Origin of the sequence: Phenylobacterium sp. (assembly GCF_016124325.1) — a bacterium.
Lineage (GTDB): Bacteria > Pseudomonadota > Alphaproteobacteria > Caulobacterales > Caulobacteraceae > Phenylobacterium.
The window spans coordinates 1-45,763 of sequence record NZ_WGNY01000051.1; the positions used below are offsets into that span (position 1 = coordinate 1).

Annotated in this window: 45 protein-coding genes; 25 read left to right on the plus strand and 20 right to left on the minus strand. The window is 70.0% G+C overall.

What is annotated here, in order from left to right; translation table 11 throughout:
* Positions 1-1,044, minus strand: a 1,044-nt coding sequence (mmsA, locus tag GC203_RS22665; protein WP_293459137.1) for a CoA-acylating methylmalonate-semialdehyde dehydrogenase, incomplete at its 3' end; no start/stop codon positions are given.
* A 71-nt stretch (positions 1,045-1,115) separates the two neighbouring features.
* Between mmsA and GC203_RS22670 the strand changes: the two genes are divergently transcribed.
* Positions 1,116-1,997, plus strand: coding sequence for a LysR family transcriptional regulator (locus GC203_RS22670; protein WP_293459139.1), 882 nt, complete (start codon positions 1,116-1,118; stop codon positions 1,995-1,997).
* A gap of 26 nt (positions 1,998-2,023) precedes the next feature.
* Here GC203_RS22670 and GC203_RS22675 read toward each other — a convergent pair whose 3' ends face one another.
* Positions 2,024-3,556, minus strand: coding sequence for an FAD-dependent oxidoreductase (locus GC203_RS22675; protein ID WP_293459140.1), 1,533 nt, complete (start codon positions 3,554-3,556; stop codon positions 2,024-2,026).
* Between the two features lie 85 nt (positions 3,557-3,641).
* Here GC203_RS22675 and GC203_RS22680 point away from each other — a divergent pair, with 85 nt between their 5' ends.
* Positions 3,642-4,262, plus strand: coding sequence for a TetR/AcrR family transcriptional regulator (locus GC203_RS22680; RefSeq protein WP_293459141.1), 621 nt, complete (start codon positions 3,642-3,644; stop codon positions 4,260-4,262).
* On the opposite strand, the gene GC203_RS22685 is transcribed toward GC203_RS22680, so the two are convergent.
* The 5 genes from GC203_RS22685 to GC203_RS22705 all read right to left on the minus strand — a co-directional run bounded on the left by GC203_RS22685 (position 4,207) and on the right by GC203_RS22705 (position 11,925).
* Positions 4,207-5,517, minus strand: coding sequence for an MFS transporter (locus tag GC203_RS22685; RefSeq protein ID WP_293459143.1), 1,311 nt, complete (start codon positions 5,515-5,517; stop codon positions 4,207-4,209). The two genes, GC203_RS22680 and GC203_RS22685, sit on opposite strands and share 56 nt — an antisense overlap.
* A gap of 12 nt (positions 5,518-5,529) precedes the next feature.
* Positions 5,530-6,894 carry an alpha/beta hydrolase domain-containing protein gene (locus GC203_RS22690; protein ID WP_293459144.1) on the minus strand — a complete coding sequence of 455 codons (1,365 nt, stop codon included), beginning with the start codon at positions 6,892-6,894 and terminating at the stop codon, positions 5,530-5,532.
* A 158-nt stretch (positions 6,895-7,052) separates the two neighbouring features.
* Positions 7,053-8,069: a GlxA family transcriptional regulator gene (locus GC203_RS22695; protein WP_293459145.1), complete on the minus strand. Its 1,017-nt coding sequence runs from the start codon at positions 8,067-8,069 to the stop codon at positions 7,053-7,055.
* A 58-nt stretch (positions 8,070-8,127) separates the two neighbouring features.
* A complete protein-coding gene (locus tag GC203_RS22700; RefSeq protein ID WP_293459147.1) occupies positions 8,128-9,402 on the minus strand; it encodes an MFS transporter in 1,275 nt (424 codons plus the stop codon).
* A gap of 111 nt (positions 9,403-9,513) precedes the next feature.
* Positions 9,514-11,925, minus strand: a complete 2,412-nt coding sequence (locus tag GC203_RS22705; protein WP_293459149.1) for a TonB-dependent receptor — start codon at positions 11,923-11,925, stop codon at positions 9,514-9,516.
* Here GC203_RS22705 and GC203_RS22710 point away from each other — a divergent pair.
* Entirely contained in the window at positions 11,918-12,223 is a 306-nt protein-coding gene (locus tag GC203_RS22710; RefSeq protein WP_293459151.1) for a hypothetical protein, read from the plus strand. The genes GC203_RS22705 and GC203_RS22710 overlap by 8 nt on opposite strands.
* Before the next feature lie 370 nt (positions 12,224-12,593).
* On the opposite strand, the gene GC203_RS22715 is transcribed toward GC203_RS22710, so the two are convergent.
* The 7 genes from GC203_RS22715 to GC203_RS22745 all read right to left on the minus strand — a co-directional run bounded on the left by GC203_RS22715 (position 12,594) and on the right by GC203_RS22745 (position 17,389).
* Positions 12,594-12,956, minus strand: a complete 363-nt coding sequence (locus tag GC203_RS22715) for a hypothetical protein (RefSeq protein WP_293459152.1) — start codon at positions 12,954-12,956, stop codon at positions 12,594-12,596.
* A 77-nt stretch (positions 12,957-13,033) separates the two neighbouring features.
* Entirely contained in the window at positions 13,034-13,528 is a 495-nt protein-coding gene (locus GC203_RS22720; RefSeq protein WP_293459154.1) for a nuclear transport factor 2 family protein, read from the minus strand.
* A 124-nt stretch (positions 13,529-13,652) separates the two neighbouring features.
* Complete coding sequence (locus GC203_RS22725; RefSeq protein ID WP_293459156.1) at positions 13,653-13,946, minus strand: Dabb family protein; 294 nt, start codon at positions 13,944-13,946, stop codon at positions 13,653-13,655.
* Between the two features lie 13 nt (positions 13,947-13,959).
* Entirely contained in the window at positions 13,960-14,517 is a 558-nt protein-coding gene (locus tag GC203_RS22730; protein ID WP_293459158.1) for a hypothetical protein, read from the minus strand.
* 23 nt (positions 14,518-14,540) lie between these two features.
* A complete protein-coding gene (locus tag GC203_RS22735) occupies positions 14,541-14,753 on the minus strand; it encodes an enoyl-CoA hydratase/isomerase family protein (protein WP_293459160.1) in 213 nt (70 codons plus the stop codon).
* A gap of 31 nt (positions 14,754-14,784) precedes the next feature.
* The gene (locus tag GC203_RS22740) at positions 14,785-16,533 is read right to left on the minus strand and encodes a gamma-glutamyltransferase (RefSeq protein WP_293459162.1); all 1,749 of its coding nucleotides are present in this window, start codon (positions 16,531-16,533) and stop codon (positions 14,785-14,787) included.
* A 37-nt stretch (positions 16,534-16,570) separates the two neighbouring features.
* Positions 16,571-17,389 (minus strand): isocitrate lyase/phosphoenolpyruvate mutase family protein, encoded by an 819-nt coding sequence (locus GC203_RS22745; protein ID WP_293459164.1) that lies wholly within the window; start codon positions 17,387-17,389, stop codon positions 16,571-16,573.
* Positions 17,390-17,656: 267 nt separating this feature from the next.
* On the opposite strand from GC203_RS22745, the gene GC203_RS22750 reads away from it, so the two are divergent.
* The 10 genes from GC203_RS22750 to folD all read left to right on the plus strand — a co-directional run bounded on the left by GC203_RS22750 (position 17,657) and on the right by folD (position 28,101).
* Positions 17,657-18,079, plus strand: a complete 423-nt coding sequence (locus tag GC203_RS22750) for a VOC family protein (RefSeq protein WP_293459166.1) — start codon at positions 17,657-17,659, stop codon at positions 18,077-18,079.
* Positions 18,080-18,200: 121 nt separating this feature from the next.
* Positions 18,201-19,403, plus strand: coding sequence for a pyridoxal phosphate-dependent aminotransferase (locus GC203_RS22755; protein ID WP_293459168.1), 1,203 nt, complete (start codon positions 18,201-18,203; stop codon positions 19,401-19,403).
* Between the two features lie 33 nt (positions 19,404-19,436).
* On the plus strand, positions 19,437-19,736 hold the full coding sequence (locus tag GC203_RS22760) for a putative quinol monooxygenase (RefSeq protein ID WP_293459170.1): 300 nt from the start codon (positions 19,437-19,439) through the stop codon (positions 19,734-19,736).
* 207 nt (positions 19,737-19,943) lie between these two features.
* Positions 19,944-20,954, plus strand: a complete 1,011-nt coding sequence (locus tag GC203_RS22765; RefSeq protein WP_293459172.1) for a LysR family transcriptional regulator — start codon at positions 19,944-19,946, stop codon at positions 20,952-20,954.
* A 208-nt stretch (positions 20,955-21,162) separates the two neighbouring features.
* Complete coding sequence (locus GC203_RS22770; RefSeq protein ID WP_293459174.1) at positions 21,163-22,413, plus strand: sarcosine oxidase subunit beta family protein; 1,251 nt, start codon at positions 21,163-21,165, stop codon at positions 22,411-22,413.
* On the plus strand, positions 22,413-22,679 hold the full coding sequence (locus GC203_RS22775; RefSeq protein ID WP_293459175.1) for a sarcosine oxidase subunit delta: 267 nt from the start codon (positions 22,413-22,415) through the stop codon (positions 22,677-22,679). Before GC203_RS22770 ends, GC203_RS22775 begins: the two co-directional genes overlap by 1 nt.
* Positions 22,680-22,768: 89 nt before the next feature.
* Positions 22,769-25,687, plus strand: a complete 2,919-nt coding sequence (locus tag GC203_RS22780; RefSeq protein WP_293459177.1) for a sarcosine oxidase subunit alpha family protein — start codon at positions 22,769-22,771, stop codon at positions 25,685-25,687.
* Positions 25,680-26,279 (plus strand): sarcosine oxidase subunit gamma family protein, encoded by a 600-nt coding sequence (locus tag GC203_RS22785; protein ID WP_293459179.1) that lies wholly within the window; start codon positions 25,680-25,682, stop codon positions 26,277-26,279. Before GC203_RS22780 ends, GC203_RS22785 begins: the two co-directional genes overlap by 8 nt.
* Before the next feature lie 60 nt (positions 26,280-26,339).
* Positions 26,340-27,200 (plus strand): formyltetrahydrofolate deformylase, encoded by an 861-nt coding sequence (purU, locus tag GC203_RS22790; protein ID WP_293459181.1) that lies wholly within the window; start codon positions 26,340-26,342, stop codon positions 27,198-27,200.
* 10 nt (positions 27,201-27,210) lie between these two features.
* Positions 27,211-28,101, plus strand: coding sequence for a bifunctional methylenetetrahydrofolate dehydrogenase/methenyltetrahydrofolate cyclohydrolase FolD (gene folD, locus GC203_RS22795; protein ID WP_293459183.1), 891 nt, complete (start codon positions 27,211-27,213; stop codon positions 28,099-28,101).
* A gap of 36 nt (positions 28,102-28,137) precedes the next feature.
* Here folD and GC203_RS22800 read toward each other — a convergent pair whose 3' ends face one another.
* Together GC203_RS22800 and GC203_RS22805 are read right to left on the minus strand one after the other, a co-directional pair.
* Positions 28,138-28,785: an RraA family protein gene (locus GC203_RS22800; RefSeq protein WP_293459185.1), complete on the minus strand. Its 648-nt coding sequence runs from the start codon at positions 28,783-28,785 to the stop codon at positions 28,138-28,140.
* Positions 28,786-28,872: 87 nt separating this feature from the next.
* The gene (locus tag GC203_RS22805) at positions 28,873-30,030 is read right to left on the minus strand and encodes an FAD-binding oxidoreductase (protein ID WP_293459187.1); all 1,158 of its coding nucleotides are present in this window, start codon (positions 30,028-30,030) and stop codon (positions 28,873-28,875) included.
* A 356-nt stretch (positions 30,031-30,386) separates the two neighbouring features.
* Here GC203_RS22805 and GC203_RS22810 point away from each other — a divergent pair, with 356 nt between their 5' ends.
* From GC203_RS22810 to GC203_RS22835, 6 genes are read left to right on the plus strand one after another with little or no spacing between them, the layout of a single operon-like run.
* Positions 30,387-30,692, plus strand: a complete 306-nt coding sequence (locus GC203_RS22810) for a hypothetical protein (RefSeq protein ID WP_293459189.1) — start codon at positions 30,387-30,389, stop codon at positions 30,690-30,692.
* Positions 30,689-31,957, plus strand: a complete 1,269-nt coding sequence (locus GC203_RS22815; protein ID WP_293459191.1) for a thiamine pyrophosphate-dependent enzyme — start codon at positions 30,689-30,691, stop codon at positions 31,955-31,957. Before GC203_RS22810 ends, GC203_RS22815 begins: the two co-directional genes overlap by 4 nt.
* 1 nt (position 31,958) lies before the next feature.
* Complete coding sequence (locus GC203_RS22820) at positions 31,959-32,972, plus strand: alpha-ketoacid dehydrogenase subunit beta (RefSeq protein WP_293459193.1); 1,014 nt, start codon at positions 31,959-31,961, stop codon at positions 32,970-32,972.
* 1 nt (position 32,973) lies between these two features.
* Entirely contained in the window at positions 32,974-34,245 is a 1,272-nt protein-coding gene (locus tag GC203_RS22825; RefSeq protein ID WP_293459195.1) for a dihydrolipoamide acetyltransferase family protein, read from the plus strand.
* Positions 34,242-35,630 (plus strand): dihydrolipoyl dehydrogenase, encoded by a 1,389-nt coding sequence (gene lpdA / locus GC203_RS22830; RefSeq protein WP_293459197.1) that lies wholly within the window; start codon positions 34,242-34,244, stop codon positions 35,628-35,630. The genes GC203_RS22825 and lpdA overlap by 4 nt, the downstream gene beginning before the upstream one ends.
* A gap of 30 nt (positions 35,631-35,660) precedes the next feature.
* Positions 35,661-36,647, plus strand: a complete 987-nt coding sequence (locus GC203_RS22835) for a bile acid:sodium symporter family protein (RefSeq protein WP_293459199.1) — start codon at positions 35,661-35,663, stop codon at positions 36,645-36,647.
* A gap of 39 nt (positions 36,648-36,686) precedes the next feature.
* On the opposite strand, the gene GC203_RS22840 is transcribed toward GC203_RS22835, so the two are convergent.
* The 3 genes from GC203_RS22840 to GC203_RS22850 all read right to left on the minus strand — a co-directional run bounded on the left by GC203_RS22840 (position 36,687) and on the right by GC203_RS22850 (position 39,672).
* The gene (locus GC203_RS22840; RefSeq protein WP_293459201.1) at positions 36,687-38,309 is read right to left on the minus strand and encodes an ABC-F family ATP-binding cassette domain-containing protein; all 1,623 of its coding nucleotides are present in this window, start codon (positions 38,307-38,309) and stop codon (positions 36,687-36,689) included.
* A 180-nt stretch (positions 38,310-38,489) separates the two neighbouring features.
* Entirely contained in the window at positions 38,490-39,134 is a 645-nt protein-coding gene (locus GC203_RS22845; RefSeq protein WP_293459202.1) for a DUF1109 domain-containing protein, read from the minus strand.
* Entirely contained in the window at positions 39,121-39,672 is a 552-nt protein-coding gene (locus GC203_RS22850) for a sigma-70 family RNA polymerase sigma factor (protein WP_293459204.1), read from the minus strand. Before GC203_RS22850 ends, GC203_RS22845 begins: the two co-directional genes overlap by 14 nt.
* 234 nt (positions 39,673-39,906) lie before the next feature.
* Between GC203_RS22850 and GC203_RS22855 the strand changes: the two genes are divergently transcribed.
* The 5 genes from GC203_RS22855 to msrA are packed head-to-tail and all read left to right on the plus strand — an operon-like array spanning position 39,907 to position 42,923.
* Positions 39,907-40,131, plus strand: a complete 225-nt coding sequence (locus GC203_RS22855; protein WP_293459215.1) for a DUF2282 domain-containing protein — start codon at positions 39,907-39,909, stop codon at positions 40,129-40,131.
* A gap of 32 nt (positions 40,132-40,163) precedes the next feature.
* Positions 40,164-41,018 (plus strand): DUF692 domain-containing protein, encoded by an 855-nt coding sequence (locus GC203_RS22860; protein WP_293459206.1) that lies wholly within the window; start codon positions 40,164-40,166, stop codon positions 41,016-41,018.
* The gene (locus GC203_RS22865; RefSeq protein ID WP_293459207.1) at positions 41,011-41,799 is read left to right on the plus strand and encodes a putative DNA-binding domain-containing protein; all 789 of its coding nucleotides are present in this window, start codon (positions 41,011-41,013) and stop codon (positions 41,797-41,799) included. The genes GC203_RS22860 and GC203_RS22865 overlap by 8 nt, the downstream gene beginning before the upstream one ends.
* Positions 41,796-42,281, plus strand: coding sequence for a DoxX family protein (locus GC203_RS22870; protein ID WP_293459209.1), 486 nt, complete (start codon positions 41,796-41,798; stop codon positions 42,279-42,281). The genes GC203_RS22865 and GC203_RS22870 overlap by 4 nt, the downstream gene beginning before the upstream one ends.
* A gap of 54 nt (positions 42,282-42,335) precedes the next feature.
* Entirely contained in the window at positions 42,336-42,923 is a 588-nt protein-coding gene (gene msrA, locus GC203_RS22875; RefSeq protein ID WP_293459210.1) for a peptide-methionine (S)-S-oxide reductase MsrA, read from the plus strand.
* Between the two features lie 7 nt (positions 42,924-42,930).
* Here the strand turns inward: msrA and GC203_RS22880 are convergent, their stop codons facing one another.
* A complete protein-coding gene (locus GC203_RS22880) occupies positions 42,931-44,478 on the minus strand; it encodes a glycosyltransferase family 39 protein (protein ID WP_293459212.1) in 1,548 nt (515 codons plus the stop codon).
* 400 nt (positions 44,479-44,878) lie between these two features.
* On the opposite strand from GC203_RS22880, the gene GC203_RS22885 reads away from it, so the two are divergent.
* Positions 44,879-45,763, plus strand: an 885-nt coding sequence (locus tag GC203_RS22885; protein ID WP_293459213.1) for a TonB-dependent receptor plug domain-containing protein, incomplete at its 3' end; no start/stop codon positions are given.

Consider the following 45,763-nt stretch of genomic DNA (forward strand, 5'->3'; position numbering starts at 1 on the left):
CACCAGCTCGGCGCCCTCGTCGACGCCCATCTGGATGTAGCTCTCGATCTTGGCCTTGTGGGCCGCGGAGACCACCGGGCCGTACTGGGCGTCGGCGTCGGTGGAGACGCCCACCTTCAGGGTGTCCAGCTCGGCCAGCACCTTCTCGCGCACGGCCTCGGCGGTCTTCTGCCCCACCGGGACCACCACCGGCAGCGCCATGCAGCGCTCGCCGGCCGAGCCATAGGCCGCGCCCATGATGTCCTTCACCGCCTGGTCGAGGTCGGCGTCGGGCAGGATGATGCCGTGGTTCTTGGCCCCGCCCATGGCCTGGACGCGCTTGCCGTGCGCGGTGCCGCGCCCGTAGACGTACTGGGCGATGTCGGACGAGCCCACGAAGCTGACGGCTTTGACGTCGGGATGGTCCAGCAGGGCGTCGACCGCGCTCTTGTCGCCGTGGATGACGTTCAGCACGCCCGAGGGCGCGCCGGCTTCCATCATCAGCTCGGCCAGCCGCACCGGCACCGACGGGTCCTTCTCGCTGGGCTTCAGCACGAAGGCGTTGCCCACCGCGATCGAGACCCCGAACATCCACATCGGGATCATCGCCGGGAAGTTGAACGGGGTGATGCCCACGCCCACGCCCAGCGGCTGGCGCATGGAGTAGACGTCGATCCCCGGACCGGCGCCTTCGGTGTACTCGCCCTTCAGCGCATGCGGGATGCCGCAGGCGAACTCGATCACCTCCAGCCCGCGCTGCACGTCGCCGCGGCTGTCGGCGATGACCTTGCCGTGCTCGGACGACAGCAGCTCGGCCAGCTCGTCCATGCGCGCCTCGACCAGCCGCTTGAACTCGAACATCACGCGCGCCCGCCGCTGCGGGTTCACCAGCGCCCAGGTCTGCTGGGCCCGCAGCGACGACTGCACCGCCTTGTCCACCTCCGCCTCGGTGGCGAACTGGACGCGGGCCTGGACCTCGCCGGTGTTGGGATTGAAGACGTCGCCGAAGCGGCCCGAAGCGCCCGTGAACGCGGCGCCGTCGATGAAATGGGTGATCTCGCGCATGGGCGAGGTCTAGCAACCACGTGGACGCGATCGGTATTGCATAGTTGCATCATTTGAAGTGCAATTCTGCAATGTTCGACTGGGGCGATCTCAAGGTCTTTCTCGCCGCCGCCCGCGCCGGCTCGCTGGCTGCCGCCGGCCAGCGGCTGGGCGTCGATACGGCCACCGTCGGCCGCCGCGTGGCGCGCCTGGAGACAGCGCTTCGGTCGACCTTGCTCACGCGGTCGCGCACCGGCCTCCAATTGACGGCGACCGGCGCGCAGCTCTTCGACGTGGCGCTCGAGGCCGAGTCGGCGATGGACGCCGCGACGCGCGTCACCCAGCCCGACCGTGTCGCCGGTACGATCCGCATCAGCACCGCTGAGGGCTTTGGGACCGCCGTGCTGGCGCCGGCGCTGCCCGCGCTGGCGCGCGAGCGCCCCGGCCTGCGCATTGAACTGGCCGCACAGACCAATTTCCTGTCACCTGCGCGCCGCGAGGTCGACATGGCGATCACGCTGAGCGCGCCTGACGCCGGACGTCTCGTGGTCGAGCCGCTGACGCACTACCAGCTCGCCCTCTATGCGGCGCCGAACTACCTGGAGCCGCGGAGGCTCCCCAAGACGGTCGCCGACCTGCGCGTGCATCAGGTCGTGGGCTACGTCGACGACCTGCTGTCCGCGCCGGAACTGCGGTATCTCGATGAAGTCTCCCCGGGTCTCAATCCCACCCTGTCGAGTTCGTCCATCCAGGCTCAGCGCGCGATCATCGCAGCCGGCGGTGGCATTGGCGTCCTGCCCTGCTTCATGGCCGACGGCTTGGTGCGGCTCCTAGCCGACGTCGTGCTGCTGGAGCGCCGCTTCTGGCTCAGCACTCACCGCGAGGTGCACGACACAGCCCGCGCCAAGGCCGTCCGAGGGTGGCTGAAGGACCAAGTGACCGCCCAGGCCGTGAAGCTCCGCCCCTATGCGTAGGCGGCGCCCGGACGACCATTTCGGCGTCAGCTGATCGACGCAAAGTAGCTCGTGATCGCCGACGCGTCGCCGGCGTCGGAGATCACGGCCACGTAGCCGTCGGGACGGATGAGCAGCAGGGTACGGTCGCCAGCGCCGAACTGCCGGGAGAGTTGGCCGTCCGGCTCGGCGATCTCGTCCGAATGGCGCGGCTGCTCGACCACGTTCAGCGTCCTGAGGTCGAACGGCGCCGCGTCGATCGGCGCGGCCAGCCTCGGCCCGAAGTTGAGCAGGGTGAAGCGCCCGCCGCGCAGCAGGTCGAAGAGCCGCCGCTCGCCCCCGGGCGTCACGAGCCGCGTGACGTCGGGCGCGCGGTCGCCGGCGCGCATCCGGGCGTCTTCGCTGCGGTCGTCGCGGGACAGCGAAGAGTTGCGATAGTTGATGTGCAGCTGGAGCGTGCTCTCGTCGCGCTGGACGTTGACCCCGCCTTCCACGCGCGACTGCTCCAGCCTCGCGTTCGAGAAGCTGAGGACCCCGGCGCCGATCGGGCGCCGCTCGGCCTCGTAGGTGTCCAGCAGCGCCGACGAGGCGCCCTTCTCCACCGCCGCCAGCTTCCAGCCCAGGTTCGCCGCGTCCTGCATGCCAGTGTTCATGCCCTGGCCACCGGCGGGCGAATGGATGTGCGCCGCGTCGCCGGCGATGAAGGCGCGGCCCACCCGATAGCGCTCGGCGAGCCGGATGTTGGCGCGCCAGACCGTCGACCACTCCATGTCGTGCAGGCGGATGTCGGTACGGCCGCTGCGCCGCTCGAAGATCGCCTGCAGGTTCTCTAGCGTTGTCTCGGCGTTCTGCCCCAGCGAGAGCGACGCCTGGTACTGGAAGATGTCGGTCGAAGGCAGCGGGCAGAGGAAGGCCGAGCCTTCCTCGTGGCGCCACATGTGCCAGCACTCGCGGTCCAGGCCGTCGACCTTCAGGTCGGCGATGATCATCCGCACGTCCTCGCGAATCTCGCCCTCGAACGCGATCTGAGCCTGCTTGCGCACGACGCTGTGGCCGCCGTCGCAACCCACGAGCCAGCGCGCCTGGATCGTCTCGGACACGCCGTCCTTGACGACCACGGCCGTGACGCGGTCCTCCGACTGCTCGAAGCTGGCGAGCGCCGTGCCGAACTCGACCGTCCCGCCGAGCTCCCTGAGGCGCAGGCGCAGGGCCTCTTCGGTCCGCCACTGCGGGGTGACCAGGCTGGCCGGATACGGGATGTCGGGACGGCGCGACAGGCTGTCGGGGATGGCGCCGCCGTAGATCACCTGGCCGTCCGCCGTCTTCGAGTGCATCGGGATCGCCAGCCAGCCGTGCTCGAGCACGCGCTCGACGATGCCGAGGTTGTCGAACATTTCGAGCGAGCGGGGCTGTAGCCCCTTTGCGCGCGACCCCACCTGCGCGGCCGGCGAGGTCTCGATCTGCCGGAACGCGATACCGCGCCGGGCGAGTTCGCATGCCAACATCAGGCCGGTGGGGCCCGCCCCCGCGATCAGTACCGGCAGGAGGTCTTGCGGCGCGGTGGTGGAAGTCGCAGCCATGTCTGATTTTCCGTTTAAGAGTGGAATTCCTCTCCTAATAACCAGCACTGGATAAGGAATGCAAGCTTCTCTAATATGAACATCGATGGATGAGCCCGGTCAGGAGCCGGCCCGCCAGCGGCGGCGCGGTCAACAGCTCGAGAGCGAGCTGCTGGACGCCGCGTGGGACGAGCTGGCCGAAACGGGCTTCGCCAACCTGACGATGGATGCGGTGGCCGCCCGGGCGCGCACCGGGATCGCCGTCCTCTATCGCCGCTGGCCCAACAAGGACGAGCTCGTGTTCGCCGCCATCGAGCACCGGCGAAAGAGCCGCCCGGTCCCCCTGCCCGACACGGGCGCACTGCGCACCGACCTCCTCGCCGCGCTGACCGGCATGGGCCAGGCGCGTTCCGACTTCTCGGCGATCGCCTGGGGCGCGGCCCACTCCGGGCTGCTGGCCAGCACGGGAATGACGCCCGCCGAGATGCGCGAGCGGTTCCTGGGCGACGAGGCGCTCTCGCGCATCCAGACCATCTATCAGCGCGCCCACGACCGCGGCGAGATCGACCTGGCGTCGATCCCGCCCGCCGTGCTGGCGATGCCGTTCGACCTGGTGCGGCACGACCTCCTGATGGAGCGCAAGGCGCTGAAGCCGGCGCGGATCCGTACGATCATCGAGGACCTGTTCCTGCCGCTCGTGCGCCTGCACGCCGAAGGCTCCCGCTAGGCCAGCGCCACGTCGCCCGTCGGCTCGGCGGCGAGCGGACGGCGCGGCAGGGCCAGGAGCAGGGCGCGCTGGCCAGCGCGAGGCACGCGGCCGCGCCGACCAGGGCCGCGCCATAGTCGCCTGTGCGGTCGTGGGCCGCGCCGTAGCCGACGCCACCAACAGCGAACCCGACGTAGAAGGCGCCCATGAGGAAGCCGAAGATCGAGGCGTAGTTCTTCAGGCCGAAGCAGTGGGCGCAGAAGAACGACATCATGTCGAACTCGGCCCCGATGCTGGCGGCGATCATCACGACGCCCACTGCGAACACCCACGGCGAGCCTTGCGGCGCAAACAGCACGACGAGAGGGCCGGCCGCCGCCAGCATCAGCGCGGCGGCCCCGGCGAGACGCGGATCGGCGACGTCGAGCGCCCAGCCCAGGGCCAGCCGGCTCGGGATAACCGCGAACGCCAGGAGCGAGATCATCAGGGCCGCCTCGGTCGCCGAAAGGCCCTTCTCGATCCCGATCGACTGCAGCTGAGAGAAAAAGCCGATCGAAGCGACGCTGACGAGGAACAGCACGACGCTCAGCAGCCAGAACGCGGGCGTCCGCAGCGCTTCCGTCACGGTGCGCCCGACCCGCGGCGCTGTTGCGGGGGCTGCCGTCGTCGCTCGCCGGACACGGATCAGCGCTACGGCGATCAGCCCGCCCGCGAGGCTGACCGCCGCCAGCACGCGGTAGGCGTGGCGCCAGCCGTCGACGGCGATGGCCTGCGAGACGAGGATCGGCACGGCCATGCCCGTGACGGCGCCCCCGACCAGGGCCAGCGCCAGGGCCAGGCCGCGCGCGGCCTGGAAATCGTGGGCGATCACCCGAGTGTAGCTGATCGGGCCAGCGCCGACGCCCACGACGGCCAGCACTGCGGAGATGACGTAGTACTGCGCCAGGGCGCCGCTCATCAGCGAGAGCGCGGACAGGCAGGCGGACAGACCCAGCGTCGCGCCCAGCGCCACGGCGGCCACCCCGAACCGGTCGAGCAACCGGCCCACGACCGGCAGCGCCAGGGCCGTCAGGATGAACGCGACCAGAGACGCCGCCGCAGCCGCCTTGCTCCAGTGGAATTCCTGCTCGAGGGCGCGGAAGAAGATGCTGGAGACCGGCGTCATCAGCCCCAGCCCGAAAGATGCGCCGATCGCGCTCCCGATCAGAGGCAGAAGGTTCGCCCTGAACTCCGCGCGGCCCGCGCCTGACGTCGGCGAGCCGGTATTGCCCTTCATTCCGCATCCCCGTCAGTCGAAGCTCACGGCCTCCGCGTCGGCGAGCATAAGGGGCGCGTCGCCGGGGAGAACCCAACGTTCCGACACCGCGCGATCGAGGCTGTCCCGGAACCTGGCGAGGTAGGCTTCGCGGCTCCCGTAGAGCGCGCGCAGTTCCCCGCCGTTGAATGGCCGCATGTAACCGTGGAGCCAGAACTGGCCTTCGCCGGCGCCGTAGGTGGCGACCGGCACATCGACGTACGGCGTGCGGACGCCGCCCAGCACGTTGCCCTGGCCGTCCATCACCGGTTTGCCGTCGGGCGTCGTCTCGAACATCGGGGCGTGCGGCGGCGCGACGCCGTCCTCGACCCAGCGATAGAGATTGGCCAGGGCGGCCGAGGCGACCAGGCGGACCGGGAGGTCGTTCGCCCGCGATCCTGGACCGAAGCTGGCCAGCCACTCGGGCGTTCCGGGCGGGCCCGCGCCCTCTCCGTCCGCGGCGCCGCGGCCCGGCGCCGGCGGCTCACCCGCCGGCGGCGCGTACTTATAGTAGTGACAGGCGCCGGCGACCTCGTAGAGTCGGGTCTGCTGTCCGGGCTCGTCGCTGTCGGGAAGCCGCGTGTGCAGCCCGAACATGGCGTAGTCGCCCAGCGTGTTGAGCCGGATCACCGGCACGTCCAGCCCGCGAATGAGGTAGCCGCAGCTGAGCGGCAGGTAGCCGTCGAATGTGTTGCGGCCATCGTCCAGCCTGGCGTTCGCGTGGTGGAAGTTGGCGAACGCCGATGTCGCCATGCCGGTGAACGAGCGGCCGGTGAGGAACTGCCGCCGCACGTCGTAGTCTACCAGGCCCGCAAGCCTACCCTGCCGGACGGCGCGGCCCGCAGTGGCGATCATGCCCCATAGCTGCGAAGCGTCGGCGGCGTGCAGGGCGCCGTAGCGCGCCGGGTCCTTGCCGCGCACCTCCTCGAAGTTGTTCGGATGCTGCACGCCCACGAAGACGTCGCCGTTGGCGATGGCGAAGGGGTGGATCGTGCGGAAGACCACCGGGTGGCCGCCGCCGCCGATGTGCAACGGCTCCATCAGCACCCGGCCACTGAACGTCTTCGGGTCACGCGGCCGGTAGAGGATCACCCGCGTGACGAACGGGACCGCGGCCTGCAGCACCTTCGCCTCGAAGTCGAGCGGTCGCGCCACGAGGCCGTTGGGATTGCCCTCGCCTGGCTCACGCGCCAGGCCATCGACCACTGCGATCGGCTCGGCCACGTCGGCGACGCCGGGGAGCAGGTACTCTTCCGAGACGTACCCGACACGGCTCAGGTCCCAGACGAGAAAGCCGCCCGCAGGGCCGCCGGGCAGCGGCGCGAGCGGACCGGCGCCGATCGAAGCCGAATCCGCCATCACGCCGCCTTCTCGCAGGACGTTGCGCCGGCCGTGCCGGTTCGTGGGTGACTCTTCATCTGCGTCTCGTCGCTCATCGCGTCATTGGGTCGGGAAAATGGGCGGTGAGCTATAGGATTTGCGACGCCGGGTTCATCGTACGCGCCAAGGTCGCCGGTCTAGTTCTGCCGGGTCAGAGTCCAGTCCGTGTGGCGGGGCTGGTTCTGATGCCGGGCCTGGGTCGGCGAGACGCCGAAGGCGCGGCGGAAGGCCTGGGCGAAGTGGCTGGCCGAACCGAAGCCGGTGGCGATCGCCACGTCGAGGATGGGCATGGAGCTGTCGCGCAGCAGCTGGCGGGCCCGCGTGAAGCGCAGCGCGAGATAGTGTTCATGGACGCCGCGCCGCAGATGGCTCTGGAAGGCGCGCTCAAGTTGCCGCAGCGACAGCTGGGCGATGTCGGCGATCTCCTTGCGCGAGAGCGGCGTCTCGATGTGGTTCTCCATCGCCCGGAGCGCCGCCAGCAGCTTCTCGTCGGCGACACCGAGGCGGAAGCGAAGGTCCATCCGCTGCGGCCCGATGCCCTCGCGGACCTGAGTGTGCAGGAACCAGTCGCTGACGGCCGCCGAGAGCTCGTGGCCGTGGTCGCGTTCGATGAGGGCGACCATCATGTCCAGGCCGGCGATCCCGCCCGAGCAGGTGACGCGCTTGTCGTCGAGTTCGAACAGCGAGCGCGTCAGTTCGATGTTGGGGAAGGTCTCCTCGAACGCCGGCCCGTGCTCCCAATGGATCGTGCAGCTGCGGCCGTTCAACAGGCCCGCGCGGGCGAGGATGAAGGGCCCGCCCGAGATCCCGCCGATGATGACGTCCCGCCTCGCCAGCCGCCGCAGCCAGGCGAAGGTGGCCGGATCGTCGAAGCTCGCAGGATTGCCGCCGGCGCACACGAGCAGCATGTCCGGCTCGGCGTCGGCGCCGAACTTGAAATCGGGCAGGACGGCCGCGCCGTTCGAGGCGATCGCAGGCGCGTCGCCGGGCGCGGCGTGCCACCAGCGATAGAGCTCGCGGCCGGCGATCTGGTTGGCGGCCCGCAGCGGCTCCACCGCCGAGGCGTACGACATCAGCGCGAAGCCCGGGATGAGCAGGAAGCCGACCGAGGAGATCGCCGTCGTCAGGCGCGTCGAGGATTCAGCTGTGCTCACCGGTCATGGGTACTACGTCGCAATTTGGATATCCAGCGGCTCAAAAGTACAAGCGGCGTCAGCTGCGGGCGTCCTCGCGATAGGAGCGGCCAGCCAGCACGAAGTGGACGATCGACCACACCGAAACGGTGAGCACGGCCAGGAAGGCGTAGCGCAGCGAGAACTGGCCGACGTTGGGGGCCAGCCAGTCGCTCAACATGCCAACCACCAGCGGACCCAGGCCCAGCCCGATCATCGCGTTGGCGAACATGAGCAGCGCGACCGCCAGGGCGCGGCGCTCCGGCCCGGCCACGGACTGCACGCTGGCCAGGCCGGTGCCGTTGCCGAGCTGGCCGATGAAGGACGAGACGAAGGCCGCGCCGAGGGCGAGCGTGGCCATGGGCGTCAGGAAGGTGACGAGATAGAAAGGGATGGCGAGCGCCGCCGCCGCGGCGGGCAGCCACACCTCCCAGCGCCGGTCGCGGCCGACCAGGTGGGCGCCCGCGGCGCCCCCGATCAGTGTGCCGACCACGCCCCCCAGCCCCGACGACACGCCCAGCCACAGGCTCACCTCGGCCAGCGACAAGCCGTGGACGCGGATGAAGAAGGGAATGGTCCAGGCGCCGATGCCGAGGGAGACGAAGTTCTCCAGCGCGATCGCCGCGACGATGTTGCGATAGGTCCGCTGGCGCAGCAGGCCTGCGATGGCCGACATCAGGCCGCCGTCGACCTCGGCGGCCGGCGCCGCCGCGGCCTGATGGCTGCGGACCGGCTCGCGGATCGTGAAGAACGCGAGCAGCCCCACGACCACCCCCGGCGCGCCGAGTATCGCGAAGGTCCAGCGCCACCCGTAGGTCTCCACGAGCAGCCCGCCCAGGGCGGTGCCTGCGACGGCGCCCAGGATGCCGACGCCCTGGAAGACGCTGAACGCCCAGGCGCGGCGCCTGGCCTCGAAGTGGTCGACGATCAGCGAGTGCGCAGCGGGCACGCAACCCGCCTCGCCGAGCGCCACGCCGCCGCGGAGCAGCACCAGTTGGAGATAGGTGCGCGCCACTCCGGACACCGCGGTCAGGAAGCTCCAGACCATGATGGCGACCGAGAGGATGCGGATCCGCGAGTGCTTGTCGGCCAGCCGCGCGATGGGGATCCCGAAGGCGGCATAGACCAGAGCAAAACTGAACCCGACGAGCAGCCCGATCTCCGTGTCGGAGATCTTCAGCTCCGACTTGATGGGCTCCATCAGCACCCGGATGATGTTCCGGTCCATGTAGTTGAAGGCGCTGATGAGGGAGAGCACCCCCAGCACGTAGTAGCGTCGGCGGTAGGCTTCGGCGGGCGTCGCCAGTACGGTCACGAAAGTCTCCGGGTTCTGATTTCGACTACGCCGCGCGAGGCCCCCGGGAAGCCCCCTCGGCTGGCGTCCTCGCAGTCGCGAGGACGCCAGCGTTCAGGTCCGGGCGTCACCTCAGAAATGATAGGAAAGGACCGCGCCGTAGGTCCGCGGCTCGGAGAAGGTCTTGCCGGCCCAGCCGTTCGAGTTGAGGTTCACCAGCCCGGAGCTGGTGTAGATCTTGTCGGTGATGTTGCGGACGAACAGGCCCGCGCCGACGCCCTCGTGACCCATGACGTTTGTCCAATCGACCCGGGCGTTGAAGATCACATAGGCCGACTGCGAGAGCGAAGCCTTCGTGGCCGGACCGTAGACGTCGATGAACCGCTGCGAGAACGCGGTCCAGTACTCGCGGCTCTGGGCGTAGGCCTGGCCGCCGATCGTGACGGTGCCGAGCTTGTCCGATTGGACGACGTCGTAGCTCGCGTAGACGCTAAGCTTATGCTTGGGCGCGTTGGGGAACGGGTTGGTGGACAGGTCCAGCACCGTGCCGGCGGGCGCGATGTTGAGCGCGTCGTTCCCCATCCATTTCGTGTAGCCGGTCTTGTTGTAGGAGTAGTTGAGTCCGACGAGGCTCCGCGACGTGGGCTCCAGCGTCAGTTCGCTCTCGAAGCCCGACAGCTTCGCCTTCGCCACGTTGGCGACGAAGACGAGGAACGCGCCCGTGGGCAGCTGACCCTGCTGGCTGCGCTGGATGTCGGTGTAGTTCTCGCGATAGTAGGCGACGTTCAGCCGGCCGCGCATATCGCCGATCCGGAAGTCGGTCTTGGCGCCGACTTCGTAGTCCTTGACCACCTCCGATCCGTAGGTCGGGCGGTAGTTGGGGATGCTGGTCGCGCCAGCCACCTGGTTGTTCAGGCCGCCCGGCACATAGCCCCGGCGCGTCGTCGCATACACCAGGACCGACGGCGTCACCTGGTAGTCGACCGAGAAGTTGTAGCCGTTGCCCGCGGTCTTCAGAGCGGCGGTCGTCCGCGTCGCCGACGGGCTGTAGGCGCCGGTCGCAGTGTCGAGGACGGCGGCCGCAGACGTCGACGTGACGCTGTCCTTCGAGTGGCGATATCCGGCCGTGAGGTGGACCCCGTCGATGAGGCCGTCGAGACTGAGCGTGGCCTGCCCGTAGTAGGCCTTCTGGGTCGAGCGTCCCGAGACGGGGAAGGTCCCGCCCGCCGTGTAGCCCAAGTTGTAGGTCCTTACCCCGCCGAATGTCTTGCTGAGCGACGTCAGTCCCTCGAGGTTCGTCGGCAGCGGCGCGCGCTGATAGAAGTAGCCGGCCACCCAGACCAGCCGGTTCTTGTCGAACGAGCCCGAGACCTGGGCCTCGTCGGTGTAGAAGTCGTAGCCGTCGCCCGTGCCGGTCACGAGCTCATTGCCGCGCTGGTTCGACGACGCGCCGCCCGGCGAACCTAGCGTGAGGATGGTAGGGTTCGCGTTGCTGGACTCCGGGAACACCGTGAACCCGGTCAGCCGCTGGTACCCGAAGATGTTCTTGAACTGCCACTCGAAGGCGCCGACCGACGGCAGCGTCACGGTGGTCGTGTTCACCACCACCTGGCGGTTGGACACTTCGCGGTAGGGCGCGGACGTCCCGATGTTGACCCGGCGCAAGGCGTCGCCGCCGGCCGACGTCCGGGCCGCCTCGGCGATCAGCTCAGCCTTGATCTGGGCCAGGATCGACAAGCGCTGCGCCACGCAGGCCGGCACGCTCGTCGCCAGGCCCGCAGACACCGCCGTCGCACAGGCGGCGTTGAACGTGGTCGTGTTGGCCGGCAGGTTGAAGGTCGGCAGGTCCGCATTGACCCCCACCGTCAGGAACGAACCCGGCATCGAGTCCGACCGGTAGTCGTCGTAGATGGTTGAGTTGCGCAGCCAGTCGGTCGGCGTGAACTCGACGCTTACGCGATACGACCGGGTGTCGGTCTCATCCAGCTTCTGGCCAGTGCCGATGATCTTTGTGAAGCCGTCGACGTGATTGTCGTTTAGCGCCACGCGGGCCGCCAGCACGCCCGGGATGATCGGGCCTCCGAAGCCGAGGTTCACCTCGAGCCGGCCCAGCGACCCGAAGGTCACTTCCGCATCGCCGCGGTAGCTTTCCAGGCTGGGCTTGCGCGGCGTGACGAGCACGGCGCCAGCCGTCGACGTGCGGCCGAACAGCGTCCCTTGCGGCCCCTTCAGAACCTGGACGGATTCCAGGTCATAAAGGCTCGTCCCGCCCGCGACGTCGTAGCCGGCCGCGCCCTGCGCCGACGGGACTTCCGCGAAGTACGTCCCCACCGTGGCGGATCCCGACGTCGAACCCGAGAGGCCCCGGATCGCGTAGGTCCCGCCCTGGTGGCCGAACCGGCCCTGGATGTTCAGCGAAGGCGCGATGAAGCGCAGGTCGTTCTGCGTCGTCACCTGCTTGGCCTGCAGGTCGGCCTCGGTGATCGCGGTAATCGCCGCCGGGACGGACTGGATGTTTTCCTCGCGGCGGCGGGCGGTGACCACGACCTCCCCGAGCGCGGTGGACCCGGACGCCGAGGACGCCTCAACAGCGGCGGCCGCTGCATCCGTCGCCAGCGAGGCGACGATGGCGGCGACGCTGCAAGAGCAGAAGACGCCGAGGTTACTGCGCCGCCGACGGGTCATTTCGCCAGCGCGGCGCGGACGTTCGGCGCCGATTTTCGCCGCACCTTTCTGCAACACCGAGTCCAAGATTCTTCTCCCCTTCTTCAATGACGGCCGCGACATGGCGTTCTGCGAACAGCCGGCTCCCGCGCCCTTGGCGACCCCGATGCGCCCGTGAATCTCGGCTCCGCGATGTCGCTTTTCCGGCCCAGCCCGGATCGCCGATGAGGAGATTGGGAAGTAAATCGAGAGCCCAGGTTGTCGCAATTGCGACACGTAGATGTCGTTTTGCGTCAACAATGACGCTTGGTGATGAATTGTGACTCGGGGCTTGGCGCCCGCCGCGCGAGCGGGCCGGACATGACAACCACCACGAGTTGCGCGGGGGTTGTGAGCAGCGGGTCGACCCGGCCGCGCCGTCGCGCCGATCTATCCGAAACTGAGGGCCGAGCTTTGACTCAGCTCATCATCTCTTCGCGGATCGGCGAGCGGGAGGGCCAGAACAGCAGCGGCGGCGCGACTGCGAAGAGCGACGAGGCGATCGGCGCCTAGCGCCCCCCTTCGACCTCACCAAGGCCCAGCCCGATAGGGTTCATGACGATCATCGAGACCGAGCTCGCGGTGGCGCCCATCTCGGCCGGGACAAGCCCCTGGATCGAGGACAGGGCGGGCCCGAACCATAGGCCGCCGGACAGCTGGCTCGGAACCAGGAGGACGAGCGCCGGCGGCCCGGAGCCCACCATGAGGGCGGCCACGCAGAAGGGGATGGGAGGCAGCGCCGTGATCGCCGGCGCCGGGCCGTGGACCCGCAGGTCGCGTGTGGCGTAGCGGTCGGCGATGAGCCCGCCGGCCCAGTTCGGGATCGCCCCGGAGACGCCGGAGACGAGACCGGATCCTGCCGCAACCGCCACGACGCCTGGGGCCTCGACACGGTGGCCGAACGAGCGTGTCGTTCGCGAACCTCAGAACGGTGTGCCGAGCCTCGGCGTCACGCCGGCGCCTGACTCGCCTGGCTGTGAGCGCGACCAGCCGCCATCCGCTCCTTCGTCCAGTTGATCCAGTCGTTCGGCCCGTAGATCAGAGTCGAGTGGCGCGAGCGCAGACGCCAGCCAGCGTCGGTCCGGCGATAGCGGTCGTGGAGCTCGAACACCTTGGCGTTCATGAAGACCGGCTCGTCATACCCGACCGTCGAGAGCAGCGAGGTGTTCAGGCCGATCGCATAGGCCTCATCCTCCTCAACATCCACGAAGTGCAGGTTGGTGATGATGTGGCGTGAGACGTTCCCACCCCGACCGGCGCCGAGCCACGCGCGGATGTTCTCGCGGCCCCGGTGGGAGGCCAACTCCGAGATCAGTTCGGCGTCCTCCGTCAGGAGATCGGCGAACGCATCGGCCTTGCGCGTGTCGAGGCAATACATCGCCCGATAGCAAACCGCCGTGCACTGCTGCTCGATCAGCATCCTCGCATGAATATCCAGGGCCATTCCAACCTCCCGAGCTGTCGCCGGCCGCGACGACCGCGTCGCCGAGACACCTGCCCGAGAGCATGGAGTGCCATCCGCGAAAGGCCTGCATAAGAGGTGGTTATGGTCGGTCGCGGGTTCGCCGTCAGGCCTCGTACTGGATCCTCGACATTTCACCCAGGATCGGCAGCAGGAACTCGCGCGCCACCGCGGCGTGTGCGGGATGCGTCTGGTACTCTCGGTAGGCGTCCACGTCGGCGAATTCGCCCACGATGATCGCGTCATGGGCGCCGTCGACGACGCCCGCGTTCTTCTCCATCGTCAGTTTGAGAAGCGGCGGAACCGCCTCTGGGAGCGCCCGGAGCCTGGACAACGCCAAGTCTATCTGCTGCGCCGTGGCTTCCGGTTTGAAGCGGACCAGAACGACATTGTAGAACATTTTGCGCTTCCACTCAGACCAAGAGCCGCCGCGCCCAGTCGGCCACGTCGTCGTCGCTCGCCATGTCGGGCTGGACCAAGCCGTCGATCATGAAGGTGGGCGAGACGTGGATGCCGTTCTGGCGGGCATACTTCACATGCCACTTCAGTTCGGGGCCCACTTCCGGCGCCTCGAAGGCCGCGCCGAGGGCGAGGCCGCTGTAGCGTTCGATCCGCGCCACGAGCTGGCGCGGCGTAACGTCCATGTTCGAGCCCTTGCAGTGACCTTCGAACTCGAACTCTTCGCGATGCTCGCCCACCACCTCGAGCACGCGCCGGGCGTTCTCGCGCCCGCCCGGCAGCAGCGACGCCGCCAGCACGCTGCGCACGATCACGCCCGAGAACATGTGCCAGGGCTGGGACTGGAGCCGGACCTTCACCGTCACCCGGTCGCGGCCCGCCGCGGCCAGCAGCGGTTCGATCTTCATGAAGGCCCGCGCAGAGTACGGGCACGTCGGCTCGATGAACATTTCGAAGACGCGCGGCCCGTGGCCCCAGGACAGGGCGTCGAGCCGGGATGCGACGTGTTCCATGGGGGGCTCCTCCGTCAGCAGCGTCAGGCGGCGTCGCCCACACAGAAGCCACGTTCGCCAGCATGGCCGAAGATGACGAGCTGGACCCGCGGGTCGTCGCGCCAAGTCGCCAGAGCGTCGGTGATCCGCCTCACCATGCCGGCGGTCAGCGCGTGGCTCGCCTGCGGGCGGTTCAGCAGGATGCGCCCCGCCCGGCCCTCGATCCAGCACAGGACGTCCTCCGCCTCGACGCTCATGGCGGGGCCCCTGCCATCTCAATGCAGCCCGCTACCAGCCGAGCGCATAGCAGGGCCGGCGCGGATCGGCGGCGCCCGCGTACAGGCCCTGCGCATAGTCGACGAGGCAGACAGAACCCGCGCGCCAGGTCAGATCGGGCCACCAGTTGACGTCGTGCCCGCGCGCCGTCAGCGCCTCGCCGACCGCCTCGCCCACACCCGTCTCGAGGTGCAGGCGGTTCGGGTAGAAGTCGTGCGGCTCGAACGAGTCCGGGAAACTGTAGCTCGCGAAGCGGGGCGCCTCGACCGCGCGCTGCGGGCTCATTCGGAACACCAGCAGGTTCGTCAGAACCTGCGCCATGGCCTGGGCCTGGACGTCGCCGCCAGGTGTGCCGAAGGGCACGAGCCGGCCGTCGGCGCCGACCGCCAGCGCCGGGCTGGGTGTCAGCCGCGGGCGCTTGCCGGGCGCGACCGAACTGGGATGGCGGGGATCGGCCCAGCTCTGCGACCCGCGCGAGGACGGCGCGACACCCGTGCCGGGAATGATCGGGGTGTCGTAGGTGACGTCACTGGGCGTGGCCGAGAAGCTGTTGCCCCATCGGTCCACGACGGCGATGTAGGAGGTGTCGAGCGAGGGCGGGGTCGCCTCGGTCCGAATCCGCGGATCGACGGGGACCGCCGGATCGGCGTAGCCGCCGTCGACGGGCAAGCCCAGGATCGAGCGGTCCGGATCGATCCGCCGTAGCCGCGCCTCGGCATGCGCCTTCGACAGCAGGCGTTCGACCGGGACGTCGACGAACCGCGGGTCGCCGACGTAGGCGTGCCGGTCGGCGAAGGCCAGCTTGATGATCTCGGTGAACCGGTGGACGTACTCGGGACTGTTGTGCGGCAGGTCGGCGATGCCCGACGCCTCCAGCATGCTGAAGATCTGCAGCATCGAGGGGCCCTGGCACCAGGCGCCGCAGCCGTGGACCTTCACGCCGCCGAAATCGACGCTCAGCGTGTCCTCGACCTCGCTGGAATAGCCGGCCATGTCGTCGAGGGTGAGGAAGCCGCCGTTCTCGCGGTGGAAGGTGTCGATCGTCCGGGCGATGTCGCCGCGGTAGAAGGCGTCGCGCGCCGCCATCAGCCCCGCCTCGCGCCCTTCCGACGCCCGCGTGGCCTCCTCGTCGACCATGTACTGCATGGTCCTCGCCAGGTCCGCCTGGACGAACTTCTCGCCGACCTGCGGCGGGCGGCCGTTGGGCAGATAGACCGCCGAGCTCGACGGCCAGCGCGAGTATTCCTCTTCGAAGGTGGCGATCAGCTCGGCCATCAACGGGTACATGACGAACCCGTCCCGCGCGAGGCGGATGGCGGCGCGGGCGACTTCGCCGAAGCTCATCGTCCCGAAGCGCGCCAGCGCCGTGATCCAGGCGTCGGGCGCGGCGGGCACGACCGTGCGCGCCAGGCCGTGCGGGATCTCGCCGCCGTGGTTGTCCATGAAGTAGCTGGGCGTCATCGCCCGCGGCCACCAACCCAGGCCGGCGATCGACTTGGTCTCGCCGGTCGCGCCCATGCGCACGATGATGGGCGCGACACCCGCGAAGTTGACGAGTTCGCTCTGGACGACCGCCAGCGCGATGCCGCCCGCCACGCCCGCGTCGATCGCATTGCCGCCCGCCTCCAGGATCTCGAAGGCCGCCGTCGCCGCGAGGTAGTGGCCCGCCGACACCATATGGTTCACGCCGGCGATCACCGGGCGGCCCGTCTCGGCGCCCGTCGCCTTGCGCTTCTGCCGAGAGATCGCGTCGATACTCATGCGTGACTCCGCTGTCGTGGCGGCCGAGAGGGCCGCCCTAGATGGGCTTGGTGAGGGCGCGAAGCTCGCCGATCGGCATCATCTTGGCTTCGATCGCCTGGGTGTCGCCGGCCTGCGCCAGATGGGCCAGGGCGCGGGCCTGAGCGCCCAGCCCCGCGAGCAGGACGGTGACGGGATAGACGGTCGCCGCATGGCCGGCGCCGGCCAGCTCCTCGGCCGAGAAGCTCTCGCGCGCGGTCTCCGTCACCGCGATGAACAGCGGAACCCGCAGGGCGGCGGCGAACATCCGCACCTGCCGCGCCTCGGTGAGATAGGGGACCATCAACGCGTCGGCGCCGGCGTCCTCCAGGGCCCGCGCGCGCCGGAGCGCCTCGTCGGGGCCATGCGTGCTCATCGCGTCCGTACGGCCGATCACCAGGAAGTCCGCGTCGGCGCAGGCGCCACGGGCCGCGGCGACCTTGTCCTGCACGAGGTGGATCGGCTCCAGGGTCTTCGGCGCGCCCGCGGCCCTGGGCAGCACGGTGTCGTCCAGGTTCACCCCGACGGCCCCGGCCGCCTCCAGGCGACGGGCGCTCTCGGCCGCGTCCGCCACGCCCCCGAAGCCGTTGTCGGCGTCGACGAAGAGCGGCAGGCTGATGGCCGACGCGATCTCGCGGGTCCGCGCCTCCATGCTTGTCAGGCTCATGTTCCCGAGGTCCGGCAGACCCACGACCGCATTGGCCGCCAACCCGGAGAGATAGGCCGCCTCGAACCCCGCGGCCTCGATCAGCCGGGCGCTGAGCGGATCATGGCATCCCGGGATGATCAGGCCGCTGCGCTGTTCGATCCTTGCGCGGACGACCGCCGACCGTCTCACCCGTGGAAATCCTTCATGAGCTTCAGATCCCGCCGAGGACAGACCGGTCTGCGAACCCGCCAACCCGGCCGAGCCGCAGACCTAGCCTAAGCGGGGGCAAGCCGCGGCATAAGAGTTGTCTATAGCCATCGCCGGACGCCTGCGGACGCGGCCCTGGGATGCGCGGCCCGAAGTATCAGAATTTGTTATGGTCCCTATAGGAGGCCGAGGCGGTAGCTTGGCAGCCCCGGGAACCGTGACACCCCCGGGGCGAAGCGGGGCATCGAGATGCTGGGCCTGAGACTTGATCACGCGACCATCCGGACGGCGAAGCTCGAAGCGACGCTGGCGTTCTATCGCGAGTATTTCGGGCTCTCCGCGGGCTGGCGGCCGGCTCTGGGCAGCGGCGGAGCCTGGCTCTACGCGGAAGGCGCCGACTACCCGCAACTGCACGTCATCGAGACGAAGACCGACCTCGGCCGCGGCGGCATGGTCGACCACATCGCCTTCCGGGGCGTCGGCCTCGTCGCCTATCTCGACAAGCTGCGGGCGGGCGGCCAGCCGTTCAAGGCGGACCGCATTCCCGAGACGCCCTACACCCAGGTCCTGGTGTCCGACCCCAACGGCATCATCCTGGAGACCAACTTCGAGGAGTTGATCGACGAGGCGCTTCTGCAGAGCGACCTCGTCCTGGAACGCCTGGCGCGCTAGGCGGCCCCCTCCTCCCGTCCTGCTTTCGGCCCGCGGCCGCCGCGGACGCACGCTGCTGCGTCCGGTCGCGCCGCCGCGCCCGTTCGAACCCGGTGACCACCACATTCCTCGCGGAGCTTCCATGTCGATCATCGCGCAACGCTTCCGGGCCGCCGCCCCTTCCGCCACGGTGCAGGTGTTCGAGCGCGCCTTCGAGCTGAAGCGGCAGGGCAAGCCGGTGATCGCCCTGGCCGCCGGCGAACCCGACTTCGACACGCCCGAAAACGTGCGGGCGGCGGCGATGGAGGCCCTGAACCAGGGCAAGACCCGCTACGCCCCGGTCCCAGGGATCATGGAGCTGCGCGAGGCCATCTGCGCGAAGCTGCAGCGCGACAACGGCCTCACCTATTCGCCGGGCGAGATCTCGGTCGGCTCGGGCGCGAAGCAGTCGATCTTCTCGGCGCTCATGGCGACCCTGGAGCCGGGCGACGAGGTGATCATCCCGACGCCGTTCTGGGTCAGCTTCGCCGACATCGCGCTGATGATGGGCGCCAAGGTGACGGCCGTCGACACCACCTTCGAGGACGACTTCAAGCTCACGCCGCGGGCCCTCGACGCGGCGATCACGCCAAAGACGAAGTGGGTGATCCTGTGCACGCCCTCGAACCCCACGGGCGCCGTCTACAGCGACGACGAGCTTCGCGCGCTGGCCAAGGTGCTGGAGCGCCACCCGCACGTCTGGGTGATGACCGACCACATCTACGAGAAGCTGGTCTTCGAAGGCGGCGCGTCGAGGACAATCGCCGAGGTCGACCCCGCGTTCCAGCAGCGCTCGGTGATCATCAACGGCGTGTCCAAGGGTCACTGCATGACCGGCTGGCGCATCGGCTACATCGCCGGTCCCAAGGAACTGATCGGCCCCATCAACGCCATCCAGTCGCAGGTCACGACGTCGGCCTGCACGCTCAGCCAGTGGGCGGCCATCGAGGCCCTGAACGGCGACCAGAGCTACATCGAGCAGAACAACCTGCAGTTCAAACGGCGCCGCGACCTAGTGGTCGAGGGCCTGAACGCCATCGACGGGATCGAATGCCGGACGCCCCGGGGGGCCTTCTACGTCTACGCTTCGATGTCGGGGCTGATCGGCGCCACGACGCCGGACGGCGTGCGCATCGCGACCGACACCGACTTCGTCGACTACCTGCTCCGCGAGGCGCTGGTGGCCGTCATCCCCGGAGCGGCCTTCCACCTCTCGCCGTTCTTCCGCCTGACCTACTCGGCCAGCCTCGAGGCGCTGGAAGAGGCCCTGCAGCGCATGGCGAGCGCCTGCGCGAAGCTCACCTGACCGGTCACCCGACAACACCACTGGAGACGCCACATGATCATGATCGCCGGCACGCTGCGGGTGCCCACCAAGAACATGGACGCGGCGCGGTCCGCCATCGGCCGCCTCATCAAGGAGACGCAGAAGGAAGCGGGCTGCCTCGACTTCCGCTTCTCCGAGGACCTCGCCGACGCCGGCCTGCTGCACATGACCGAGCGCTGGGCGGACCAGGCGACCCTGGATGCGCATCGCCAGTCGGACCACCTGAAGGAATTCCGGCCGATCGGCGAGATCCTCGGGATCACCGAGCGCAACATCTTCCAGTACGAGGTCACGTCCGAGAGGAAGCTCTAGCGTGTCGGGACGACCCAGGCGCCGGGGGGTCGGCCCGCGCCGGCTGGCGGCGAATTCCGCGCTCACGCCGACGCGGATGAAGCTCGCCGCGATCCGGTCGTCGCTGCTGGCGAAGACGCGCCAAGGGCGGCTTCGGCAAAAGATCGGCCGCCTGTGGAGCCAGGCCCCTCGACAGACAGGACCATAAGGACTTCCTATTCAAAATTGATGACCCCGCGCTCTCGCTACGCCACGGAAGGATCGCGCTTCCCGTTCGACCTGCGGAAGCTCGAGGTGTTCCTCGCCGTGCGCGAGATGGGCTCGATGGCCGGCGCGGCGAAGATGCTGCAGATCAGCCAGCCGGCGGTGTCCCAGACGATCGCAGAGCTCGAGGCCGGCCTGCGCTGCCGCCTGTTCGACCGCGAACTCCGTCCGATCGCATTGACCCCCGCCGGCATCCTGGTCGAACAGCAAGCCCGTTCGCTGCTGGCCGAGGCCCAACAGCTCCTGCCGGCGCTGCAGCGGTCGCGCCAGGCGAACCTGCCCCTACTGCGCATCGGCATGGTCGACTCGCTGGTCAGGACCCTCGGGCCGATCCTCGCGCGCTCGATGCACGACAAGATCAGCCAGGTGGCGATCTACTCGGGTCTCACGTCGTCGATGACCACCGAGCTGTTCTCCCGCAAGCTGGACATCGTCGTGGGCGTCGACGAGTTCGGGCACCTGGAGGGCGTCGAGCGCATCCGCCTCTTCGCCGAGCCCTACGTGGTCATCGTCCCGCGAGACTACGGCGGATCGAACCCGACGACCGTGGACGACCTGCTGGCCGATCTGCCGCTCATCCGTTTCAGCGCGCGCTCGCAGACCGGCACCGACGTCGACCGCCAGCTGCGGCGCCTCCGGATCGAGCCGCCGCGGGTCTTCGAATTCGATGAGCCGCAGGGGCTGACCGAGCTCGTCGCTCTCGGGACCGGCTGGGCCATCACCACGCCGCTGTGCCTGCATGGCGTCCGCGCAGACATGCGGAACATCCGCATCATCCCGTTCCCGGGCCCCGCGTTCGGCCGCACCCTCACGCTCCTGCACCGGCACGGCGAACTGGGCCAGGCGCCCAGCCTGATCGGCCAGTCGGTGAAGCAGTTCATCGCCGACGAGTGCCTGCCATCCCTGCTGGCCGAAGCGCCCTGGCTGAAGCCCCATCTCAAAGTGGCGGCGTCCGGCCGCGGCAAGGCCGCCTGACCTCTCCACTCGGTCTCCGCGCGTGTCTCGCGAGGCCGTCTTTCGCGCCCGTTCGACAGCGTTGTTCGGCTCGCCCAGGAGCCGCGCGTCTTTTTGCATCGGGCGGCGCAAATCGGCAATTGAGTGGCGCAAACAGGCAACTGTCGTGGGTTGGCGCCCCCGTATCCTCGCGAAAATCAGTGAGGGGCGGCAGCCGATCTTCAACGGAATGCGGTATTCGGCGTTCAGTCTCGCCCGTGAGGCGTTGCGCGGGCACAGGGGGTGGACGCCGGCCTGGCGCGACGCCCAGCCCAAGGCCCGGTACGACGTCGTGGTGATCGGCGGAGGCGGCCACGGGCTGGCGACGGCCTATTATCTCGCCAAGACCTACGGCCTGACCGATGTCGCCGTCCTCGAGAAGGACTGGATCGGCAGCGGCAACGCCGGGCGCAACACGACGATCATCCGGTCGAACTACCTGCTGCCGGGCAACCTCCCGTTCTACGAGCTCTCGATGAAGCTCTGGGAGGGGCTGGAACGGGACCTCAACTACAATGCGATGATCAGCCAGCGCGGCGTGCTGAACCTCTACCATTCGGACGCCCAGCGCGACGCCTTCGCCCGCCGCGGCAACGCCATGCGGATGCATGGGGTCGACGCCGAGTTGCTGGACGCGGCGGCGGTGCGACGGATGCTGCCCTTCCTGGACTTCGACGCCGCGCGCTTCCCGATCCAGGGCGGCCTGCTGCAACCGCGCGGGGGCACGGCGCGCCACGACGCCGTCGTCTGGGGCTACGCCCGCGCCGCCAGTGCGCTCGGCGTCGACATCGTACAGAACTGTGAAGTCGTCGGCATGATCCGCGTCGGCGGCAGGATCGTCGGCGTCGAGACCACCCGCGGCCCGATCCGTGCGTCGAAGGTCGCCATTTCGGTGGCGGGCAACAGTTCGCGGGTGGGCGGCATGGCGGGCCTGCGCCTGCCGATCGAGAGCCACGTCCTGCAGGCCTTCGTCACAGAGGCGGTGAAGCCCGTGATCCCGGGCGTGGTCACCTTCGGCGCGGGTCACTTCTACATCAGCCAGTCCGACAAGGGCGGGCTGGTCTTCGGCGGCGACCTGGACGGCTACAACTCCTACGCCCAACGCGGCAATCTGCCGACCGTCGAAGACGTCTGCGAAGGCGCGATGGCGCTGATGCCGCGGATCGGTCGCGTGCGGATCCTCCGCTCCTGGGGCGGGGTGGTCGACATGTCGATGGACGGCTCTCCGATCATCGACCGGACGCCGCTGGACGGCCTCTATCTCAATGCGGGCTGGTGCTACGGCGGGTTCAAGGCGACGCCGGCCGCGGGCGCCTGCCTGGCGCATCTCGTCGCCTGCGACGAGCCCCATCCGTTGGCGCGCGCCTATCGCCTCGACAGGTTCGCGACCGGCCACACGATCGACGAGAAAGGCATGGGCCCGCAGCCCAACCTCCACTGATGCGCATACCGTGCCCCTTCTGCGGCGATCGCGACGTCAGTGAGTTCGCCTACCTCGGCGACGCCGGAGTCGTGCGGCCCTTCCCCGACGCGGCGGATGCGGGCGAACGGGTCTTCGAGTCCGTCTATCTGCGCGACAATCCCCGCGGGCGCCACGCCGAGCTCTGGTACCACGCCAGCGGTTGCCGCGGCTGGCTGCGGGTCGACCGCGACACGGCCACCCATGAGGTCGCCTCGGCCGTCCTGACGCGGGCGCCAAGCCTGTGACAGGGCCACTCGAGTTCGTTCCTGCCCCGGGTCTGGCGCGTCAACCGAACCGACTTCCCCGCTGGGGCCTGGTCGACCGCGACCGCCCGGTGACGTTCCGGTTCGACGGCCGGACCTACAACGGGTTCGCCGGCGACACCCTCGCCTCGGCGCTGCTCGCCAACGGCGTCAGGCTGTTCGGTCGCTCGTTCAAGTACCACCGCCCCCGCGGCGTGCTGACGGCAGGGTCGGAAGAGCCGAACGCGTTGGTGGAGTTGGGCGACGGCGCTTGGCGCGAACCCAACACCCGGGCGACGGTCACCGAACTCTTCGAGGGGCTCTCGGCGCGTAGCCAGAACCGCTGGCCGACCCTGGGGGTCGACCTGGGCGCGGTGAACGGCCTGCTGGCGCCGTTCATCGCAGCCGGCTTCTACTACAAGACCTTCATGTGGCCAGCGGCCTTCTGGGAGAAGGTCTACGAGCCGCTGATCCGGCACGCCGCCGGCCTGGGCCGCGCGAGCGAGCACGCCGATCCCGACGACTACGAGAAGGCGCACGCCTTCTGCGACGTGCTGGTGGTGGGCGGGGGCCCGGCCGGGCTCGCCGCCGCGCTCGCCGCGGGCCGGAGCGGCGCACGCGTCCTGCTGTGCGACGAGGACTTCCGGTTCGGCGGGCGGCTGAACGGTGATCGCTGCCAGATCGACGACGGGCCGGGCGGTCTGTGGGCGGAACAGGCCGAGGCCGAGCTGCGCGCTCTGCCCAACGTGCAGCTGCTCGGGCGCACCACCGTCTTCGGCGTCTACGACGGCCAGACCTACGGCGCGCTGGAGCGCGTCACCGATCACCTGGGCGCGGTTCCCGGGCTGCCGCGCCAGCGCCTCTGGAAGATCGTGGCGCGCCGCACCGTCCTGGCCGCCGGCGCCATCGAACGCTCGATCGCCTTCGGCGGCAACGACCGGCCCGGCGTGATGATGGCCTCGGCCGTCCGCACCTATGTCAATCGCTTCGGCGTCGCGCCCGGGCGGACAGGCGTCGTCTTCACCTGCAACGACAACGGATGGTCGACCGCGTTCGACCTGGCCGAAGCGGGGCTCGCCTCCCCGACCATCGTGGACGCCCGTACGGCGCCGGCCCGCCACCTGTTGGAGCGCGCGGCGGCGCTGGGCGTCCGAGTCATCCTGGGCGCACAGGTGGTCGACACCGCTGGCGCGAAGGCGCTGCGATCGGTGACCGTGGCGCTGGGCGACGGCCATGCCACCACCCTGCCCGCCGATCTCCTGGCCGTGGCCGGCGGCTGGAACCCGACCCTGGCGCTCTCCAATCACCTGGGCGCGCGGCCGGTCTGGCGCAGCGACCTCGAGGCGTTCGCGCCCGGTCCCCTTCCGCCCGGGATGACTGCGGCGGGCGCGGCGAACGGAGCGTTCACTCTGGCGGCCGCGCTGCGGGGCGGCGCCGCGGCAGGGGCCGAAGCGGCGTGCGCCTGCGGACACAAGGTCGTCGCCCACGACGCGCCCCGGGCCGACGACGAGCCCAGCGCGTCGAGCGCGCTCTGGCACGTCGCCGCTTCGCGCGCGAAGGCCTTCATCGACTTCCAGCACGATGTGACCGTCGACGACATCGTCCTGGCCGAGCGCGAGGGATACCGCTCGGTCGAGCATCTGAAGCGCTACACCACGCTCGGCATGGCCACCGACCAGGGCAAGATGGCCAACGTGGCGGGCCTGGCGATCATGGCGGCGCTGACGGACCGGAGCATCCCGGAGGTCGGCGTCACCACCGCGCGGCCGCCCTACACGCCGGTGGCGATCGGGGCGTTCGGCGGCCCGCATCGCGGGCCGGCGTTCCGGCCCACAAGGCTCACCGCCTCGCATGACTGGGCCCGCGCGCAAGGCGCCGTGTTCGTCGAGACCGGGCTGTGGCTGCGCCCGCAATGGTACGCGCGGCCGGGCGAGACGGACTGGCTCCAGTCGGTCTGCCGCGAAGTCACGGCGGTCCGATCGGCCGTGGGGGTCTGCGACGTCTCGACCCTCGGCAAGATCGACGTCCAAGGCCCGGACGCCGCCGCCTTTCTGGACAGGGTCTACATCAACACCTTCTCCGCCCTGCCCGTGGGCAAGGCCCGCTACGGCGTGATGCTGCGCGACGACGGCATTGTCTTCGACGACGGCACCACGGCCCGCCTCGGTCCCGAGCATTTCGTCATGACGACGACCACCGCCAACGCGGCGCGGGTGATGCAGCACCTGGAGCACGCGCGCCAGGTGTCCTGGCCGGACCTCGACGTGCAGCTGGCGTCCATCACCGAGCAATGGGCGCAGTACGCCGTCGCCGGTCCCCGCGCGCGCCAGTTGCTGGAAGCCATGCTGGACGACGCCATCGCCCTGTCGGACGAGGCGTTCCCCTACCTCGCCTGCGGCGAGTTCGCCTGGCGTGGGATGACGGTCCGACTGTTCCGGGTCTCGTTCTCGGGCGAGCTCGCCTACGAGCTGGCCGTGCCGGCGCGCCATGGCCGCGCCGTGCTGCAGGCCCTGATGCAGGCCGGCGCGCCGATGGGCGTGACGCCCTACGGCACCGAGGCGCTGGCGGTGCTCCGCATCGAGAAGGGGCACGTGGCGGGGCCAGAGCTCAACGGGACGACCACGGCGGCCGACCTGGGCCTGGGCCGCATGATGGCCCGCAAGAAGGACTTCATCGGCCGCACGCTGGCGGGCCGGCCAGGGCTGGTCGACCCCGCTCGCCCCGCGCTCGTGGGCCTGACGGCGGTGAACCCCGCCGCGCGCCTGCGCTCGGGGGCCCATCTCCTGAAGACCGGCGAAAAGCCGAGCCTGGAGGCGGACCAGGGCTATCTCACCTCGGTCGCCTATTCGCCGACGCTGGAGCGCTGGCTGGCGCTAGCCCTGGTCGCGGGCGGCCGAGAGCGCATGGGCGAACGGCTGACCGCGCACGATCCGCTCCGCGGCCCCGACATCGAGGTGGAGATCTGCTCGCCGGTGTTCGTCGATCCCGAAGGGGCGCGGTTGCATGCCTGAGCTCGACACGACACCCCGCTCGGCCTTCGACGGCCTGCTCCCTCTCGCCGGCCCTCACGACGGTCTCGAGGTCATCGACCGCGACGGCTGCGGCCTCGCCACCCTGGTCGTGCGGCGCGACGCCCGCAAAGCGCTGCGCGCCGCCCTGATATCGCAGTACGGCGTCGAGTTGCGCGACGGCCCCGTCGTCTCGCGGGGCGCCCGCATCAGCCTGATCGGAACGGGCGCGGACAGCTGGCTCGCGGTTTCCGCCGGCCCGAACGCCGGGCTCTATGCCGACCTGGCCGCGCGCCTCGCCGGATGCGCGTCGCTGAGCGACCAGAGCGACGGCTACGGCCTGCTCGGCGTGCGCGGCGCAAACGCCGCGACGGTCCTGCAGCGCCTGCTGCCGATCGACCTGCATCCGGACGCGTTCCCCGTCGGCGCGGCCGCCGCGACGCTGGCGGCCCACATCCCGCTGCTGCTCTGGCGCTCGGGCGAGGCGGAATTCGAGGTGGCGGTCTTCCGCAGCTACGCCGGCAGCTTCATCCATGCGCTCGACGGGGCCGCCCGCCCCTTCCGGCGCAGCGCGGCTCCAACCGCCCGAGGTTGATGGCGCCTCGCGCGCCCCCCCCCCGACACCGAACTTCAGTCTTCTTCAGGAGGTCTCGGCATGACCGCCAGACAATTCGCACTGACTCTGTCCTGTCCCGACCAGCCCGGCATCGTCGCGGCGGTGACCACGGCGCTCTTCGAACGGGGCGCCAACATCCTCGAGGCGCAGCAGCACAACGACGGCGAGGCCGACGTGTTCTTCGCCCGCTTCGGCTTCGTGCTCCGGGACGATGCGCCGATCGAAGCCGTGCGCGAGGCCTTCGCGGCGGTGGCCGAGCGATTCCGAATGCAGTGGCGGTTGCGCGAGCCGGACGAGCGGACGCGGGTGCTGCTGCTGGTGTCGAAGTTCGATCACTGCCTCGCCGACCTGCTCTACCGCTGGCGGATCGAAGAGCTGCCGATGGACATCGTCGGCGTCGTCTCGAACCATCCCCGGGAATCGTACAGGCACCTGGACCTGTCGGGCCTGGCGTTCGACTACCTTCCGGTCACCCGCGAGACCAAGGCGGAGCAGGAGGCGGAGATCTGGAGGATCGTGCAGGCGCGCGACGTCGAGCTCGTGGTTCTCGCCCGGTACATGCAGATCCTGTCGTCGGACCTCGCGGGCAAGCTGTCGGGCCGGTGCATCAACATCCACCACTCGTTCCTGCCGGGCTTCAAGGGCGCCCGGCCCTATCACCAGGCGCACGCCCGAGGCGTGAAGGTGATCGGCGCCACCGCCCACTACGTGACGAGCGATCTCGACGAAGGCCCGATCATCGAACAGGACGTCGAACGCGTCAGCCACACCGACACGCCGGGCGACCTGATCCGCAAGGGGCGGGACGTGGAGCGGCGCGTGCTGTCGCGCGCGGTGAGCTGGCATCTGGAGCGCCGCATCGTCCTGAACGGCGACAAGACCGTCGTGTTCAAGAACTGAGGGCCGGGCCGTGACAGCCGACATCATCGACGGGAAGCTCCACGCCGCCCGCGTCCGGGCCGACGTGGCGCAGGCCGTAGCGGAACTGCGCGCAACGCACGGGCTGCAGCCGGGCCTCGCGGTCGTCCTCGTCGGGGACGATCCGGCGAGCCAGGTCTATGTGCGCTCCAAGGGCGAGCATTCGCTGGCGGCGGGCATGCGTTCCGTGACGCACCGGCTTTCCGGCGACACGACGCAGGGCGAATTGCTGCAGTTGATCGCCGCCCTCAACGCCGACCCCGCGGTCCACGGCATCCTCGTGCAGCTGCCGCTGCCGCTTGGGCTGGACCAGCAGGCCGCGATCGCCGCGATCCACCCGGACAAGGACGTCGACGGCCTCAACGTCGTCAACGCCGGCCGGCTGGTGGCCGGCATGGATGCGCTGGTCCCCTGCACGCCGCTGGGCTGCCTGCTGCTGCTTAGGGAAACGCTGGGGGATCTCGCCGGGCTGCGCGCGGTCGTGGTCGGACGGTCGCTCTTGGTCGGCAAGCCGATCGCCCAGCTGCTGCTGCAGGAGAACTGCACGGTGACCATGGCCCATTCGCGGACCCGCGACCTGCCGGCGATCTGCCGCGAGGCCGAAATCCTGGTCGCCGCCGTAGGCCGGCCGCGGATGATCCAGGCCGACTGGATCAAGCCGGGCGCCTGCGTGATCGACGTCGGCATCAATCGCGTCCCGTTCGACGATCCCGCGAAGGCGGCCGCCGGCCAGACCAAGCTGGTGGGCGACGTCGACTACAAGTCGGCCCTGGCCGTCGCCGGCGCGATCACGCCGGTGCCGGGAGGCGTGGGCCTGATGACGGTCGCGATGCTGCTGCAGAACACGGTGACGGCGGCGAAACGCCAAGCCGGGATCGCTTGATCTAGGGTAGACGCCTCGAGCTGCGCGGCGTCTACGCTACGCCCCGGGCTTGCCGTAGGCGCCTTTGTAGCGGCCCTCATGGATCGACCGGATCATCTCGGCCTCGCGCAACTCCTGGGCGCGCACCGCCTGGATCAGATCCGGCGCAATCGCCTGCGGGAACGCGACGACGCCGTCCTCGTCGCCGACCACGATGTCGCCGGGGTGGATGACCATCCCGCCCACGGTGAGGGGCACGTTGATCTCGCCGGGACCGTCCTTGTAGGGCCCCTTGTGCGTCACGCCCCGCGCGTAGCAGGGCATCGGCAGCTGGGCGACGCCGGCGACGTCGCGGATCGCGCCGTCGACGACCAGGCCGGCGAGCTGCTTCCAGATCGCGATCTGCACGATGATCTCGCCGATCAGCGCCCGGCTGAGGTCGCCGCCGCCGTCCACGACCAGCACGTCGCCCGGCCGCACATGCTCCAGCGCCTCGTGGATCGTGAGGTTGTCGCCCGGACGGGTGCGCACGGTGAAAGCCGTGCCGACCATCACGCCGCTGCGCTTGTGGTACGGCTGCAGGCCGACGACGCCAGGCAGGCGTTCGAGGTTGTCGCTGATGACGGCCGCGGCCGCTGTGCGGAAGCCGTCGAGCAGGCCGGGATCGGCCGGCGCCGGGCTGGGTTGGCGTGTGATCAGGGTCATGGTCCTCATCTTCCTGTCGCCAGCCTGACGCTGGCCGCTACGGCAATGGGGCGCTGCCGGGGAGAGCAGCGCCCCGCCCCCCCGCGGTCAGCCCCGGTTGCCGCCGAAGCGCTGGACGAACAGCCGGTCTTCCGCGACCCGATCGTGGGACATCTGCCGGAACTCATCGTCGGTCTTGCCGTCGAGGATCCAATCGGCGAGGCGCCGACCCATCGCCGGGCCCAGCTTGAAGCCGTGGCCGCTGCCGCCCCAGGCGTCGACGTAGCCGCTCACCCCGGCGCGCGGGCCGGCGAAGGGATACCAGTCGGGCGTGGCGTCATAGAGGGCGGCGTACGAGTCGATCCGCGCGGCGCCCTGGAACCACGGATAGCGCCGTTCCAGGCGTTCCAGCAGGTCGCTGATGAAGTCCTCGTCGGCGTCCAGCTTGTAGTTGTCGGGATCGACGTCGTGATACGGCTTCGGGAAGCTGCGCCCGACCACGAAGCGGCGGTTGCCCAGCGGCCGCGCGTAGACCAGGTCGACCTGGTTCGAGATCGGCCCCTCGGGGATCGGGCGGCCCGGGCGGATTTCCCAGACGCTGTCCTGCTCGCGGACCACGCGTAGCGGCATGTCCAGGCCGATGCTCTCGCCCAGCTTGCCGGCCCAGGGGCCGCTGGCGTTGACGACGACGCCGGCCTCAAGGGTCTCGCCGGCGACCTTCACGCCGGTCACGTGCTTGGCGTCGCCGACCAGGGCCTCGACGGCCGTCTTCGGTCGGAACTCGCCGCCCAGCGCCTTGAACGCCTCGACGAAGGCTTCGGTGGCGTGGACCGGATCGGCGTAGCCGCCGGTGGGCTCGTAGACCACGCCCACGACACCCTCTGGATTCACCAGGTCGGCGATGCGCGACGAGGCCAGGTCGGTGAACTCCGTCTCGACGCCCAGGCTCTTCACCTGCTCGACCGTGGGCAGCGTGCCTTCGAGCATCTCTTCCGAGATCAGCATGTGCCAGCCGGTCTGAGCCAAGCCCGACTTGAAGCCGGCCTCGTTGAGATCCTGCAGCAGGCCGATGGACTCGCGCGTCAGGTTCGTGCCGATAGGCACCGAGTAGTGCTGGCGGATGATCGCGGCGCTCTTGCCTGTGCCGCCGGCGGCCGGCTGGTCGCGGTCCAGTAAGAGGACGTTGGCGACGCCGCGCTTCTTGAGGAAGTAAGCTGTCGCGGCGCCGGTGATCCCCGCGCCGACGACGATGACATCGTATTTCATCTCAATTCCTTCGAAAGATAGTAGCGTTCAGATTCATCGACTTGTTGGCGCCGCAGAAACGAGCCTGCGTCGAGGCGCGGGTTGCGCGCTTTCGTCGGGATGTTAGCCAAGGCCCTGTCTTGGGTGACATAAGTTTAAGTTATGCGGCGCCGGGCCCGGGCCTGGCCGCCGCGCCCCGCTTCGCCCGTCGCAAATGGCGAATCCGGCGACGCGAATTCACAAGTAGCACCGTGGTCGACACGAGCATCCTGCGGGCGTGACGCTCGACGCGACGGGGTCGGACCCGCCGATCGATCGCCCGGGCTCCGGACGCGTCGGTCCGTGGTCGCGGGTCACGCGTGAGCCAGGGGTAAGACATGCATCGTGCTTCGATCGATCCGGACGCGCAGGGCGCGACCACCAGCCCGCGGACCTCGACGGCCGAGCATGCCTTCGAGATTTCGGCGCGCGATGGGATCTACGGACTGAACCGCGTGCTGGCCGTCTTCGCCCTGCTGGGCATCGCGCCGGGAGAACTGCAGGGCCGCCAGGACCAGGATCAGGACCGCGTGCGGATCGGCGTCCGGTTCCGCGCCGACCCCCGGCGGGCGCAGCTCTGCTACGAACGGCTGTCGGGGATGGCCTGCGTCGAATCCGTATCCGGCGCGCCGGCCTCGCGATGAGCACCGAGCCGAACGACATCGACGCGCCGCTGCTGCGCAATCGCGAGCCCCTGCGGCTGCACGTGCCGCAGCCGAAGCGCCGCCCGGGCGAGCCGCCCGACTTCAGCGACTTCACGCCGCCCGAGGCGGGCTCGGTCCCCCGACCGGACGTGGCGGCGCCCGCCGAGGAGATGCGGCCCCTCGCGTTCGAGCTCATCCGGGTTCTCGACAGTTCCGGCGAAGCCGTCGGCCCCTGGCGTCCTGACCTTCCCGCGGACCGGCTCGTGGCGGGGCTTCGGGCCATGCTGCGAACCCGCGCCTACGACGAGCGCATGTTCCGCGTGCAGCGGCAGGGGAAGAGCTCGTTCTACATGAAATGCACGGGCGAAGAGGCCGTGGCGGCCGCCGCGGCCATGGCGCTGGACGCCGAGGACATGTGCTTCCCGACCTACCGCCAGCAGGGCCTGCTGCTGACCCGCGGCTACCCCATGATGAAGATGATGTGCCAGGTGTTCTCCAATGCCGAGGACCCGCTGAAGGGCCGGCAGATGCCGGTGTTCTACTCCTCCAAGGCGGCGGGCTTCTTCTCGATCTCCGGGAACCTGGGCACCCAGTTCAGCCAGGCGGTCGGCTGGGCGATGGGCTCGGCCTACAAGGGCGGCGACCGCATCGCCGCAGCCTGGATCGGCGAGGGATCAACCGCCGAAGGCGACTTCCACTACGCGATGACCCTGGCCTCGGTGTACCGCGCGCCCGTGGTCCTGACTGTGGTCAACAACCAGTGGGCCATCTCGACCTTCCAGGGCATCGCAAACGGCGGCGAGGCGACCTTCGCGGCGCGGGCGATCGGCTATGGCGTCCCGGCCCTTCGCGTGGACGGCAACGACTTCCTCGCCATCTACGCCGCGACGGCCTGGGCGGCCGAACGGGCGCGGAGCAACCTCGGCCCGACGCTCATCGAGCTGGTGACCTATCGGGCCGAGGGGCATTCGAGCAGCGACGATCCGTCGAAGTACCGGCCGGCCCACGAGGCCCGCGCCTGGCCTCTGGGCGATCCCATCGAGCGGCTCAAGGCCCACCTCATCGCCCTGGGCGCGTGGGACGAGGACCAGCACCTCGCCCTGCAGGCGGAAGCGGCCGAAGAGGTCGGCGTCGCGCTCAAGGCCGCCGAGGCGATCGGCGTGCTGGGCGCAGGGCGGCGTCCGAGCTCATCGACCATGTTCGAGGACGTCTACAAGGACCAGCCCTGGCACCTGCGCCGCCAGCGCCAGGAGGCGGGCGTCTGACATGGCGACGATGACCATGGTGCAGGCGCTGAACTCGGCGCTGGACGTGATGCTGGGCCGCGACCCCGACGTCCTCGTCTTCGGCGAAGACGTCGGCTACTTCGGCGGCGTGTTCCGGGTCACCGAAGGCCTGCAGCGCAAGCACGGCCTCACCCGCTGCTTCGATACGCCGATCACCGAAGGCGGCATCCTGGCCGCCGCGGTCGGCATGGGCGCCTACGGCCTGCGGCCCGTCGTGGAGATTCAGTTCGCCGACTACATCTATCCCGCGATCGACCAGCTGATCTCGGAGGCGGCCCGCCTCCGCTATCGCTCCGCCGCCGAGTTCACCGCGCCGCTGGTGGTCCGCACGCCCTACGGCGGCGGCATCTTCGGCGGCCAGACCCACAGCCAGAGCCCAGAGGGTCTGTTCACCCACGTGGCCGGCCTGAAGGTGGTCATCCCATCCACGCCCTACGACGCGAAAGGCCTGCTGGTCGCCGCGATCGAGGACGACGACCCGGTGCTCTTCCTGGAGCCGAAGCGCCTCTACAACGGCCCGTTCAGCGGACGGCACGACGAGCCGGTCCGCCCTTGGTCCGGACATCCCGCCGCCGAGACGCCCGAAGACTACTACCGGGTCCCGTTCGGCCAGGCGAACGTCGTGCGGGAGGGCTCCGCGGTCACGCTCCTGGCGTACGGCACCATGGTCCATGTGGCGCTGGCCGCGGCCGAGGACACGGGGATCGACGTCGAGGTCATCGACCTGCGCACGCTCTGGCCGGTGGACATCGAGACCATCACGGCCTCGGTCTGCCGCACCGGCCGCTGCGTGATCGTGCACGAGGCGACGCGCACCAGCGGGTTCGGCGCCGAACTCTCGGCGCTGGTGCAGGAGAACTGCTTCTGGAGCCTGGAGGCGCCGATCGTGCGCGTGACGGGCTGGGACACGCCCTACCCGCACGTCTTCGAGTGGGAATACTTCCCCGGGCCGAAGCGGATCGCTCAGGCGCTCCGAGACGTCGTGGAGGCCTGACGTGGGACGCTACGTCTTCAAGCTGCCCGACGTCGGCGAAGGCGTCGCAGAGGCCGAAATCGTGGCCTGGCACGTCCAGGTCGGGGACCAGGTCGCCGAGGATGCGCCTTTGGTCGACGTCATGACCGACAAGGCGACGGTCGAGATCACCAGCCCTGTTTCGGGCCGCGTCCTCGAAGTGTGCGGCGACGTCGGCGCCAACGCCGCGATCGGCTCCATCGTGACGGTGCTTGAGGTCGAGGGCGAGGGCCACGAGGACGCGGAGGCCCGCCCTGCGCCCGTCGCGACGCCGCCGCCGCCCTCCGCAGAGCCCGTCGCCGCATCCGCTCCGGCGGACGCCGGGCGCCCTGCGAGCAAGACCGCCGCGCCCGCTCCGCCCCGCGTGGCGCGCGCGCCGGGCATAAGGCCGCTCGCCTCCCCCGCCGTGCGCCGGCGGGCGCTGGAGTTGGGGGTCCCGCTCCAGTTCGTTCCCGCATCCGGCCCCGCCGGACGCATCACGCTGCACGACCTCGCGGCCTACGCCGCCGATCCCACGCCTGCGTCCACCGCGCCGGCCGGCCTCGCGCGCCGCAGCGGCGCCGAGGTGGTCAAGGTGATCGGCCTGCGCCGCCGGATCGCCGAGCGGATGAGCGAGGCCAAGCGGCGCATTCCGCACTTCTCGTACATCGAGGAGGTCGACGTGACCGAGCTGGAACGCCTCCGGACGCTGCTGAACGCGGAGCACCCCGACCGGCCGAAGCTGACGGTCCTGCCCTTCATCGTGCGTGCGCTCACGCGGACGCTGCCGGCGTTCCCGCAGATCAACGCCACGTTCGACGACGAGGCCGGCGAAGTCACCCGGCACGGGCCTGTCCACGTCGGGATCGCGACCCAGACGCCGGGCGGCCTGGTCGTCCCCGTGCTGCGCCATGCCGAGACGCTCGATCTCTGGGCCGCGGCCGCCGAGATCGCTCGGCTGGCGAAAGGCGCGCGGGACGGCGCGGCGTCGCGCGACGAACTCACCGGTTCCACCATCACCCTCACCAGCCTGGGCCCGCTCGGCGGGCTCGCCACGACCCCGGTCATCAACCGGCCGGAGGTGGGGATCGTCGGTCCCAACCGGATCGTCGAGCGGCCCGTCGTCGTCGATGGCGCGATCGTCGTCCGCAAGATGATGAACCTGTCCTCCTCGTTCGATCACCGCGTGGTCGACGGCTGGGACGCCGCCGAATTCGTCCAGCGGCTGAAGAAGTTGCTGGAGGCGCCCGCCCTGCTGTTCGTGGAGCAACCGTGACGACGCGTACGACGACCCGGGTTCTGGTGGTAGGCGGCGGTCCCGGCGGCTACGTCGCCGCCATCCGCGCGGCCCAGCTGGGCCTTGAAACGACGCTGGTGGAGGCCGACCGCCTGGGCGGCGCCTGCCTCATCCGGGGTTGCATCCCCTCCAAGGCGATCATCCACGCGGCCGAGATCTACGCCCAGATCTGCGCCGCGCAGGCTGGCGGGCATCTCGGGATCCGGGTGACGGGCGACGTGGCGCTCGACTTCGGCGGGACGCGAGCCTGGAAGGACGGCATCATCGACCGGCTGAGCGATGGCGTCGGCGCCCTGCTGCGCCGGGCCAACGTCAAGGTCTTGCACGGCTGGGCGGTCTTCCAGGACGCCAAGACCTGCCGGGTGACTCTGTCCGACGGGGGGACCATCGAGATCCAGGCGCAGGACGTGGTGCTGGCCACGGGCTCCGAAGCCGTCGCATTGCCGGGTTTGCCCTTCGGGGGCGACATCCTCTCGTCGACGGAGGCCTTGTCGCTGGCCGCACCTCCGGAGCGGCTGGCGATTGTCGGGGCCGGCTACATCGGGCTCGAACTGGGCCTGGCGTTCGCCAAGCTCGGCTCCGGGGTCACGATCGTCGAGGCGGCCGACCGCATCCTGCCCCAGTACGACGCGGCGCTCACGGCGCCGGTGACCAAGGCGATCGGCCGGCGCCGCATAGACGTACATACGGGCGCCCGGGCCGAACGGTTCGAAGGTGGCCAGCTCCGGGTCCGCCAGCACGAGGGTGGAGAGCTCGCCATCCCCGCCGACAAGGTGCTGGTGACCGTCGGCCGGCGCGCGCGCCTCGACGGCTGGGGGCTGGATGCGATGGGGGTCGACACCGAGCGCGGCGTCGTGCGCGTCGACGACCGCTGCGCGACCTCGATGGCGGGCGTATGGGCCATCGGCGACCTCACGGGCGAACCGATGCTCGCGCACCGCGCGTCGGCGCAGGGCGAGATGGTCGCCGAGCTCATCGCCGGGCGGAAGCGTCGCTTCGACGCGACGGCCATCCCGGCGGTCTGCTTCACCGATCCGGAGATCGTCACCGTGGGCGCCGCACCCGGCGCGGCGGGCACGACCACCGCCGTCTTCCCGCTCAGCGCCAACGGCCGCGCCATGACCCTGGAGGGCGAGACCGACGGCGGCTTCGTGCGGATCGTGGCGAGCGCACAGGACCAGCGCATCGTGGGGTTCGCAGCAGTGGGGCGTCAGGTCTCGGAGCTGTCCGGCGAGATGTGCGCCCTGATCGAGATGGGCGCCGTGCTGGAAGACGCCGCCGCGATCATCCACGCCCATCCGACCCAGTCGGAGAGCCTCGGCGAAGCGGCGCTGCGGGCCCTGGGACACGCGCTGCACATCTGAGACGGCGAGGCCGCCGCACCGAGGGGAATCATGAAGATTGACGGTTTTCTGCTTTCCATCGCGGCCGCCGTCGCGCTGGCGCTGGCCGCACCGGGGATCGGGGCGAGCACATCGGCGATCCCGTTCGGCGCCATAGCGGCGGCGGGGATCTCGCTGGTGTTCCTACTGCACGGCGCCAACCTGTCGCGCGAGGCGCTGCGCGACGGGGCCGTGAACTGGCGCCTGCATCTCTTCGTCCAGTCGGCCACGTTCATCTTCTTCCCCGCGACCGGCGCAGCCATCTACTTCGCGACAGACGGCTGGCTCCCAGACGCCGTGCGCCTCGGCTTCTTCTATCTGGGCGCGCTTTCCTCGACGATCTCCTCGGCGGTGGCGACTGTGGCGATCGCGCGCGGCAACATTCCGGCCGCGATCTTCAACGCGACCCTGTCAGGCCTCATCGGGATGGTGGTGACCCCGGTGCTGATGGGCCTCGTGCAGGCGGGCGCGGGCCAGCTGTCCCTGCTCGACGCGATCCTGGACATCGCCGGGAAGCTGCTCTTGCCGTTCGTGATCGGGCATGCGCTGAGACCCTGGCTGGGCGAGACGATCGCGCGTCACAAGGCGTGGGTGACGCGGCTCGATCGCGGCGTGATCGTCCTCATCGTCTACACGGCCTTCTGCAATTCCACGCAGGCCGGCGTCTGGTCGAGTTTCGGGCCCATCGTGCTGCTGACGGTCGGCGTGCTCGTGGCTGTGTGGCTGGGTGCGGTCATCCTCGTCACGACGTTGGGAAGCCGACATCTCGGATTCCCGGTGGACGATGAAGTGACCGCCGTCATCTGCGGTTCGCAGAAGAGCCTGGCCAACGGGGCGCCGATCGCGAAAGTGCTGTTCGGCGCCAGTCCGACGCTTGGCGCCGTCCTCCTCCCGCTGATGCTGTATCATCCCCTTCAACTGATCGTCTGCTCGGCGCTTGCCCGCGGATACGCGGCGCGCGGGGCGGACCGCGAGGGTGGGCGATCCATCCAGGCGTGACGACACGCGCCGCGCAAGTCCGGATGGCGGGCGTCACCCTCAGGGATGCAGCCCCGGCGCCTCCTGGCCCGTGCGGGCGACATATTCCGTATAGCCGCCGCCGTACTGGTGGACGCCCTCCGAAGTCAGCTCCAGGACGCGGTTCGACAGCGCCGCCAGGAAATGGCGGTCGTGCGAGACGAAGAGCATCGTGCCCTCGAAGTCGGCGAGCGCCGCGACCAGCATCTCCTTGGTCGCCATGTCGAGGTGGTTGGTCGGCTCGTCGAGGACCAGCAGGTTCGGCGGATCGAACAGCATCTTGGCCATCACCAGGCGCGCCTTCTCGCCGCCGGAGAGCACGCGGCACGGCTTCTCGACGTCATCGCCGGAGAAGCCGAAGCACCCCGCCAGGGTGCGCAGCACGCCCTGGCCCGCCTGGGGGAACGACCCGTCCAGGGATTCGAAGACCGTCTCCTCGCCGTCCAGCAGGTCCATGGCGTGCTGGGCGAAATAGCCCATCCGGACGCTGGCCCCGAGGCTGACCACGCCCTGGTCGGGCGTCGTGGCGCCGGCCACCAGCTTCAGCAGGGTCGACTTGCCGGCGCCGTTGGCGCCGAGGACGCACCAGCGTTCCTTCCGGCGCACCAGGAAGTCGAGGCCTTGGTAGATCGGCTGGGCGCCGTAGCCCTTGTGGACGCCCTTCAGGCTGATCACGTCGTCGCCCGAACGCGGCGGGCTGCGGAACTCGAACTGGACCGTCTGGCGGCGTCGCGGCGCCTCGACCCGTTCGATCTTGTCCAGCTTCTTCACCCGGCTCTGCACCTGGGCGGCGTGGCTGGCGCGGGCCTTGAACCGCTCGATGAACTTGATCTCCTTGGCCAGCATCGCCTGCTGGCGCTCGTACTGCGCCTGCCGTTGCTGCTCGCTCAGCGCGCGCTGCTGGTCGTAGAAGTCGAGATCGCCCGAATAGGTGATGAGCGAACCGGCGTCGATCTCCACCACCTTGCCGATGATGCGGTTCATGAACGCGCGGTCGTGCGACGTCATCAGCAGCGCGCCGTCGTAGGTCTTCAGGAAGGCCTCGAGCCAGATCAGGCTTTCCAGGTCGAGGTGGTTGCTGGGCTCGTCCAGCAGCATGGCGTCGGGCCGCATCAGGAGGATGCGCGCCAGCGCCACCCGCATCTTCCAGCCGCCGGACAGCAGGCCCACGTCGCCGTCCATGCGCTCCTGGCTGAAGCTCAGGCCGGCCAGCACCTCGCGGGCGCGAGCCTCCAGCGCATAGCCGTCCAGTTCCTCGAAGCGATGCTGCACGTCGCCATAGCGTTCCATGATGGCGTCCAGTTCGTCGGCCTGGTCCGGGTCGACCATCGCCGCCTCGAGCCTGGACAGCTCGGCGGCCAGCGCGCTGACGGGCCCCACGCCATCCATCACCGCGGCGACGGCGCTCTGGCCCGACATCTCGCCGACATCCTGGCTGAAGTAGCCGATCGTCGTTCCGGGATCGATCGCGACGACCCCGTCGTCGGGTTGCTCTTGTCCCGTGATCATGCGGAACAGCGTCGTCTTGCCGGCGCCGTTCGGGCCGACGAGCCCGACCTTTTCGCCCTTCTGGACGCCCATCGAGGCGTCGATGAACAGGATCTGGTGGCCGTTCTGCTTGGAGATGTTGTCGAGGCGGATCATCGGGCGGTCTGCTAGCTCGGCCGCCGGGAGAAGACCACCCTCAGCCGAAGGGCCGTTCGTCGCGGGCCCGCCTGGCCCGCCTTGGCGAAACGACATTTGTCGGGCGGCGGCGGCATTCGCCGGGAGCGCCCCTGCCGGCGGACGGAGCTCAGGACGCCGGGGCCCGGACCTGTCCGGCCCCTAGCGCCAGCGCAGCGCCCAGGGACCGACCAGGGCGCCGACCGCGGCGCTCAGCGCCATGCCCAGCGAATACCAGGTGGCCAGGAACGCCATCGAGGTCTCGGTGCAGTGCAGCCCGTAGATCGCCGCGGCGACGCCGCCCGCGAACAGGCCGGCCGCCGCGCCCGCCATCCGCAGGCGTGTCGGCGCGAACCGCCGCACGGCCAGCAGCGCCAGCGCCAGGGTCGGGGCCGAGAGCGTCAGGATGTAGATCGGGCAGCGCCTCCACGATCCGCCCAGCCACATCGCCATCCGGTCGGCCGGCGGGGCCATCGCCATCCGTCCGAGGCCCAGCAGGAGCACGAACGCCAGGGCGGCGATGGCCAGGGTCAGGCCGGGCCGCGGCGACCCGGCCGGCCGCGCCAGACGTTCGGCGCACCAGAAGCCGGCCGCGGCCAGGACGACGGCGTAGCCGGCCTTCATCCAGAACATCATGCCGCCCGCCGCCTCGGCGAGGTCGGGCCGCAGGCCCAGCCACACGAACACGAGGGCGAGGGCGACCGCGCCGCCGGCCGCCGCCGTAGCGGCGATGCCGAGCCGCACCGCCCCCGGCCGCACGGGCGCGAGGTCGGCGACCAGGCTCTCGATCAGGTCATCCGTCTTCACGCTCGCGCATCCTTGCGGTGAGGGCGGCCATCGCCCGGTGCAGCGAAACCTTGGCCGCGCCCTCGGTCATCCCGGCGCGCGCGCCGGCCTCGGCGAGGCTCAGCCCCTCGATCTTCACGTCGCGGATCAGCCGCTGCTGGCGCTCGGGCAGGTGGCCCAGCACGCGCTCCAGATCGAGCCGCGCTTCCGCCGAGCCGTCGGGCGGCGCCCAGAGGCTGTCCTCGAAGGTTTCCAGCGGCACGTGGACGCGGATCCGCCGACGGCGCCAGAAGTCGATCAGCTTGTAGCGCGCGACCGCGTGGGCCCAGGCCGTGAACGGCTGGGCGGCGTCGTAGGTGACGCGACGACGGTGGATGGCGAGCAGCGTCTCCTGCACCAGATCCTCGATGTCGGCGGCGTGGGCGGGGCCCAGCCGGCGGGCGAAAAAGACGGACAGGCGGCGCGACAGCTCGCCGAGCAGCTCGCGCCAGGCGGCGGCGTCGCCGTCCTGGGCCCGCCGCATCAGCGCTCTCAGCCGCAGCTCGAGATCGGCTGTCACGTCTCGTCCGTCCCTTTAGTTCGCCGGCGCGCGCACGAAGGTTACGCGGGCGCCCGACGAAAAGCTCGAAGGCGAAAAATTCCGGGGCGTATGTAACCTGCGCCGGACAGCCTGCGAACTAGCTCCTGACCGCGCCACGGTGGCGGGTCGAACGTTCAGGAGCTTTCTCCCATGAAGACCCTTCAGACAACCCTCGCCGCCTCGGCCGTCTTCGCCCTGCTGGGCGGCGCCGCCATGGCCGATGACCACATGTCCAAGGACAAGATGTCGGGCGCCACGGAGAAGTGCTACGGCGTCGCCAAGGCTGGCCACAACGACTGCAAGGCCGGCGCCGGCACCACCTGCGCCGGGACGTCGAAGGTCGACTACGACGGCAAGGCCTTCAAGGAAGTCGCCAAGGGCGCCTGCGTCACCATCAAGACGCCGAAGGGCATGGGCTCGCTGACGCCCAAGGCCTGACCCTCCGCGCCTGCCTGAAGGATGACGTCCAGATGACCCCGAGCCCCCACGCCGGCGTCGGCCTCAAGCCCCAGCACTACGCCGAGGCCCTCGCCGCCCCCGCCCATGGGCTCTGGTTCGAGGTCCACGCCGAGAACTACATGGCCGCTGGCGGCCCTCGGCTGGCCTGGCTGGACGCCATCGCGCGCGACAAGCCGATCTCGCTCCATGGGGTGGGCCTGTCGCTCGCCGCGGACGAGCCGCCGGATGCGGGCCACCTCGCGGCCCTGCGGCGTCTCGTCGACCGCTATCGCCCGATGCTGGTTTCCGAGCACCTGGCGTGGTCGATGCGGCAGGGGGTCTACGTCCCCGACCTCCTGCCGTTTCCGCGCACCCGCGCCGCGCTCTCCCGCATCGCCGACAACGTGGCGCGCATGCAGGACGCGGTCGGCCGCCAGGTGCTGATCGAGAACCCTTCCCTCTACCTGCCCCTCGACGGCCACGAGATGGGCGAGGTGGAGTTCCTGGCCGAGCTGGCCCGCCGCACCGGCTGCGGCCTGCTGGTCGACGTCAACAACATCTTCGTCAGCGCCAACAATCTCGGCCGATCCGCCGAGGCCTATGTGGACGCCGTGCCGGCCGCGCTGGTCGGCGAAATCCATCTGGCCGGCCACGACGCCGACGAGCGGATGGGCCGCGCCCTGCTGATCGACACCCACGCCGCGCCGGTCGCCGAGCCGGTGTGGGCGCTCTACGGCCGGCTGATCCGCCGCATCGGCCCGCGCCCCACGCTCATCGAGCGCGACGGCGAGATTCCCGCCTTCCCGGAACTGCTCGCCGAGGCCGAACGCGCCGAAGGCATGCTGCGCGCCGCCGAACGGGCGCGGGAGGCGCTGCTCGATGCCTGAAGCCGCCCCCGCCTTCCACGACGCCTTCGCCGCGGCGCTGGCCGGCGACGCGTCCGCCCTCGCCGCCGGCTGGGGCTCGGGCGCCGACCTCGACGCCGGCCTGACCGTCTACCGCAACACCATCGCCAAGGGCTGCGCCGACGCGCTCACGGCCCAGTTCCCCACCGTGGAGAAGCTGGTCGGCGAGGCCTGGCTCGCGGCCGCCGCCATCGCCTTCGCCAAGGATCATCCGCCGCGCCAGGCCTCCTTGCTCACCTACGGCCAGGAGTTCCCCGACTGGCTCGCGGCCTTCCCGCCGGCGGCCGACCTGCCCCACCTGCCCGCCATCGCCCGGCTCGACCTGATGTGGACCGACGCGCACCTGGCCGCCGACGCCGAGCCCCTGCCCGCCGGCGCCTTCGCGGCGCTGGGCCCCGACGACCTGGGCCGCCTGACCGCCGAGCTGCATCCGGCGACGCGCTTCGCCCGCTTCGACCTGACTCTCCCCGCGCTCTGGCGGGCGCTGCAGGCCGAGGCGGCGCCCGAAGCCTTCGAACTGGATGAGACCCCCCAGGGCCTGCTGATGACGCGGCCCCGGCTCGACATCGAACACCGGGTGATCGGCCCGGGCGCCTGCGCCTTCCTGGCCGCGCTCACCGATCGTCGCGCCCTCGCCGACGCGGCCGGCCTGGCCCTCGCCGCCGAACCCGACCTCGCCCTCGACACCGCCTTCGCCGAGCTGATCGCCCTGGGCGCCTTCGGCCGGCTGATCCCCGCCGCCCCCAACCGAGACCAACCATGACCGACGCCGCCCTGCCCGCGCCCCTGCGCGCCCACCGCTCGCTGAGCGATCTCGCCCGCCGCCTCGTGCCCGAGGACGCCATCGCCCTGGTGATCCGCCTGGGCGTCGCCGCCATCTTCTTCCAGTCGGGCCGCACCAAGGTGGACGGCCTGCTGCACATCACCGACGGGACCTACACCCTGTTCCGCGAGGAATACCGGCTGCCGCTGGTCCCGCCCGACATCGCCGCCCACCTGGCGACCTATTCCGAGCACCTGTTCTCGATCCTGCTGGTGCTGGGCCTGTTCACCCGGCTCTCGGGCCTAGCCTTCCTGACCATGGCCGCGGTGATCGAGATCTTCGTCTATCCCGACGCCTGGCCGACCCATCTCTCGTGGGCGGGCCTGCTGATCTATCTCGTGGCCCGCGGCGGCGGAGCCTGGAGCCTGGACCGTGCGTTGGGCCTGGACGGCGGCGCCTCTTCCGCCCGGCCTCGGCCGTAGCTGCAAAACCCCCTCGACGTGACCCCTCTCCCCCCGAATGGCATAGTGAGACCCATGAAGACCAAGCTGTTCGCCGCGATCGCCGCGGCCGCGATATTCGCCTCCGGGACGGCCCCCGCCGCCTCGGGCCTCAAGACCGCCGTCTTCGCCGGCGGCTGCTTCTGGTCGATGGAGAAGGGCTTCGAATCCACCCCCGGCGTGGTGTCGGCGGTGTCGGGCTACTCCGGCGGGACCATGCCCAACCCGACCTACCGCAACCATCCGGGCTACCTGGAAGCGGTGAAGGTCACCTACGACCCAGCCAAGATCAGCTACGCGCAGCTGGTCGACAGCTACTACCACCACATCGACCCGACCGACCCCAGGGGCCAGATCTGCGACTTCGGGCCGTCGTACCGTCTCGCGGTGTTCGTCTCGGACGGCCAGGAGCAGAAGGTCGCCGAGGCGGCCAAGGCGAAGTACGGCCAGGAGTTGGGGGCCACGATCACGGTGGCGACGCGGCAGGCGTCGCGCTTCTGGGACGCCGAGGACTATCACCAGGACTACGCCAAGAAGAACCCGGCCGCCTATCAGCGCTACTATGTCGGCTGCGGCCGCGGCCCGGCGCTCCACGCGGTCTGGAACGGCAAGGAAGCCCACTAGCAGCGCGTCACTCCGCGCCGTCGGCCTCCTCCGGAAGGCCGGTGGCGGGGTCGCGCGGCTGCGGCGCGAAGCGCTCGCCGACGAACATCTCGATGCGCCGCTTGTGGCGGCGGTCAAGCCAGACGCTGCCGATCTCCAGGCCGGAGGCGCGGGCGAAGTCCGCCTCCATCTCGTCCCGCCGCCAGCCCTCGTAGGCCACCATCAGCACGCGCCGGCCCAGGGCGGGCGTCAGGGGCGCGGTCGTTTCCGCCTGGTTGCGCGGGCCGTCCATCAGCAGCCAGCTCGTCAGCGGCGGGGCGCCCGGCCCCAGCCGGTCGCGGCCGTAGTACGAGATCGCGTAGAACAGGAAGCGGTTGTTGACCGCGATCGCCGAGAGTCCCGGCTCGCGCGCCGCCCGGTCGAGGATCAGGTCGGTGGCCTGCGACCAGCCCCGAGCCCGCTTCAGGCCGTTCGCGAGGCCCACCCGGTCGGCGACGTCGGGCGAGATCACCGCGGCCAGGAAGAACGCCGCCACGGCCCCCTGGAGGGCCAGCGCCGCGATCAGCCACCGCCGGGCCCGCCAGCGCACCAGCCAGGCGCCGACCAGGACCGCGCCCGCCAGATAGCCCGCGCCCGACCAGTTGGCGTTGGCCCGGCTGATGAAGGCCTGGGCGGTGACGATCACCAGCGGCGGCAGGGTGAAGCAGAGCAGCATGAGGTCGTGGCCGGACAGGCGCCGCCGCGCGATCGCCAACCCCACGCCCACGATCAGGACGCCCAGGGGGATCGGCCCGAACACCCCGAACTGCGAGACCACGAACTCGCCCAGGGCGACAAGGTTGAAGAGCTGGACGCCGCTCCAGGCCGCGTTCGAGGCGGTGTGCTGGAAGGTGGCGAAGCCGTGGGCGGCGTTCCACGCCAGGTTCGGGGCCAGCACGGCCGCCAGCGCCGCCACCGCCGCAGCCGCCGAGGCGGGGCGCCAGGCGGCCCGCGCCGGCTTGGAAACGATCAGATGCAGGGCCAGGCCGATCACGAAGTAGACGGCCGCGTACTTGGCCAGGAACGCCAGGCCCAGCGCCGCGCCCAGTGCGGCGGCGCGCAGGACGGGCCGCCCTCCGCCCTCCAGCAGCGCGGCATAGGCCAGGATGGTCAGGCCCAGGAAGAACAGCAGCGGCGCATCGGTCGCGGCCACCAGCGCCGAGAGCTGGACGCCGGGCATCAGGGCGTAGAGGGCCGCCCCCGCCAGCCCCGCCGCCGAGCCATAGAGGCGCCGGCCGATCAGGAACGCCGTCAGGGTCGCCCCCGCCTGGAAGAGCCCGGCCGACAGCCGCACCCAGGGCTCGGCGTCGCCGCCGATGGCGGTGGTGGCCCAGATCGCCCAGGCGATCATCGGCGGCTTGGAATAGTAGCCGAAGTCGAGCGTGCGCGACCAAAGCCAGTACTGCGCTTCGTCGGGGTAGAGCTCGAGCGGCGTGCGAAACAGGGCCACAAGGCGCAGGCATTCGAGAGCCACGACCAGCAATACGGCGGCCCGCAGGTCGCCGGCCGTACGCTGCGGCCCAGGGCTTTGCGACATCACCACTCCTCGGAGCCGCGGACCCTAGAGCCTTCCCGGATCAAGTGAAATCACCTGATCCGGACAAGGCGGCTCGACCTTCGAAACGCGCGGAGCCCGTCCGGGCGGGCGAACCGGCATCCACTTCCCCCTGACGGGCTCTAGTTCGGAATGCGCGCGAGCGGGAGGCCGTTCTTGCCGCCGGCGCCGCGCCGAGAGGGCATCCGGTTGTGTCGCGGTGACCAAAACTGATGCGCATAAGTCGCACAGCGATACAAAACGCTTCGGTTTGTGACACAAATCGACCCGCCTTCGCAAAAGCGTCACCCACGCCCATCTGTTTGAAGTTATAGGCCCTCTCGACTCGGGGGCGCCGGAGGGGCCGACCCCTGTGACGAGTCAGTCCTGAGGGGTCCAAACTATGCATCTGAAGTTGAGCCGCGCCCTGTGCGCCACGACGGCGCTGGCCACCGGCCTGCTGATTTCGGGCCAGGCCCTGGCCCAGTCCACCGGTACGGCGCTGGTCGAAGAACTGGTCGTGACCGGGTCCACGGGGCCGCGGAACATGGACGGCGCCATCGTCGCCGAGCGCGAGCCCAAGTCGCGGGCCTCGATCACCTCGGAGTTCATCACCCGCCAGGCGCCTGGCCAGTCGGTGCTCGACACGATCAACCTGCTGCCGGCCGTGAACTTCACCAACAACGACGCCTTCGGCTCGTCGGGCGGCGACATCACCCTGCGCGGCTTCGACAGCCAGCGCGTCGCCCTGCTGCAGGACGGCGTCCCGCTGAACGACAGCGGCAACTACGCCATCTATCCGAACCAGCAGCTCGAGCCCGACCTGATCGAGCGGGTCACCGTCAACCTCGGCACGACCGACGTCGACAGCCCGACCGCGGCCGCCGCCGGCGGCACGATCAACTACATCACCCGCAAGGCTTCGAACGACTTCGGCGTGCGCGGCGAGATCGGCTACGGCGACGACAACTTCCAGCGCTACTACGCCACCCTCGAAACCGGCCGCATCGGCCCGTGGGGCACCAAGGCCTGGTTCTCGGCCACCTACACCAAGAACGACATCTTCAAGCCCCATGACGCGGTCACCGATCCGGCCGGCGGCATCAAGAAGAAGCAGTTCAACGCCCGCATCGACCAGGAGTTCGGCGACTTCGGCTGGGCCAGCCTGATCCTGAACTACAACGAAAACCGCAACGCCTTCATCAACCGCATCAGCCTGGCGAACTTCCAGAACCACATCGCCCCGGTGAACAGCGTCTCGGCCGCGGCGATCAACAACAACCCCTCG

Excerpts from the sequence above, each read along its gene's own strand:
- GC203_RS22855 (WP_293459215.1), top strand. The coding sequence starts at position 39,907 with ATGGCCGATGACCACATGTCCAAGGACAAGATGTCGGGCGCCACGGAG.
- purU (WP_293459181.1), top strand. The coding sequence starts at position 26,340 with ATGACCGCCAGACAATTCGCACTGACTCTGTCCTGTCCCGACCAGCCC.
- GC203_RS22755 (WP_293459168.1), top strand. The coding sequence starts at position 18,201 with ATGTCGATCATCGCGCAACGCTTCCGGGCCGCCGCCCCTTCCGCCACG.
- GC203_RS22685 (WP_293459143.1), bottom strand. The coding sequence starts at position 5,517 with ATGAAGGGCAATACCGGCTCGCCGACGTCAGGCGCGGGCCGCGCGGAG.
- GC203_RS22730 (WP_293459158.1), bottom strand. The coding sequence starts at position 14,517 with ATGGAACACGTCGCATCCCGGCTCGACGCCCTGTCCTGGGGCCACGGG.
- GC203_RS22725 (WP_293459156.1), bottom strand. The coding sequence starts at position 13,946 with ATGTTCTACAATGTCGTTCTGGTCCGCTTCAAACCGGAAGCCACGGCG.
- GC203_RS22840 (WP_293459201.1), bottom strand. The coding sequence starts at position 38,309 with ATGATCCGCCTCGACAACATCTCCAAGCAGAACGGCCACCAGATCCTG.
- GC203_RS22670 (WP_293459139.1), top strand. The coding sequence starts at position 1,116 with ATGTTCGACTGGGGCGATCTCAAGGTCTTTCTCGCCGCCGCCCGCGCC.
- GC203_RS22770 (WP_293459174.1), top strand. The coding sequence starts at position 21,163 with ATGCGGTATTCGGCGTTCAGTCTCGCCCGTGAGGCGTTGCGCGGGCAC.
- GC203_RS22740 (WP_293459162.1), bottom strand. The coding sequence starts at position 16,533 with ATGAGTATCGACGCGATCTCTCGGCAGAAGCGCAAGGCGACGGGCGCC.
- GC203_RS22820 (WP_293459193.1), top strand. The coding sequence starts at position 31,959 with ATGGCGACGATGACCATGGTGCAGGCGCTGAACTCGGCGCTGGACGTG.
- GC203_RS22775 (WP_293459175.1), top strand. The coding sequence starts at position 22,413 with ATGCGCATACCGTGCCCCTTCTGCGGCGATCGCGACGTCAGTGAGTTC.
- msrA (WP_293459210.1), top strand. The coding sequence starts at position 42,336 with ATGAAGACCAAGCTGTTCGCCGCGATCGCCGCGGCCGCGATATTCGCC.
- GC203_RS22865 (WP_293459207.1), top strand. The coding sequence starts at position 41,011 with ATGCCTGAAGCCGCCCCCGCCTTCCACGACGCCTTCGCCGCGGCGCTG.
- GC203_RS22750 (WP_293459166.1), top strand. The coding sequence starts at position 17,657 with ATGCTGGGCCTGAGACTTGATCACGCGACCATCCGGACGGCGAAGCTC.
- GC203_RS22760 (WP_293459170.1), top strand. The coding sequence starts at position 19,437 with ATGATCATGATCGCCGGCACGCTGCGGGTGCCCACCAAGAACATGGAC.
- GC203_RS22860 (WP_293459206.1), top strand. The coding sequence starts at position 40,164 with ATGACCCCGAGCCCCCACGCCGGCGTCGGCCTCAAGCCCCAGCACTAC.
- GC203_RS22765 (WP_293459172.1), top strand. The coding sequence starts at position 19,944 with ATGACCCCGCGCTCTCGCTACGCCACGGAAGGATCGCGCTTCCCGTTC.
- GC203_RS22815 (WP_293459191.1), top strand. The coding sequence starts at position 30,689 with ATGAGCACCGAGCCGAACGACATCGACGCGCCGCTGCTGCGCAATCGC.
- GC203_RS22810 (WP_293459189.1), top strand. The coding sequence starts at position 30,387 with ATGCATCGTGCTTCGATCGATCCGGACGCGCAGGGCGCGACCACCAGC.
- GC203_RS22800 (WP_293459185.1), bottom strand. The coding sequence starts at position 28,785 with ATGACCCTGATCACACGCCAACCCAGCCCGGCGCCGGCCGATCCCGGC.
- GC203_RS22720 (WP_293459154.1), bottom strand. The coding sequence starts at position 13,528 with ATGGCCCTGGATATTCATGCGAGGATGCTGATCGAGCAGCAGTGCACG.
- GC203_RS22805 (WP_293459187.1), bottom strand. The coding sequence starts at position 30,030 with ATGAAATACGATGTCATCGTCGTCGGCGCGGGGATCACCGGCGCCGCG.
- GC203_RS22690 (WP_293459144.1), bottom strand. The coding sequence starts at position 6,894 with ATGGCGGATTCGGCTTCGATCGGCGCCGGTCCGCTCGCGCCGCTGCCC.
- GC203_RS22835 (WP_293459199.1), top strand. The coding sequence starts at position 35,661 with ATGAAGATTGACGGTTTTCTGCTTTCCATCGCGGCCGCCGTCGCGCTG.
- GC203_RS22880 (WP_293459212.1), bottom strand. The coding sequence starts at position 44,478 with ATGTCGCAAAGCCCTGGGCCGCAGCGTACGGCCGGCGACCTGCGGGCC.
- GC203_RS22735 (WP_293459160.1), bottom strand. The coding sequence starts at position 14,753 with ATGAGCGTCGAGGCGGAGGACGTCCTGTGCTGGATCGAGGGCCGGGCG.
- GC203_RS22675 (WP_293459140.1), bottom strand. The coding sequence starts at position 3,556 with ATGGCTGCGACTTCCACCACCGCGCCGCAAGACCTCCTGCCGGTACTG.
- GC203_RS22785 (WP_293459179.1), top strand. The coding sequence starts at position 25,680 with ATGCCTGAGCTCGACACGACACCCCGCTCGGCCTTCGACGGCCTGCTC.
- GC203_RS22870 (WP_293459209.1), top strand. The coding sequence starts at position 41,796 with ATGACCGACGCCGCCCTGCCCGCGCCCCTGCGCGCCCACCGCTCGCTG.
- GC203_RS22680 (WP_293459141.1), top strand. The coding sequence starts at position 3,642 with ATGGATGAGCCCGGTCAGGAGCCGGCCCGCCAGCGGCGGCGCGGTCAA.